Consider the following 57671-nt stretch of genomic DNA (forward strand, 5'->3'; position numbering starts at 1 on the left):
ACGATCCACCACCCAATCGCCTAATGAAGTATTGTCATCATCACGCTTTCCAAACCATCCATCATCTAATACAAACAGCTCCACTCCTACACTTTGAGCTTCCTTCGCCAACTGCTCAATCTTGTCGGCATCAAAGTCAAAATAGGTGGCTTCCCAGTTATTAATCAGGATCGGCCGCTCCTTGTCACGAAATGGTCCACGACATAATCTGTTCCTGTATAAATCATGATAAATTCTCGACATACCACCCAAGCCATTTTCGGTGTATACCATGACGACTTCTGGCGTTTGGAAGGATTCCTCTGGTTCAAGCAACCATGTAAAATCAAAAGGATTAATCCCCATCGTAACTCTAGTGTTCCGATAGGAATCAACCTGAGTCTGGGCCGTAAAGTTCCCGCTGTACACCAGATTAAAGGCGTACACTTCGCCCTGTTCTTCATCTGTTCCTTCCCTTACAAGTGCCATAAAGGGTGCTTGTTGAGGGCTGCTGGCTCCGCGGCAGCTGTCTACCATTTGAATCCCGGGTAAAATTTTTCGTCTTGCTATATTTTTTTCATTATTATGCGCACCGTACAAGGTAATGAGTTCGTACTCATCATCACGAAAATCCACACTAGCACTTAATGCTCTAAGCAACTTTAGCTGCTGCTGACCTTCATTATCGAAACGGACTGAACGGGTAATGACATCCCCTTTTTGATATAGGCTATAGGATAGTACAACCCTTACATCAATTAATGGGTCTTCAAGGATGATTTCCAGTGTTTCTACTTCGCCATCATCCTCCGCATACGTAGAAGGAAGCCCTTTCAATTTTGGTTTGCCTTGGTAAACCCGATGTTCTTTATACCGAAAATCTGTCACTGTAGAACCATTCTCCAATTGAAGCTGATACGCAGGAATCCTGAAGTCACTATTTCCAAATGACGGGTATTCCTGTGGGATGGTATCCAGTGAAAAGGCTCGATCCGCCCCATCGGGATTAGGTGAAAATCCTCTATCCATGAAGATGATTTTGTTGCTCCCCCGATAGGTCTGAATTCTCTTCCCCCAATACAGATGAGCTAAATAACCATCACGTATAACCTGCATGACATAACTCGTATTGCTGCCTTGTAAATGGAATAAAAGCTTCTCTTTATCAATGTATATAGCCATAGTAACCCCCTTGTAGCGCCAATAGTAATATTTTCAAAAAATATAAATTATGTTGTTTCCTTGTTTCTTACACCCTAATAATAATTGAATAGTTTTAATAATTATATGGAATAATGTAGACTCTATATGAAACGGTGTGATAATATGCAGAGATGAATTAAGAGGTGAAACCAAATGAGTTCGCATTTTTCCAATCATTCCTATAACAACCTGGATCTTAATTTATACACCTGTGGCAAAGAAAGCTGTACCAGCAAACACTCTTATGGTCCAGCCATTCGAAGCGGGTATATGGTGCATTTTATTTTAAAAGGAAAAGGGATCTTTAAAGTCAATGATAAAATCTATCATTTGGAGAAAAACGATGCTTTCTTTATTGAGCCGAAGGTTTTAATTTACTACGAAGCGGATGAAGTCGACCCGTGGGAATATGCCTGGATCGGTTTTAATGGGGTGCAAGCCAAAGAATATCTAAGCCGAACCTGTATCAATAGGGATAATCCCATTTTCCAGTTCGAAGCCGAGGGCAGCCTTGCCCGCTGTATGGAGAGCATCGTCGTTTCTTCTACGCTGAAATCCAACAAAGACCTGCTGCTTGCATCCAAGTTGTATGAATTTCTATATCTGATGTTTGAACTTTATCCTAATCAGGAAGTCAACAATGAGGTAAGACAGCAGCGGTATATTAAAGAAGCGCTTCTCTTTATTCAGCAAAACTATTCACATTTCATTACCGTAAGTGACATTGCCAAGTACATTTCAATTGACCGTTCATATTTGCACCGTTTATTTAAACAGCAACTCAATAAGTCACCGCAGGAATTTTTATTGCACTTGAGGATTGAAAAATCTTGCTCCCTATTAAAAAATACTTCCCTGAAAATCGGAGATATTGCTCGATCAGTAGGGTATAAAGATGTACTCCTATTCTCCAAGATGTTCAAAACGGTCAACAAATTAACTCCATCCGAATACCGAAAACATCACCAAAAATAACACGCTTTGTTCGTAACTAATTTAGGCATTTTCATTCCAGAAACAAAAAAATAGCAGCAGCATGGAGTAACCTCAAGTCCATACTGCCGCTATTTTATTAACATCAGTTCTCTTTTTGCTTCGTATAATACTCGGTGATCAGATCAAGGAACACCTTGGGAAACGCCAAGGTGGACATATCTGCCTCGCTGATCCAACGGTACCCCGCCGGCAGCGCATTGTGCGCGTGCTCTGCGTGCTCTGCGTGCTCTGCCTGCTCAGCCAGTGCAATCAACGCACCTGGCTTCGCCGCGGTGCTGTAGCTGGCCCGCTGCTCGGCAGCCAGCGGCTGTTCGCCCGCCTTCCCGGCAGGGGCGGCGACCTCTTCACACTGGAACACACGCAGGTTCCAGTGAATGTGGCTGAACGTGTGCTCCGCCTCACGTACAAACCGCACCGGGCGCGCATGCACACCCTCTGCCAACAAATGAGCCGCCAGATGATCCATAGCTGGCTCATCCGGCACCGGGCCGTTGTAGCCCTCCGGCCCGGCAAGCTCATGCGGCAGCTCCCACATGCGGGCCAACAGGCCCTTGGCCGGGCGTTGCCGTACAAGCAGGCGACCTGCGTTCGCGCCGCTGCCCTCGATGAGGGCGACGGAACGCGGCTCCAGGCGCGGCGGCTTCGCTTTTGTTTTGACTGGCAGCGTCTCCTCGCGGCCTGCCAGCCTGCCCGAGCAATGCTCCATGACCGGACAGGTCAGGCAATGGGGCGACTTTGGCGTGCAGACTAGCGCTCCCAGCTCCATCAGCGCCTGATTAAAATCAGAGGCTCTCCCTTCGGGAATCAGCTCCCTGACCAGACTTTCCATATGCGACCGCGTGCTACCCTTCATAATATCCTCTTCAATGAGGAAATAACGTGACAGCACACGCATCACATTCCCGTCTACAGCAGGCTCTGGTCGATTAAAGGCAATGCTCATAATGGCCCCCGTCGTATATGGACCTACACCTTTCAGTGCCGCAACAGCCTGCGTATCATCCGGCACCTGCCCACCGTGAAGCTCAACTACCTGTTTCGCTGCCGTTTGCAAATTCCGGGCCCGTGAATAATACCCCAGCCCTTCCCATAGCTTGAGCACCTCCTCCTCGGGCGCTTCCGCCAGCGCTTCAATCGTCGGAAAACGTGAAATAAAGCGATTAAAATACGGAATGACCGTATCGACACGTGTCTGTTGAAGCATAATTTCCGAAATCCAGATATAAAAAGGATTGCGATGGCGGCGCCACGGCAAGTCGCGTTTGTTACGTGTATACCAATTCAACAGTTCAAAGCTAAAATAACGCTTTTGTTCCAATGTATTTGTAGTCATCCCATCACGTCTCCTTATATTCGACAATCACAAAAGCAGAGGCAATGTTAGGCTGATGTGTAATACTCAAGTGAATGCTGTAATTCGAGTCACCCGTATTCGGCAATCTCAGTCGATCCCACGCAGACGAAGACAAATAAACTACGGGCTTCCCCCCAGGTTCAGGTAAAATATCCATATCACTGAACCCGATGATTTGTCCAATTCCACAGCCGAAGGCTTTCGTTACCGCTTCCTTGGCGGCAAAGCGCCCTGCTACGAACTCCGCTAGCCTCCCCTTGCGTTCCACTGCAAGCTCGCGTTCTGCCGGGGTCAATACCCGATTCAAAAATGCATCTGCATATTTACCTGCCAAAATATGAGCCATACGGCTTATTTCCAGCACATCATGTCCAATTCCGTAGATCATTTGGGTATTCCCCGCCCTTTTTTTACTTTACTGGATCTATTGTAACAGTGCGTCCACACCCTGGCGAGTCGCAAAGGCGTAAAAGCGCCACCAAAATATGTTAAAATGAGAGAGGCAATCAGTGAATGCTTGAAATTCGCGGATATGCCGGTTTAAAAACTCCCGTAGAAAGGAAGGATAGGATGTCAGAAACAATTGTGGTTGAAGCAGGTACCGATGCAGGAACAGATGCGGTGATCCGTGCCTCCTGGTTTCCCGCTAAAAATACGGCCAAAAGCCTGCTCATCATCGCTCATGGCTACAAAGGATTTAAGGATTGGGGTATGTTCCCCTTTATAGCAGAAGCATTGAGTATGGATAACCATGTGGTAACCTTCAACTTTTCACATAATGGCATAGGTGAGGATCTGGAGAATTTTACCGAGCTGGAAAAGTTCGCACGCAACACCTATAGCCGCGAACAAGAAGATCTGGTACTATTGCTGTCCAATCTGAGAGCACGCCATGAATTCAGAGAATTGCCGTTGTTTCTGTTAGGACATAGCCGAGGTGCGGGAAGCTGCTTTGTATATGCTCTAGATCATCCCGGCGAGATTGCTGGCGTCATTTCATGGAATGGCGTAACAGATCTTGATCTGTTTACTTTACCGCAAAAAGAAGAAATGCGTGCCAAGGGACGCAGCTATGTGCAAAACGCCAGAACCGGGCAACAGCTTCCGCTGGATGCTGTCATTCTGGACGACCTGGAGCACAATCGCGAGCGTTTTGCCATTGTAGACAGACTTGCCAACAGCCAGCTCCCAGTTGTGCTTATCCAGGGAACCGAAGACTCCAAACGTCTACGGGAAGGCTCTGCCCAACTCACCTCCGTTCGTCCCGATATCGAGTGGGTACAAATTCAAGGCGGCAATCATACTTTTAACACGGTTCACCCATTCCAGGGAGGCAGTCTTCAACTGGATCAGGCGATTACCGAAACCCGCCGCTTCATTGACTGGATCACCAATTAGGCAATAGCCCCTTCAATACAAACGGCGATCCGCCGGGCGGATCGCCGTTTGTATTTAGTTCAGCATTTTACAATTCCAAAATGATTCATGCTTACACTCCTGGAATGCTTGTCCGCTTATGTGCTGTACGTGTAAAAAAGCTTTCCAGCTTTTCGCGGGCTGCGGGGTCAATTTCCTTGCCTTCCAGATAGTCGCTGTTTGCTTCGTAGGAGATCCCCAGTTCCTTTTCATCCGTCTGGCCTTCCCACAATCCTGCTGTAGGCGCTTTGTCCAAAATAGCCTGCGGAACTCCAAGATAGCTGGCTAACAAACGTACCTGACGTTTGTTGAGCGTACTGAGCGGTGTAATATCGACCGCACCATCACCCCATTTGGTATAAAAGCCTGTAATGGCTTCTGAAGCATGATCTGTACCCACGACGAGCAGGTTCAGTTCATTCGCGAGTGCGTACTGAACCACCATACGTGTTCTTGCCTTTACATTCCCTCTCACTTGCGGAGTGATGGAACGTTCCAGACCCATATCCTTTAATGCATGCTCCACTTCCACGGCAACCTCATCCACGGCTTCCTTAATGTTCGTTTCCCCAGCATATTTCAAATTGAACGCTTTAGCCACTGCGTAGCTATGATCGATATCTTCCTGTTGACCATATGGCTGGAATACACCTAGCGTTTTGTATTCTTGCCCTTGCTCCTGCGTCAACTCATCTGTAGCCTGCTTGCACAAGGCGGCAGCTACGGCACTGTCAATTCCGCCACTAATGGCGATCAACAGCCCTTTGCTTCCTGTTTTTGTTACGTACGACTTGAGGAAATCCACACGCTTGCGGACCTCCGCCTCTACGTTGATCGTAGGCTGTACTCCCAATTCAGCAATAATCTGTTCCTGCAAACTCATCAGATAAGCACCTCTTTTTTAGGAATTTCCTTCACAAGCCAACACGCAAAAGCCCCGGCAAGTTTCGCAGGCGAAAAATGCGGGGGCATAGCTTGAGCAGTCTTACCGGCAAAAACGGTCAAATGCACCGGTCAAATCAGCAGCAATCTGATCTGCCGAACGATCTTCGATCTGATGACGCTCGATGAAGTGAACCAGTTCGCCGTCTTTCAGCAGCGCGATCGAAGGGGAAGATGGCGGATACGGTGCGAAAAATTCGCGAGCCTTCGCCGTTGCTTCCTTATCCTGTCCCGCAAAAACCGTATACAGATGATCCGGCGTAATATCATGCTTCAGCGCTTCAGCTATACCCGGGCGGCATTGGCCTGCGGCACAACCGCATACCGAGTTAACAACCACCAGCACTGTACCTTTAGCATCAGGCAGCTTGGCCTCCACATCTTCAGAAGTACGCAATTCCTGAATCCCAAGATTCGTCAGTTCATCGCGCATAGGCTGAACTGAATCTCTCATATATTGATCGAAAGACATAGACATATTCTTTCACTCCTTTTCATTAAATCATGTATACTACGTTTCTAATTTCATCCTGTGCCGTAGTAAAGGCATGGACATCTAAAGCCCATTATACAATCTTTTTCACGTAATTTGCAAAAAATCCGGTTACATCTTTGCACAATTATTTCTGTATCGAATTTATGACAGGAGGCTCAGAATGCTCCCGATAAGTCGGAATGGTTCTGCGCAGACGGACTTTAAACTGTGTGCCCATTCCCTCCACCGAATCTACGGCAATCGTACCGTGATGACGCTCCACTATACTTTGGCATAAGGCCAGACCCAAACCTGTACCTTTCGTTTTGGTTGTGTAAAAAGGCTGGAACAGCTTTTCAAGCTGTTTTGGCGGAATTCCCGGACCGGTATCCCTCACTTCCAGTTCGACAAAATCCCCTTCCTCATGAGTAGAAATGGTCAGCACGCCCTTTTCCCCCATAGCTTCCATCGCATTACGCGATAAATTAAGCAGCAATTGCTTGATCTCCTTAGGATTCAGATGCAGCATCGTTACATGATCCTCCAGCTTTAACTCAATCGTCTGTCCCCTCAGGTTGGCATCTGCCCACAATAGAGGTGTTAGTTCACGAATGATATCATGCAGATGACACTGCTCCTTCTCGACAATCCGATTCTGGGCCAGGGAAAGAAAATCATTAATAATCCCGTTCGCCCGATCCAGCTCCTCCATTACGATGCGGTAGTAGTGGCCTAGAGAATCAGGGCTTTTCTCGCGCATAAGCTGTAAAAACCCGCGCACAACCGCCATCGGATTACGTATTTCATGAGTAATGCCCGCGGCCATCTGCCCGACCAGACTGAGCCTCTCAAAATTGCCCAGCTCACTGCGGAGCGTCTCCAGCTCTGTAATGTCCTGCAAGGCGATAATGACTCCTGTGGTTTGATTCATATGTTTATCCCGAAAAGGGAGGAAACTTGAAAAGAATACTTTGGGAGATACATTTATAAAATCAGCGCCTGCTTCTCCTTCCAATGCTTTCGCAACTCGTTCGTTAACTACAGGCGAAGCGCTAAAACCGTACAACGAGTTTAAGGGACGGCCTACGACCTCAGGCAGCGTAATATAGGGATCGAAGTCCCGGTAGAGCTCCAGCATCGTTTTGTTCATATGTATAACTCGTTCTTCGCTGTCCAAAGTAACAAGAGATAACGGCATCAAATCCATGACTTGACGCAGCTTATCCACTTCGATTAAATATTTGCTCGTAAACTCAGTTACATCTCGCCGCAGCGTCAGTTTCTCAAAGGAATTATGCATCAGACTTACGACCGCAAAACTTGCCAACACACCTACAGCAACATTCCAAAACGTTGTAAGCAGATCAGGAATGTATACTGAAATGTTCTGTTTGCCCCACAATAGCGGTAATAAAGCCTTAAGCAGCATATCAGCCACAACATATGTGAAAATTACGAGCTTTTTGTCCAACAATGTTCCTCTTTGAAAAAACTTGACATGCAGTAGCATAAAAGGAAAAAGGATAAAAGCAGTGCCCACATACATTGGGGACATTTCTATCGACTGCGCTATAATTAGGACACCCGTCAATGCAGAAGCAGCGAGTACAAAGGAAGTGCGACGTGTACCGTACATGACGCCCACAGTAAGGGGAATAATACCGAGATTGGAAGGTAGGCCATATGGAGGCTGGTATTGAAAGAGCGAACATAGCAATATGGCTGGCAAGCAACACAAATAAAGTATTCCTTGATGAGGTCCGGGAAGCAGATGGCCTGCCCAAACCTTTTTCTTGTCTCCATAATCCGTTAATATAGAGAAAAAACCCGCCGATATAACGGCAAGGAGAACTTGGAGCACACTTTCCTTTAACGCAATTAACAAGGACTTCTCCCCCTCATCATCTTTCCTTGACGCCGTTAGTTGAATTAAAGCACAGGCTACAATATATTACAATATATGTGTTAAAATCCCGGTGTAGAACGACAAATTCTGCTAAATACCGGATATATATAAGAGGATCGTTTTTACGTTTTTTTTACTTACTCCTATAAAATAGAAGATATACACAGCTACTGTGCTCAGAGTCTATCTAAAGAGACGGGATTACGATATGATGGAAAATTTGTTACGCGATTCTGAATTTTTTGAAAATTTGTCGACGAAAAGGAAGAGGTTTATGACTTACGACGTAATTGTGATCGGAGGCGGCTCAGCCGGCTTAATGGCCGCGGCGGCTGCTAGTGGCGAGGGCGCCAAGGTGCTTTTAGTGGAAAAGGGAAATAAACTCGGACGAAAGCTGGGGATCTCCGGTGGAGGTCGCTGCAATGTCACGAATGCAAAAGAGCTGGATGAACTCATTCGCCACATTCCCGGCAATGGCCGTTTTCTGCACAGTGCCCTGGCTGCTTTCGGCAATCGGGATATCATCGCCTTCTTTGAACAACTAGGTATAGCCTTAAAGGAAGAAGACAACGGGCGCATGTTCCCAGTGACGGACAAAGCCAAAACGGTCGTCGACGCTTTGATTAATAAGGTACGCTCTCAAGGAGTCGAAATTCGGACAAGCTGTCCTGTTCAAGAAGTGATTTACAAAGCAGGTCATACGGCTGGCGTGCGGCTGCGTTCCGGTGAAATGCTGCGTAGCCGTAACGTCATAGTCGCTGTCGGTGGCAAGTCCGTCCCTCATACAGGCTCGGAAGGTGACGGCTATGCATGGGCAGAGCAAGCAGGGCATACCATTACGGAACTATATCCAACAGAGGTCCCGCTAACGTCAGGCGAGACATTCATCCAGACAAAAGAGCTTCAGGGACTCTCCTTACGAAACATCAGCCTGACCGTATGGAATGCGAAACAAAAGAAGGTTGTCGTTCATGAAGGAGATATGATTTTCACACATTTTGGTTTATCTGGCCCAACTGCTTTGCGTTGCAGTCAGTTTGTCGTCAAGGGACTGAAAAAAGATAAGGTAAACACGGTGTTATTAACTCTCGATTTACAGCCTCATAAACATGCTGATGAAGTCTACCGTGAGACGCTGGAACTGGCATCGGTTGATGCAAAAAAGGCGATCAAAAACGTACTTAAGTCTTATTTACCGGAACGCATGATTCCGTTACTGCTTCAGCAAGCTGAACTGCGTGAAGATTTGACCTATGATCATATTCCCAAGCAGCAATGGCAAGAACTCGCCCAGCGAATCAAGGCGTTTCCCATTCGTGTGAATGGTACGCTCTCTCTGAAAGAAGCATTTGTTACCGGGGGCGGTGTGAACTTGAAGGAAATTAATCCGAAAACAATGGAATCCAAGCTGATGCCTGGATTGTTTTTCTGCGGTGAGATTCTGGATATTCACGGCTACACTGGAGGCTATAATATTACAGCTGCGTTTACGACAGGGCATACAGCAGGGACGCAAGCGGCCGTAAACACTTAAGACGCTGCGCTGCATACCACCACTGCATCCTCGTTTTTTAGGGGAGATAGGAAAAGGAAATTAAAAAGACTTAAATCAGTTGTATCACTGATTTAAGTCTTTTTTTGATTAATCGCGTAAAGAATACGCTCTATCTTGTTTTGACGTTTACCGCTATTCCTAAACCTCAATAATGATAGGTAAAATCATAGGTCTTCTTTTAGTCTGACTGTAAATAAACTGACCCACATTATCTTTTAACATCTGCTTAATCAGGCCCCACTGACTCATTTCGATTTCTGTTAACTCGTTCACTGTGGTCATAATCGTGTCGCGAATCTGATTCATCAATTCTTCGGAATCCTTAACATATACAAAGCCTCTGGATATAACCTCTGGCGCAGCGAGCATTTGCTTCTCGTTTTTGCTCAGAGTCATCACAATAATCAGCATACCGTCTGAGGAAAGTTTTTTACGGTCCCGCAGTACAATATTACCTACATCACCAGTTACCAGCCCGTCTACCAGGCTATTGCCGGATGGTACTTTGGGACCCAGGGATGCCCTTCCCTCTGCGATTTGAATCGTCTCACCGTTTTGGACGATAAATACATTCTCCATCGGAATCCCTACTGACTCTGCTAGCTGACGATGCTGATGCAGCATTCTGAATTCACCATGTATAGGAATCAAATACTGGGGTTTCATTAGGGTCATCATTAATTTTAACTCTTCTTGGCTGCCATGACCGGATACGTGCATCCCCGTGGCGCTGCCTGATCCATAAATCACGTTGGCGCCCAGTACGTACAGGTTATCGATGACTTGGGAAAGATTTCGTTCATTCCCGGGTATAGCTCCTGCAGCGATGATCACAGTATCACCAGGCAAAATTTCGATTTTGGGATGCAGAGAATTGGCAAGTCGGGACAGTGCAGCCATCGGTTCCCCCTGACTTCCTGTACATAATACTGCAATTTCTTCTGCAGGATACCGCTCCGTTTCTCCAGCCTCAATCAACAAGTCCTCCGGCATATGCAAGAATCCTAGTTCCTTAGCTACGGACACCACATTGATCATACTGCGCCCCAGTAAAACAAGTTTTCTGCCTGTCTCCACAGCCGCATCAATGACCTGTTGGACACGGTTAACATTGGAAGCAAATGTAGAAATGAAAACTTGCTGTTTGGCTCTGGCAAAAGCGTCCAAAATATGCCCGCCAACCAAACGCTCCGAAGGAGTAAAGCCTGGTCTTTCGGCATTTGTACTTTCGGAAAGAAGCACTTTAACTCCTTGTTTTCCAATCTCAGCCATGCGATGAAGGTCAGGGAAAGGTCCGCTGACAGGAGACATGTCGAATTTAAAATCCCCGGTATGAACCACATTACCTTCTGGTGTCTTGAAAAAGACGCCCAAGCAATCAGGGATGCTGTGTACAGTGGTGAAAAAGGATGCCTGAATCGAACCCGCCTGAATGGTTGAATCCGCATCTATAAGATGAAGCTCAGCATCACGTAAAAGGTTATGTTCCTTTAGCTTAATTTTAATCAATTCGATAGTGAGTTTTGTGCCATATACGGGGATATTAATCTGCTTCAGTAAATAAGGAATGCCCCCGATGTGATCCTCATGGCCATGCGTTACAATGAGCGCTCTGACTTTATCCTGATTCTCCTGTAGATAGGTGACATCTGGTACAATGAGGTCAATACCAGGCAAATTTTCATTAGGAAACTTGGAACCACAATCAATGACGACAATATCCTGATCATATTGGATAAGGTACATATTTTTACCAATCTCATTAACACCGCCTAAAGCAGCAATGAGTAATCTGTTATCAGCAAGCATCAAGTTTATTTCCTCCTTAGGAAAATGCTATCCATATTATTTATTTTCCACGTAAACTTATACACCCTATGGGGAAAGAAATGAGTAGCCTTCCTACATAAGAGAGGACTTGTTTCACCAACACAAAAAGAAACCCTTGTCTCTAACAGACAGGGGCCCTCACTTGATTGATTAGATACCCACCGCAGCCGATATAGCAGCAAAAATAGCAGCAATCAGCCATAGGATCGGGAATAGTTTGAAGATTACCTTCAGCCACTGTCCAAAGCTGATCCGGGCAATGGCCAATCCTGCCAGCAACACTCCGCCTGTTGGTGAAATGAGATTGGTTAACCCGTTACCAAATTGGTACGCTGTGACTACAGCTTCACGATTGATGCCTACAAGATCGCCAAGCGGTGCAAGTACAGGCATGGTTAGTGCAGCTTCCCCTGAAGAAGAGGGAACGAGGAAAGTAATGATATTATGCGCAAGCAGCATAATAGTCGTGAATAAATAACTTGGCAATCCTTCCAGGACGCTTGCAAGTGCATTCAATACGGTATCTATAATCATCCCCTGTTCTGCGATAATCAGAATTCCGCGGGCGAGGCCTATGATCACCGCGGCGTAGATAAATTCACCGCATCCTTTTACAAAATTCTCAGCTATTTCCTTCTGACTCATTTTGGTGACAACCCCAACAAAAATACCAAGGGCAAAGAAAAGGGCGCCGATCTCCGTCATATACCAGCCTTTGACCAAAATCCCCCAAACAATTGCTCCAAGCGTTACAATAAATCCACCTATAATTAATTTGTCCCGAAATGTGAAGACGACGTCCTCATCTGTGCTTTCCTTTATAAACTGCTCGCGGTTTATAATATCACTCTGAAACACGATGGATTTCTCTGGATTTCGCTTAACCCGGTGCGCATACCACATCGTAAAAGCAATAGAAATCGCCGTAAATACAAGCCATTCGATAAATCTCAGCCAGAGCTGAGGATTCCCCTCCACTCCTGCGATCCCCTGGGCAATCAACACCGAAAATGGATTGACCGTCGAACCAACATAGCCAATTTGCGTTCCCAGAAATAAAATAAGAATCGCGGTCATAGAGTCAAAACCCAAGGCAAACATTAACGGAATGAAAATCGCATAAAGTGGGATAATTTCTTCACTCATCCCAAAAGTAGAACCTCCGAGACTGAAGATCACCATAGCAATGGGAATAAGCAAAATCCCCTTATTCTTTAGCCGCCTGGCAAGAGCTGTCAGCGCACGATCAATGGCCCCTGTCTGCAGAATAATACCGAAGGAGCCGCCTACGATAAGAACAAAAGAGACGACATCGGCGGCATTGATAATCCCCTCAATCGGGGCGCTAAGGATTTGGGGGATACCCTGTCTTAAATCACCATTCTCTCCCGTTTTGGGTACAGAGTGATAGGTTCCTGAAACGATTGCCGTTTTGGTCACACCGTTCACTGTCACTTCATGACGCTCAAATTGACCGCTGGGTACAATCCATGTCAACGCGGCGACTGTAATAATAATCAAAAATATTAAGGTATAGCTATGGGGCAAGGATAATTTCCATTTCTTATTCGTGATGTTCATGTTTATCCCTCATTCCAAGAATGGTTATACGTAACCTTCCCTCCCATAATGGTCAATATCACTTGGGCATCCCTGATGTCATCAGCGGATGCATTAAGGAGGTCGCGGTCAAAAACGGCGATGTCAGCATATTTTCCAGCCTCCAGCGTACCTGTCACCTCTTCCATATAACAATGTTTGGCTCCATTAATCGTCCATGCCTTTAAAACTTCGGATGGCGGCATTCCTTGGTCAGGATACCAGCCTCCAGCAGGCGAGCCATCCGGGAATAATCGGTGAGAGGCTGCATACAGCGAATCGGGGACACTGGTGATAAATAAAGGCAAATCAGTACCTATGGTGATCGGCACGTTAGCTTCCAGCATGGACTTATAATTATAAAAGCGGTTTTCATTCTGTTTGCCTGCCACTGCAGACATATAAGCCTCTTCGTAAGAGGGATTGAGCAGCAGAATCTGGGCATAGACCTCGGCAAAAATTTCGTTCTCTCCCATTCTGGTCAGATCATCTGGATGAGGATACTCCAGATCACTGATCGAATGTCTGATAAGGTGATTGCCCTGCTGCAAGCGGCATTTTTCAATCATGGATACTGCTTGGCGAATTGCTGCATCGCCTTCTGCAGTTAGGCAGCATTTGATCCCCTGGCTGTCCGCTTCCAGAACAGAGGCTTCAATCTTCTCATAATCAACTGTCCTCAAATTCGTGACCCCAGGCATATCTGCGTAAGGCTCCAACATGTCCCCTGTATGATCTGCTACAACGCCGTCAAGCATCAGCTTGTAACCTTGGAAACGAATAAGGTCTCCATTGTAAAGTGCTTTATATTTGATACCAATGTTTATATCAAACGGTTCAACAACTGGTTCCAGCGAGAAATGAAATCTCAGTGGCAATTCACCTGTTTCTTTCAATTCTTCTAGAATGGGAAGCAGCTCGCTATGCCGGTCAAAGCCAATATCTTTTATAGAAGTAACTCCTCGTGCAGCCAGCATACGGCAAAATTCCATAAACTCTTGTTGGACAAGGCTACGGTCCTGCATCATAACTTGGAGCAGTAAAGCTCGTGCTTCGGCACTGCATTGATCCGGGGAAAACTGATATCTCTCCTCAGCCAATCGGTTCATCCAGCAGTAGCTTTTATTTTGGTTAATGGCGATGACCGACCGATCGGGAAACAATCCATCCAACAAGCTTGAATCAGGCAGCTTCCCCCATCTGTCCTCGCTCCAACCGAAAGCGGTTACATCTTTTCCTGGCGGAAGGTTGTTTGCCTCTTGTAGCAAGAGTTCCATTGCTTCTTCACTGGAGGCCGTATGCGCCAGATCGACGCCCCGATGCATCGACATGTATCCGGTAAAAAATACATGGTTGTCATGAATTCCCGGCATGATAAAGGCATCGCCCAGATCATAGACAACCGTTTCGGCTCCTATCCAGGCTTGTGCCTCTTCCGGACGCCCCACCGCTGCAATACGTTCTCCTCGGACTGCAACAAACCCGGGCGAAGCTTCATCTTCCAATCCATTAAAAATAGCATGGGAGAGTAAAACTTTGTCTGCTAATGCATCGTTCTTCCCTTGCACAGTTTCACCACCTCACGATTGATCCATCTAACAACATGACGTAATATAACGTTATATTAATGCTTCTGCTTCTCCCTATTGGATGGAAGCAGAAGCCACACTTACCTGAACTACCTTGCATAACAGGCAACGGATTATATGGAGAATTGATAACGATCTCCGATGATGTACTGCTTTCCTACATGAACCGGGCTTCCGTGCTGGTCATAGATCATTGTATGCATGTAAAACAACGCCTGTCCGATCGCCGTCTCCAGCAGCTTGGCCTGATTTTCATCCGCCAAAGCAATTTGTAATATCGTCTCTCCCGGCTGGTTAGGATCGATGCTGTATTTTTGCCGCAGCAGCTCGTATACAGACCCTTCCAACTGCTCGTTCATTAGAAATGCAAAACGGTCATAAGGATAAAAATTGTTTTCCAGCATCAGGGGGCGATCATCCGCATATCTTTTACGCTGGATAAATAACACCTTTTCTCCTGGCGATAGCTGCAATTGATGTGCAATTTCCTCATCTGCTTCTACGATTTCACGTTTTGTGACCACACTATGTGAAGAAAGACCATTGGACTTGCAAGCAGCCGTAAAACTGATGACATGTTCAATCTTCCGTCCAATCTTGGGGATATTGACAAAGGTGCCTTTCCCCTGACGTTTGGTCAAATATCCTTCATGAACTAATTCGGCAATTGCTTTTCTTACGGTAATACGACTTACATTATACATCTCGCTTAACTCTGTTTCAGTCGGTATACGGCTTCCCTGCGTAAATGTTCCATTATGAATAGCGGTTTTGACCGCTTTTTGTAACTGAATATATAATGGCTCCGCTTGGTCTGAATTTAACATCATGTACCCTCACTTGTCATATAACGTTATATCACTCTCACTTAGAGTATCAAAGGTTACATATTCTTACAAGTGAAGATATTCGAAAAGGCTCGTCAATAATGAACGCCGTATCCGAAGGAACCTTCTACCAGACAGCTCTGGGCGGCAAGCCTTGAGCCTTCTGCCATAGCATCCTGAATGTTGTCTTTTTCCAAAAAGCTTAGTAAAAAAGCAGTTATATAAGAGTCGCCTGCCCCCATAGTATCCACAGCGTCAACGGAATCAGGCATTTGAAAATAGAACTTCGTACCATCATAGGCGATGGATCGGTCACCGCCACGTGTGGCGACCAGAATTTGTCCCTCTTTTTTTCGATTGGAGCGGATATAATTCTGTGTCTCTTCATCCGTCATATGGCTGCAAGAGAAAAATGCAAAATCGGCATACGTAATATTTTGTTCTACTTGTGTATCTGTAAAATCATCTGAAAAATCAAAAGAAATAGGGATTCCTAGCGTCTCTAATTCAGGCAGCAAGTGACCTGTATGACTGTACAAGCCAGTATGAATCAGATCGAATCCGCCAAGATAGTCCTTGTCATCTTCGCTCAATTCCAATGGATGAAGACGTGTCACTCCCCCCTCATTACTGCCGAGAAATACTCTGTCTCCGTCTTCCAGGGTTACACGTGCGCAGCCGTTCTCACCGCTGTGATATCTGCACCGTGAAATATCAATGTCAAGCTCACGCAGGGTGTGTTCTACATGCCGTGCTTCGTTGTCGTCCCCGAACACGCCTATAAAGGCTGCATCCACTCCCGCTTTTTTGGCAAACACACTAAAATTAAGCGCATTGCCGCCAGGGTACATCATACGCAGATGAACATATTTATCTACCACATTATCGCCAATGCCTAGAACCTTCATGATGGTTTCCTCCTGTTGGTAGGTGCGCTTAGTAAGCTACTTTGCCCATATAACGGCGAGTTTCCAATGGGTGATTGCGTACATTTGCTAGTGCTTCACGATACACACATACAATGCTGTAGAATAACACCGGGTTAAAAAACTCTACTACTTCGTCTGCAATCGTTCCGATGCCAAGCTCCTTTGCATCAATCACTTCCACTTTCTCGGCATACTGATTCAGGAAAGTCTGTGCCCGCTCATCCAGCGCTCGTGTACGTCCTTCGTTGATCATCAGAATAAATGGAGTTTCCTTATCCGTTACTTCAAATGGGCCATGGAAGAATTCACCGGAATGAATAGAAGCTGCATGGAGCCATTGCATTTCCATCAGCGAGCAGATGGCAAATCCGTAAGCATGTCCATAAGACGCTCCGCTAGTCAGGATATAAAAGAGTTCCTCATTGCGGTATCTGTCTGCGAATACTTGGGCACGCGGTTCAACTTGGACTTTGGCCCGGTTAATAATTCCATTGATTGCCTCCAATCCGTTCTGGAAAGCTGGGTAATGCACATAGCCCTCAGCGATTTGCAGCAGTTCAACCGTAAGTTCTAAAATAATGGCCATCGGGTTGTTTTTAACATCGCTCTCATCCCCCCACTCGTAGAGGAAGGAATAATCCGAATAGTTGAGCAGGTTCGCTTCACTGTTGTGGGTTAAGCCGATGGTATAAGCACCTTTCTCTTTGGCTGATTTAGCAGCCGCGACCGATTCTGGAGTATTTCCACCGTGGGAACAAACGATGACCACTGAGTGTGCTCCCAATCGTTTAGGCAATGCATGTACAAACTCATTCGCTGTATACATGCCTGCTACCAGTTTCCTTGCTTCACTATCCAGAAAATATTTTGAAGGATACATATCCACTAGTGAGCCCCCGCAGGCTACTAAATAAACCTCGGAAATCTTCCCATTCGCTTGTTCAAAAATCGTCTGAACCGTCTGTTGTACATTCATTTTTTATCTCTCCTTTTATATAACGTTATATAACGTATTGTTTACGAGATAAATATAAGCGCTTTCATTAAAAGTGTCAAGCCTCTCATTAAAAAAAGCTCTAACCCTTTATATAAGGATTAGAGCTCCTTTGGGATTGGATTCATTGGGTTAGCAAATAACGAGGCTGTGGCTACATATACGCACAAAAATATGGTCTTACACATGGGTTTGTCCGAATAAACTAAATGAGACAAATACATAACGTCCAATAAATAATCAAGGAGGAACCCCCCATTAATACATTTATCGGGTATGTTTTTCTGGGTCTGTCACTTTCAGCTCCCATTGGACCTATCAATGCCGCGCAGTTGGATCGAGGTATTAAAAATGGATTCTGGCACGCCTGGTTTATTGGACTAGGTGCAATCACAGCAGACATTATCTATATGATGCTTGTCTATTTGGGAATGATTCACCTTCTTAATTCCCCATTTGTCAAAGCTTTTTTATGGCTGTTTGGTTTTTTTGTGCTTGTGTATACAGGTCTTGAAAGCATCAAAAATGCTGGTGTGATTTCAGAGTCCGAATTAAGGGGAAATGGAAATACCCTGACTAACTCCTTTGTAGCCGGCTTTCTGATGTCGTTATTTAATCCTCTCTCCATCCTTTTCTGGCTTGGGATTTACGGGTCCATACTGGCCAACGTCGCTAATACATATCCAGTACAACAGCTATTGATTTACAGCGGAGCGATTGTACTAGGCGTTTTGGCCTGGGATGTGACGATGGCAGCCGCTTCAAGCGTTTTCCGTCGATTTCTCAGACCCGGATTGCTTAAAACCATCTCTTGGATGTCAGGTCTGTCTCTTGTAGGCTTTGGCTTTTATTTTGGTGTACAGGCATTTCAATTACTTTTTTTACGCTAACGCTTGTCTTCTTGATAAAGTTAACGAGGTTCCTTGCCGTGCTTTCGACGCACCCATTGTACAATGAAGTCACATATGGCAATTAACAAGACTAACAGCAAACTGACGTAAACCCCAGGGCGGCTAAGCTTATGAAAAAAGGCCCCTACTACAGCCAAAGCGATCAGCAATAATCCAATCCAGCGTTTGATATTGCTTGATGTGCTTGATTCCAGTAACTTACCTGAAGACAGCAAAATAAAGCACCAGTTATATAACAGCATTAAGCCCGCAGCTGTTGTAATATATTCATACACTTTTCCTGGTAGCAGCAACGATAATACGATTGCTGAAATTAATCCAACAGAGATCAAACTAAGTGCATACAGAGGATATTTGCCCTTCCACTTCCGTGAGAATAGTGTGGGCGCATCTCCTTCCTGGGCAAGAGTAATCATCATCGAAGTCTCTGCATATAGCGATGCTGTCATCGTTGAAAATCCTGCAATAATCAGGACTCCGTTAAATAAATGAGGTACAAAGGCCAAATGATCGCTACTAAGCGCAAGCACAAAAGGGCTCTCCTTCGGATTAAAAGCACTTAATGGTACCATAGATACAGCCAGCCCAATTGATAGCACATACACTACAACCAGCGTAATCAGCATGACCTTTCCTGCTTTGGGTGCTTCCTCCGGGTTTTGAAGTCGGTTAGACATAATTCCAAGCACTTCGATACCTCCGTATGCATAAAAGGCAAAAATAAAAGATGACCATAATCCTATGCCACCGGTTGGAAAAAAGTCTCTGTAGCTGAGGGGAAACTTCGGATTATATTTACTTCCTCCGATCCAGCCTGCCAAAAGCGCCACCGCTAGGACCAAAAACATCACAAGAGCCGCCATTTTAATAATGGCGAGTACATTTTCTACACGATCAAAGCCCTTATTGCCAAAAAAAACAATCACAAGCCCTAAGATCCCGAAGCATGCTGCAAAAATCCACATCGGTACCTGAGGAAACCAAAAACGTGAAAATATAGACAGCGCGGTTAGTTGACTCCCATTAATAAGCAATTCTGAGAACCAATACACCCAGCCACTGCCAAAGCCTGCCCAATTACCAAATGCTTTTTGGGCATAGGAACGGAAAGAGCCCTGTTCTGGATGATCTGCCGTCATGCGCGAAAGGGCGTCAAACACCACATACGTCCCAACTGCTGCCAAGAAGTATGCAATCAGCACAGCTGGACCACCAATGGAAATCGCTAAACTTGACCCGAGGAAGTACCCTGTACCGATAGTTCCTGCAACTCCTAACAAGCTCAGTTGCCACCATTTTAGTTTTTGATCTTTTTGTTTGCCCGCTGACGAATTGCCCATAAGAAAATCACCCTATTCTAAATTTGAGACCGATACCTTGTTTTTTTATGATTCCCTTCTTCTCCATATTTCATGTGAAGTTCATTCAATTTGTAATAAAGAAGCACCAGCAAACTCGAATAAAGTTTGCTGGTGCTTCTTTTTAATTAAACGTTTCACATTTTGGGCAAAGAAAGTGCCTTGTCTGCATTTTGAATATCCATTTGAATTTGCTGATCTGGATCATAGGCGTTGTAGTAACCATTGTTCTTCATATAATTAAAAATTTGCTCATGAAGATTAACAGTTTTGTTCAATTGGTCACAAAGGACATTTCGAACTTCTGGGCTAGTGGACTCTGTTAACGCTGCGGCGTAGTTTTTGATCCCGCTTTTAGCTGAAATTAACAGATCTGAAGCAATCACCTGATCGGTCATAGGGGTCGTACCGGTCATATTCTCAATAAAAGAATTCACGTTATTCCTCCTTAAATTATACAAGCAAATTTCTAAGCTGTTGAATATCTTGTGTACCGCAGCTAATGTCCTGCTGTAAAATATTTTTTAAATTTGAATCTGAGACTAAAGGAAGCATGGTTTGAGTTTTTGTGATACAAGTTGTTTTAAACGTAAGCAGCTCATGCAATTCCAATTTTTCGTGAACTCCGAGTTTTTGCAAGATCAAAACCTCCTTTCTGAACTCCTTTTGGTATTTCCTACGATTACTGCCCTTATGCACGATCCAAGAACCTTAGTTTTCACAATGTCCTTTTCAGCTTTTTCTCATTATGAAAAAAGGTTCCTTCAAACCATTAGTCATGGTTTGAAGGAACCTTTTTGTTCCAAAGTGAGCAACAAGGGTGAACACCATTATTTAGGTATGGACGCTACCTGAAAAACCGTCCACATCGTCTTCCGGTTGTTGATCAGAGCTGACGTTGTGTTCCTGTGTTGTGTTGTTCGTAAACGTTTGGGAAGAGCCGCTTTTATACGCCTCGCTCCAGTCCTCATTAATGATGTGCGCTGGAATAATCCAATCCTCCGGGCTATAACCTGGATTTTGCACACCGATATTACTTTGCTTACCTGGACGATAAGTGAGAACTCCTGTCTCAATTATACTTCCTTCATAAGCTTGGCAAATCTCTAATGCAGACAGCACATCCTGGTTCTCAACGTGAACACTGAGGCCTGTATCACCGTTCGTGCTGGCAGAGTATCCAATTTCCTTTAATGTTTCACAGGCTTGGGCGGCTTGCTGCGGATCACGAAATTGAAAACGGAAAGAACCCGTATCCATGTGCTTCATCTCCTCTGAATTTATCTTATTTTGTTATTTGGGTCCATTAGGTATGTTATTTGTTAATATAACCAATCAGAACGGTATTTTTACATTCGAAACCTTTATTTTTCAAAAATTTACCTTAAAGCTTTGAAATTAAATAATTAAAAAAGCAGCTACTGTGACAAATCGCATGTTTTCCCTACGTAAATCCCTTTATGCTAGTAGTAAGGGTATGGTTGCCCGGTCATCCGAACCGAGCGGTCAAAGGATGCCCAAATCCATACATAAAGGCGGAATGAAGATGATAGATTACCGAACATTGGTGACACAGCAATCTATGCATTTGTATAGCGTGTTTGCCAAGTCATTCAAAAGTGTAAACGAACATGCGGTTGCTGGCATCAAAACGGTGGGCTTCAACCCAACGGCCTTCGCCGTGATGGAAGTTTTATATCACAAGGGAGCACAACCAATTCAACAAATTGGAGCCAAACTGCTTCTGCAAAGCGGAAATGTCACTTATGTTATCGACAAGCTGGAGAGCCGTGGTTATTTGCACCGTCACCCGTGCGACCAAGATCGTCGTATTATATATGCAGAGTTGACGGACGAAGGACAACGCGTCATGGACGAAATTTATCCTGATTATACACGTCAGATTGAACGTGCCTTTAGCGGAATCAGCGAAACCGAAAGAGATCAACTCATCGGCTTGCTCAAAAAATTGGGCCGTAGCGCTGATAATCTGTCACCTTATCACAAATAGAATGAATAGTAATTTTAGCAACTGTTCAATTGTGAATAAAAGAACAATCCTATAGCTGTGCTAACGAAAATTTAGATTTACACAGAAAAGTCCACCCTTATATTTATGGGTGGACTTTATATATACCTGAGCGAAATATGCCTAAGCTTACGAGCAGCATAAGACCTGTTATCGACTAAAATGTTTGATCACTACATTATTAAAAATAGCCTTACCGCCATCTGAAAAAAGAGTAATTCCCTGATCCTCTAAGCGTGGAAATATTAAGGAGGAATAAGCTACTTCTCCATCATCTACAAAGACTTCGATGCTGGTTTTATCGACAAGAATCTTCAAGTGGACATTTTTTTTATTGGTATCAAAAGGCGCCTTACTCTCTACATATTTACCACTCTGATCCGGCTGCCCGGTGTTTGCTCTGTTTACATAAGAGTATTGACCCTCCACCGAAACACCCACATCTACATGACGCTTGCCATCCGCAGACTCTCGAAGCCTCAAGCCTGTATTTTTGATCGTTGACCAAGATACATCTGCTTCTAACTGATAGGCATCACCTGCTACCGGAAGCTTGTGGGTCCCCTCTACTTGGATCTTCCCCAATGACTCCGTTGCAGTTGGGAATTGCTCCAAAGCTGATACAGGCTGTGAAACCAAGCGATAGCCGACATCAGTTGTACGCTTCAACCGAATTTGGCGAACAACCGAATCCATGCCATTAAAGCCTTCCTTCAAAGTAGGCGTGTTGTTGGCATAATCCCAATTGTTCATCCAAGCCAGCGCATAACGGTGACTGTATTGGTCTTTGGCTTTGCCGTCCTCGAACGTAACCGCACCATACCAGTCAAAGCCATAATCCAGCCAATCAGGATCATTGCGATCAGGGAGAAATGCTTCTCCATTAAAATCCCCCGTCCAGTAGGCATACGTATTGGGTCCGCCGGTTGGTTTACTATTGGCGCTTGCACCTAGAATCCATTGATAGGTCCCATCATCCGCGCGCATCTGGTAAAGGTCAGGACATTCTACAAGTCCAATATTTTCCGTTTGAAAGCCGCTCGTAAACTGCCAATCCTTTAAATTTTTCGACTTATAAAAGCCAATCTTCGTTCCCTCCGCCATGACCATCACCCATTGATTACGTTGAATATCCCGGATGATCTTGGGATCTCTGAAATCCTTCGTGCCAGGGTTGGACATCACGGGCTTGTTGCGATAAGAAGTAAACGTCTTGCCTTTGTCCTTACTGTACCACAGAAATTGTTCCTGCTTTCCTCCATCTGCGGAGGGCTGTGTGACAATGGCTACAAGTGCGCCTTTTCCAAAACCTGCGGTGCCATTATTGTCGATCACGACCGAACCGGACCAAGGGTCTCCATTCGGATTCGTATATTTAGGAATTGCCACCCCTTCATCTTTCCAATGAACCAGGTCGGTGGATGTGGCATGTCGCCATTCTGTACCGTTCTTATGAGGGTAATCACGATTATATAAATAGTAGTAATGATATTGCCCATCCATATAAATAGGCCGCTGTGGATCATTTTTCCACTTATCCGGGACGGTAAAATGATAGGCGGCCCGATAGGTCGGTGTTGTATGCTTGCTTTGATTGGCTTGGTTTTTTGGAGCTGCTGCAGGTTTTTGAGGTTTGCCTGCATCCTGTTGGTACATACTCCACCCCATAGCTATGAAAATAGTTAAGCCTGTGATAACTACTACGGATCGTATTCCAATGTTCTTGAAAGCTTTTTTTCTCATTATGACGATCCTCCTTACCCTTCATTGCATTGTTATGTATCGTCCGACGGACGACAGATCGGTAATCTACCAAAGCTGTCGCCTTCGGACATGCTGCTTATAACTACTTATTTCTTTCCATACTCATTTTGGTTATCTTTTTTGTCATTTCCTGGATCAATCGTAATTTGACCTTGCTCCAGAATACCGTTCTTCACAACAGAGGTTTTCGAGCCTTTAATATTCAGCAGGAAGCTTGGTGCGAAAGTAGATTTGTGATCTGGGAAGAGTCCACGATTGGTCATATAACTCGAAACGACTACGTTATTGCCTTTGCCTTGCGGGATAGCAAAATGAGCATATGTCCAGGTAATATCATCACGATCCAGATCCTGATGAAGAACGAGACCGGTTCCATTCAGGGGTTTATAAGGCCCTGTCAAGGAAGTAGAAACATAACCCAACATGTAAATATCATCGTCACCGATCGCATCTACAGTCACCTTGGAACCTCTTGTACTCGTAAATAAATACCACAAACCGTTCATTTTGAACACATTTGCCCGTTCAATTTCATCTGTTACCAGATTGGATGCAAGCAAAGGGGGCATTACATTTTTCAATGTATAATCATCATTCAATTCAACGATGCCCAGTGCGCCGTTCGCCAGCTCAGCTCCTTTTTTCTTAGGACTTTGTTGCAAGTTTTGTTGCTCTTCCGTGAAGAATTTTTTATTGCCACCATAATAAGCTGAGTTTTGAAGCGATTCTTCGCCCTGGTAGCCTGTTTCTGTCCCTGTGTTGGCTTCAAATATAATATATTTGTGCCCTTGATCCTCGACATAGTGAGGGTCTCTAAGGGTATGATTATCCATATCCACTCCGACGCTTTGTTGTACATTTTGATAGGTTTTACCATCTCCACCGTCATAGATCGATTTCAAATCCTCGACTCCATCTACTTTCAGTGTCTTATCATCAGGCTGAGAGACATTAATTTGAGCTGTGCTCAAGGTTTGCTTGCCGTATAATTTGTTATTCGGATCATAGGGCTGTCTGCTGGTATAAAATAAACGTACATGTCCATCAGAGGTTAAGGTAGCAGAACCTGACCATTCTTCTGACTGATTTTTGAGAATCGGATCGTTGGAGAGCAGTTTATCATTGTCTTTAAAGACTCTACCAGCATTTTTCCAGCCGCTCAGTGAAGTATCACCCGCTTTTTGATAGAACAGATATATAAATGTATCCTCGCCTCTTTTAGGATCGCCTGCCAGTCCAAATACGATATTATATCCCTTGTAATTAGCTACTGTACCATCGGCATTTTGCAACGGCCAGCTGTCCCAAACATCCAGATCAATCTGCTTGCCTGAGCTATCGTGACCAATAGCAGAAGGAATATTCTTAATTGTAGAGGCATCGAAGGATGGAACCTCATATTTCTCTTTGCCTTGCTGTTTGAAAATATTCAGCATGTCATTACGCGTAATTTGGGTAAATGCATTGTCTGCATTGAAATCAGCCTTATCATTTTCTTTTGCAAAAGCCTGAACGCCGCCTCCTAACAGCAAGGTAGTTGCTACTGTTGCAGTGGCTGCTTTACTGAACCATTTGTTAAACTTCAAGTACTCCATCTCCCTTAATGTAATTATGCTTTCTAGTGTTGAAGCCCAACTTTTTCGTTGGCTAGGGCCATTTTATATGGTATGTCAAACGATTGATATAGACTGAAAAGCCCTATTATGTGAGGGAAGAAAACAGATTCCTCTATGAATTTCATCCTCATATTTTCCTAGTAATTTTCTGAAAATACCTATTTTTTTCATTCCTATTACATTCAGAAAAATTTGTTACTTGATTTTTTTCCGTATCCCATTTTGCTTGGTTGGTTGCTTCATTCACATGCAAAATTGTTCAAAATATACTCATAAAATGCTCGATTTGTAAGCGGGTGCAAAAAAATGGTTCCTTAGTACCCTATAGCTCAATTTAGAAACAGCTTTTTTGTTACAATTTTTTAAGACTTTTTTACCACTTTGTAACCTATATCATATGAATATATCGCAATCTCTAGGGGATTTTTTTTTACTTTTTGTATATTGGGGAATTTATCGGTCCTATACGAGGTGGCTTTTTGCTAAATCAGTAGGAGAAGAGACCTTAGCATAAAGAAACAGCCCGGCCCCTTATTGGTGTACCGGACTGTCTCTTTAATATGAAAGAAGTATATTTTTTTTATGCGTGTTCTCTTTGTGGTGTCTTCACACGCTGATCTGCCTCTTCTTCCGTACCCGGTGGGCGGTTCCGCAATCCGAGGACAACAAACCAGCTAATCACCGCAATAACGACCATGATCACGAATAGGGAATGCAGACTGTTTTCCAGTACAGACCGGAGTAATCCGGCAACCTTGTCACTTAGACTTTGTGAAGCATGCGGGGCAAGCAGACCATTAATATCCTCCTGTGTAACCCCTTGCTGAGTGAGCTGTCCGTCCGCTGTCTGGGCAGCAATACGATAATTCAGCCATGAACCGAAGGCTGCAACCCCAATCGTTTGTCCCAATGTGCGCAGGAACGTATTCAAGGCTGTAGACGCGCCACGCAGCTGGAATCCGACCGAGGACTGAGCAATAATCGTGAACACGGTTATCGAGAAGCCAAATCCCAGTCCATACAATAACGTAGACAGGAACAGAAGCCAGATTGGAGTTGTTAGGTTCATCAAGGTCATGACGAAGGCTCCCAATACAATCAGAGTCAGCCCGATCAAAGAGGTTCGACGCGAGCCCAGCGTCAGCAAAATGCGTCCTCCGATCATGGAGCCGAACAACCAACCTACCGACATTGGGGCCAGCGCCAGACCAGATGAAGCGGCATCTCCACCGTGTACGCCCTGAATCCATAGTGGAAGATAACTAGTCAGCCCGATTAGCAGGGTACTGACGAGTAGTGCAGCGGCACAGGAAAAAGCGATATCCCGTATCCGAAACAGCTTCAGAGGGACCATCGGTTCCTGAGCGCGCTTTTCGATAACCAAAAACAAAACCAGAAACAAAATGGCCACGGCAGCCAAGGCCAGCAATTCAGGAGAAGTCCAGTCGATATACTGTCCCCCCAGGGCCAATACGAGCAAGAGTGCCGTCATCCCGATGGTAAAGGTAACTGCTCCCGCCACGTCGATACGTGCGGTACGCTTGCTTACCTGTTCCCGCAGGTAACGGGCGATGAAGAACATAGCCAGAAATCCAAAGGGAACGTTAAAGCCAAAAATCCATTCCCAGCCAAAATAGGTGACCACGTAACCGCCCAAGAGAGGCCCGACAAGGGAAGAAATCCCCCATACCGAGCTGATCATGCCTTGGACTTTACCACGTTCCTCCATTTTGTATATATCACCGATAATGGTAAAGGTAACAGGAATGACACCGCCTGCTCCAATCCCTTGAATGGCTCGGTATAAAATAAGCTGCTCCATACTACCAGCCAGCATACAAAGCAAAGAGCCAATCACAAATAACGAGCACCCAATTAGAAAAATGGGTTTACGGCCAAACAAATCGCTAAGCTTGCCGAAAATAGGCGTAGTTACAGCCATCGTCAACAAATATGCTGTAAAAATCCAGCTGAGCAAATTCACACTGCCCAGTTCACTAACAATTGTCGGTCCCGCCGGACCGATAACCGTTCCTTCAATCGCGGCCAGAAAGGTGGCCAATAGAACACCTGTCAGCACGAGTCCGCGCTTCATAGGTTTATCGTTTCCCAAGCAAATCACAAATCCTTTCCTTGTATAAACTGTGCTGTATCTGTACGGTTTTCCTTCCCAGCTTGAATGATTATCCGCACTGTATAATCGTAAACAGGCGGCCTATATAGGCCGCCTGTTATGTACGATGTATATATATTATTGTCTACATATCCTTAATTTTTGTCAACTGTAATCGTATGATTAATCCAGCTATCTTCCGTTTTATAGAGATACCCCTCTTCCATGCGCAGAACATGGCTGGCAAAGCGTTCAGCTATCTGCAAATCGTGGGTAATGATCAGAAAAGCCGCGCCTTCAGCAGACTGCTCTGAGCACATATGGAGCAGGATGTTTGCCCCTTCGTAATCCGTTCCCGCAGTCGGCTCATCCAAAATGTAAAGCTTTTTGGGGAGGATAAACTGTGCCGCAACGCTCAAAAGCCTTTTTTCGCCTCCACTTAGCAGATACGGCGAGACCTCCAGTCGGTGATCCAGCCTGGCGGCTGTCAGCAAGCGATGCGCCCGTTCCTCATAGGCGGCGGGAACCGGATCTCCGATCCGTAAACCAAGCTTGACCCGCACACTGTACAAGCACTCTTCCCACACCGTTGCAGCTGCAAACTGATGCTCTGGCTGCTGGAACACATAGCCGATCCCGGCGGCCAGTCGGTGAATGGGCAGCTTCGACATATCCTGCCCTTCCCACCACATGCATCCCTTCGGCGCGGGGAGCAAGCCCATAAGCAGCTTGCCCAGCGTGGTTTTGCCAGAGCCGTTCTCGCCCAGCATTACGGCTCGTTCGCCAGGCGCAAGGGCAAGACTCACGCCCTTGAGCGCCGCGCGCTGGCTGCCGGGGTAGGTGAAGGGCAATCCCTTCACCTCCAGCAACGGCTGCCCAGCGCAATAAGCTGCCGAGCCGGCATTCCCTTCCGGCTCACGCGGCATGTCTTCCCTCCCCGCGGAAGAGGGAAGCAGCCCCCAGGCTGCCAGCTGCGCACCATGCTCGCGCAGCAGCTTTTCGGGCGGGCCTTGCAGCAGCATAGTCCCGCCCTTCAGCACGATGAGGCGCTGCGCTGCACGCGCACCATCGTCTATGCGACCGGACGCAGTGATCACCGTCCGGCCTGCGGCATGGAGCCGCCGACATAGCAGGACGAAGTCCCGTACCGCCGGCGGGTCCAACTGCGCAGCCGCGTCGTCGAACACGACCAGCGGCGCTTCCAGCGCCAGCACCGCAGCAATGGCGGTGCGTTGGCGCTGACCTCCCGAGAGGCGCCGCACGAAGGAGCCGCGCTCGGATGCCAGGCCGACGGCCTCCAGTGCAGCGGCCAGGCGCTGCTCTATTTCTGCTGGAGGCACGCGCAGGTTCTCCGGCCCAAAAGCAATTTCGTCTTCGACGATTCCCTGCACTAGCTGGGCATCCGGGTCCTGAAGCACGACGCCGACAGTGGTGGCGACCGTAGCCAATTCAGCGGTGGCGGGGTCCATCCCGTACACGGTCAGCTCGCCAGTCCGTTCGCCCTCGCCGGAACGGGACAACCCGCCATGAAGTAGCTGGCACAGCGTAGACTTTCCACTCCCACTAGCTCCAACAATGGCTATGTGCTCACCCACCGCAATGTCCAGCGTCAGACCATGTAACGCTGGCTCCACCTGGTCGTCATAGCGATAGCCAAAATCCCTTAAGGAGACAGCTATTCTATTTTCTGCATCATGATCACTACGTTCATTCATAGCCGAAATACCCTCGATCCCTATTGTTCAGGCTATAACCATGTATAGCCTTGGTTATGCCCGTGAAGTGCGTCCCAGTTCAAAGCGTTTTAACAGACCCGTACCATTTAAGGCATCGCCCAGTACTTTCGTCAGCAGACCACACAGGACAATGCCGCTCAGGATACGAACGACCAGTGCAATCGTCAGTACCTTCCAGCCCCAATGCATATAGCCAAACATATTGGCTGCCACGATAAACCACAGCGGAACCATGGCTCCACCCACCAGCATTAGTGAAACTGCATTCCAGCGGCGATACCGCAAAAGAGCAAATACCAGCTCCGCCGCAACCATATAGCAGACAGCTGCCGCAATGATAGATGCAATTCCATAGGCAGAGCCCATAAAAGACTGCACTACCGCGCCAAAGGCATAAGCAATTACCGCCGTACCTGGCTTACGAATAATATAATAGGCCAGCAAACCATATATCATGTACAGCCCGACAATAGCGGAAGTTGCGATCGGCCCTCCCAGACTGTTTAACGTTTTGTTAATCATCGACAAATACACAGTCATGACGCCGTTCAACGTAGCCAGCATGGCCATTAACACGATATCCAGCGTTGTAAACTTGGCAAAAATACGAGATCCCTTCATATGTATTTCTTGACTCCTCTCCATAATCTAGTATACAAGGTCATAGCTCTGGTCCTTGTACAAACTGTTACTGTATAAATGTATTCATCCGCTGTCTTATTGTCAACCTAATTTTATTTTACCAGTTGACAATGAGGACAAAAAAAGGGGCTGCTTCTTTATAATACCCACCCTAAAACAGTCGTAGCGAATACAGCAATCACAGCACATACGTAGCCTAAACGCCCATTTTCCAGTGTACGAAGATACGTCCGTTCTGCATATGCGCCAAAACCTTTGCCCTCCATAGCCAGTGCCGTCTGCTGAACCCGTCTCACAGCATTCACCAACACAGCAGCCGCATACCCGCTCCACCATGATATCCGCTTGCCCCATCCTCGTGGTGGCTCCTGCCCCCGAACACGCCGTGCAGCCATAATGGTTCGCCCCTCTTCTTCCAATAAGGGCAGGAACGTCAGCGCCACTGAAATTCCGAACGCAAATCGATAAGGTACACGCAAGCGCAGATTCAAAGCCTGCACAAAATCTCGGGGATCGGTCGTCGAGAGATAGATATAGGATGCCAAAAACAATACAAAAATCCGCAGCGTTAATGCCCCCGCGATATCCAGTCCCTCCGCTGTAATCACAATGGGTCCCCATGAAGCGACAGTATTCCCTTCTCGAATCGCTAGGATAGACAGTATAAAATACGGAATACCTAAACCAATCAGGAACGACATAGCGCGAAGTTGGCGTGCTAGGGTCAACCGTGCGCCGAAGCCAGCCACAGCGATCAGTACCACCAGAAGTGCCGCTTCCCGTATTGTCGAATCCCATGCCATCGACAGGAGGCTAAAGCATCCCACCCATATAAGCTTACTTAACGGTCCAAGCCTGTGCAGCGGCGACGAACCGCCGTTATACTGAAACAGCATTTCGTTGTGCCTCCAATCTGAGCCATTCTTCATGCAGTAATGAATACATCAGCATATCCTTAAAGCCTGTAGATGTATGCTGTACCTGCCGTAACAGCCCTTCCTGGGTCCAGCCCATCGAGGACAGCAAGGCTTGCGAGCCTGTATTGCGCGGGTCCACCAGCGCTTCGATCCGATTTAATCGAATCGTGTCATATCCGAATGAAAGCACTAAGCGAAGCGCCTCAGTCATATAGCCATTGCGCCAATAAGGCTGGGCCAACTCATAACCAATCTCGGCTTTATAAGCTCCCTCCGTCTGCCAATAATTAAAGCCGCAGCTTCCAATCAGCCTCCCGTTCTCCTTCAGCTCGATCCCCCAGCGCAGCGCATCTTCCGTCTTCGCCAGCTCATTCAACAGCTCAATCATATCCTCTGCATCCTCTCGTCCTGACATACCGGTAAGGTTCATATAACGGTGAACCTCCGGGTCAGACCAGCAAGCGAACATCGTAGCCGCATCCCGGCTTTCCATCCTTCGCAGCCGAAGACGCGGGCTTTCCAGCAGTGGGATATGCCCCTTACATGCATATGCACACATGTTCCATCATCCTTCCAGCATTTCAATGACAACAAATATACGCTACATTTAAGCATACACCTCCAACAAACACAACCTTATTCATGTGGACAAACCCTTATAAATCAAATTAGCCCTCCGCTTCCTGGAATCAGGAATGAGGAGGGCTACCTTTTATTGTTATAAGATTTTTGGTGTCTCTAATCCTTTTAAGAAGAGGCACGGGCAGTGACATGAGCCGGATTTTTCACAACATCTTCGTACAATACGCCTAGCATCGACTGAATTTCCTGCAATTCTTCGATCCCTGCGCCGGTAAGGCTGAACATATCATCATGTGGTGTCAGAAAGTTTTCCTGTGTCAGGTTTTCCAGTTCCTGCTTGACTTCACGTTCTCCTACACGGTATCCGCGTTCTTCGAGAATTGGTTGTATATCTCTCACGGTCAAATCGTCCTGATGTGCATAAGAAAGCATCTGTATACGGATAAACAAGTTCTGAACATCTGCATGCATAATTGTAACTCCTCCCTGGCCTAAGCCAACATGTTACATTGTTTTTACCCATAGGGGAGAAGCTGGAAACAGATGAGGGCAACCCTTCATTGAATTACTTTCTATATTATATGTCCCGCTAAAACATAATGCTTTGCCGTCAGCGTTGCTTGTAGAGAAGGGAATTGTGGTGCTAGAGAAAGGAGATTATTCCAAGGAAGTAGTGCTATTTTCTACTTGACTGAATATGTACAATCGTTATATCTTAAATTAATTAACCAATGGTAAAAGTGATTTGCACAATTACCTATTTTTGGTGATATATACAACAGTTAATATGAAAATTTAATGTTAGGAGCGTGGACTCTACATGTTTCAAACTATCCCTTACGAAGGAACACGTCAGGAACAATTCGAATCCGTTCTCGGACAACTCCGGGCACTTGTTCACGATGAATCCAATAGGATTGCCAATTTAGCAAACGCTTCAGCTTTACTGGGTCACTTTCTTCCAGATGTGAACTGGAGTGGCTTCTATCTTTATGATGGGACTGAGCTTGTACTAGGACCTTTCCAGGGTTTACCCGCATGTATACGGATTCCACTGCGACGTGGTGTTTGCGGTACCGCAGCAGCTGAACGGCGAACACTTGTCATAGACGATGTACATGCATTTCCAGGACATATCGCCTGTGACGCTGCTTCCAATAGCGAAATCGTTATCCCTCTAATCAAAAACGATGAGCTGATTGGAGTGCTGGACATTGACAGCCCGCTAAAAAGCCGATTTGATCAGGAAGATCGTGTATTCCTAGAGGAATTTACGGCTATTCTGGTATCCAGCCTGTAACCAAAAATTGTGCATATATATAGTCTTCCTTCGCCACAATATATGAGGGTCCTAAAACCTAAACTATCCGGCGAAGGAGATTGATGATCAATGTTCAACAACATGGCTCCACAACAACAACTTCATCAATGTGAACAAATTATGCAGCAATTGGTACAACAAACACAGCAAGGAACTGCTATGTATCAACAATTGCTGCAACAAGAGCAACAAAACGCATCCAGCCTTGAAAGCCTGGTGCAACGCGAACGTAGCGCAGCTCAAATGATTCAAACCGCAATTCAGCATCACCAGCAAGCGATGCAGCAATACCAGCAAGTCATTCAACTGTGTAGCCAATTGGAAAACTCCATCCGCTCAAGCAGCCAAATGACTCAACCTGGATTTGGCGATAACTATGCTTCTCGCAGTATGCAACCATCCACCTTTAGTGCAGGAAGCCACATGAACCACAGCTTTCCGCAACACATGGGGACGACCGGGCAGCATTTTGCAAGCAGTGGTAGCATGCAGCAGTACGGAAACAGCAGTCAGCAAAGCATGAGAACAGCACCAAGCAGCATGTAAGCTGCTTTACACAAAAAAGGGTGAACAGCAAGCCGTCGATGGGTTTGTTGTTCACCCTTTTTCATATTACTTATAGCCCTTTTTATCAGCTGTTGCTCTAGGTTAATTCCCGTTTGGCCAGCTCCTTCATTCCGTCTCGCAAATATTCAGCTAGCCCAGGGCGATAGCCTTCATACATTTTACTGAAGTCCTCATGTTCTACATACAAGTCTCCCAGCCCGCTATAAATTTCTGCTGTAGGGGTATAGAATCGGCTTACCCATTGAAGATGACGGCGGATCAGCGCCTGTACTTCTGCACTGTTATGCTTCAATCCCTTATGCATGGCTTCAGCCAGCTCCCGATGAATCTGATCTGCCTCTGCCTGTGAATCCAAATAATCCTCTTTGCTCCAGTTCGTCGTCGCGGTCTTACTCTCCTGGATCTTTTCTTCGACCTGTGAACCATAACGTTCCGTCAGATCACGTTCATACATTTCCTGTTTTTCCGGGTTAAACCCTTGGTACATTTGCTCTGGTTTCATCGTTTGTTCTCCTTTCAAATGAGCCACCGTTTCGTCGATGGTCTGAAGGAGAGTATGCAAGCGGAAGACCTTAGCCTCAATCTTGGCTCGATGCACCTGCAAAACCTCGGCTTTCTGCTCCTTGGTTTGCTTTAGCACATTGCCAATTTCGGATAAAGGCAAATCCAGTTCCCTGTACATCATGATTTGTTGAAGCCTCAACAGTTGTTCCTGCTCGTAATAGCGATATCCATTATGTCCGATATGATGTGGTTTCAGCAATTCAATTTCATCATAATAATGCAAAGTTCGAACGCTGATTCCCGACAGATTAGATACTTCCTTTACTGTATAAGCCATTCCGCTTCACCTCTCTTGCTTTCACAGTCTACAGTCTCACGTGGCGTGAGAGTCAACACCCCCACTTCCCCACCTTGGTAATACACTTTTACCCTGTAAGCACATCGTGAACCGCTAATTGCCAACGATTTTTCATACTTGCGACCTACAGTAGGTATCTTTAGATATCTATGCAAAAAAAAGCCCTACAGCGTATTTCAAATAGGCTGCGGGCTTCTTATATTCAATTGAATTTGGCGACTAAGAGAAGCTTCTTCCCATGACCACATGATCGTAAAAAGCTATCTTTTGAATAATTTTCTCCAAATTGCGCTGCGTTTGGGCCATCTGTTCTTCCACTTTCTTTTTGTGGGCAACCAGGAAGTCTCTTCTCTCTTGGATTGTGGCTTCTCCTTTTACATTTAGCTCAAGATATGCCTTAATTTCTTCAATGGTCATTCCCGTATCTTTCATAGCCATAAGAAACCTGATCCAATCCATTTGTTTCTCGGTATATACCCTTCTCCCACCCTCATCCCGACCAACATCAGGTAGAATGCCCTCTTTTTCATAATAACGAAGGGTAGATGCGGGCAATCCACTCCTGATTTCAACTTCTTTAATGGAGTACATGGTTGATCCCCTCCTGATTCTTTTATTTTCGCTTCAAGCCAGCTGTAACGATAAGTATAAGTTTTCATAGAAAAGAGTGCAAAATTAACATTTCTCTATTCACCAACTGAACAGCTAGCTCTCTCCCTGTCCTTCCCCTCGCAACTTCCCAATATAACTCCTTACATTCTCCTCTGGATGGCTCACTTCCCATTGATCTAACAGCCGATTGACCTCCTCATCCTGAGAATTCAACTGGTAATAGAATATGGCCGCTCGTAATTGGTGCTGCTCTTCGACAGGTTCATCACCAGGCCAGTGGTACTCTTGCTTGCCGTTCTCATCGGTAGTCCCTATCGCTCCGTCCAGTAACGGGGAGCGGCCTTCTAGGCCTTCACCACGGGCAATGGCTTTGAGAAAATCGGCATGTCTCCTAGCAACATCAGGCGAACAACGGTACAAATTCTCAAAAATATCAAAGGCATCAATCGGATCGTATTCCAAATTCTCAAGGAAGTGCCTTTGCAGCAGTGCGGCAACCTTCTTATTGCCCGTCAGTCCCGACAGAAAATAAAATGTAGGCATTTGTGCCTCATAACGAAAATCGTCGACATGGCTGATAATATCGTCCACAATCTGCTCTGTCTGAACACCTTCACGGGCTAACCGAGTTAGTATCCTCACTGCCTTATACTGCGTCCAATCGTACACCCCGAACGCCACCTCATACAGCATGGGAATCGCTTTTTCCCTGTAATTGTAGATAATCTCAAAAATCGCATCCTGTTGAATATGCAGCCAGTCGCCCAACCCTTCGTACTTTCCTGCCAAACTCTCAGGCTTCTGCAACTCAGTTCCAAAAAAATAACGCGGGAATAGAGGCAATGCCGCTTCTCCCAGCATAGCAGCAGCCTTCTTCGCCTCGGCGGTGAATTGCTCGGGCTGATCTACTAATCCGCCGACCTTTATAATGACTGCAGGAATAGCAGTGTCCAAATCGATTGCCATATGTAATTCACAGCTCCTTATCGTATATTACTAAAAATTCCTTTGCCAACTAGAATATTCATTCTGAATATATATCGGTAATCCCCTATAATTTCTCAACACGTTTTCCACGATTAAAAAAACATATTTTGGGAATTACTTGTATACTTTTCAACAGTTTACTTAATATATGCGATTGCTTCTCTAAGCCTATTCTTTTTTACTATAATTATTTAGTATTATAAGGATATAAAAAAAGGAGGTTATCATTTGAAAAGTACAGGTATGACACGTCCCCTAGATGCGTTAGGCCGTATCGTCATTCCCAAAGAAATGCGAATTTCTATGGATTTTAATGTGGGTGACCCCGTTGAGATTTTCGCAGATGAGGAAACCGGTATTCTCGCCTTTCGAAAATATACCGGGGTGACGTGTAAAATGTGTGGTTCAGCAGAACAATTGACTTATTTTAGAGATAGTTTTATTTGTAAAGAATGTATTGAAAGTTTAAAGAAGGGGTTAAATTTTAGCCCTGTCCTAAGACCAGCCAAATCGGCTTTAGCCAACGGACAACGGTCGATTAAAGAGTCCAAACGTCTACGGAGATCGACACAGCAGATGATTGAAAGCCTCAAAGAATTAATGCAAAAGCAACCCAATGCAGCACAGCACGAATATGCCAAAATGCTTGAGGTTTCCCAAGCCCGTATATCCCAGCTCAAAAAAATGCTATAACTACAGCTTGCTATCCTACATAGGTATACACCAGAGATTTCATCATGTACAGCTAATTTTGAACCGTGATACGCAGCATCATAGCTAACCGACAAAAAGCAGGAAACACATTTGCGAAATCCTCGAACTAGGTACAAAGAACTACTAGATGACTTGCAAGCGACAACGCCTTATTAATAAAACTATGCCAATTAATAGTAACGCCTAAATTAAACGAAATGACCTTCTCTACGTAAAGAAGGTCATTTCGTTTATTTATTCATTTTAATGTTGTTTCAACTCATCCAAAATACTTTTACCTGTAAAGATGTGCATTTTTGGGGACAGTGAGTTTCAAAAAATATCTTAAAGGAACTTGGTACACAGTCTTATATTGATGTTACTCAAATCAGCCAGGCTCAAGCCCTTATCCAAGTATGCCTGCAATCTGGCGAAGCCATTCTTTACGTGTATCTTCATCGGATTGGGGTACCGACTCGAAAAATATATGATACATAACGTCAAGTCCGCAATATTCAAATATGCCTTTGTCGGACGTCAAGTGAAGTGCTTGATCCATGCCATTGCTGGCATATTCCGCATGTGATTTCCCTTGTGTGTTGAGGATGATGACTTTCTTCCCCTTGAGCAGCCCCATCTGCACCCCGTTTACATATTTGTAAGCAAAGCCGTAAGAGAATACGCGGTCAATATACCCTTTCATTATGGCTGGCATCCCCGTCCACCATATCGGATAAATAAAGGTGACCACCTCTGCCCATTGCAAAAACTTCTGTTCCCGCACAATATCTTCTCCGATTCCTCCAATAATCTCGCTACTGCTGACTACAGGTTGAAAGCCGATATCATATAGATCACGAACCACCACATCATGCCCTTTTTGCTTTAGCCCCTTCAATGCTGTGGTCAAAATTGCATGGTTAAAGCTTTCATGTGATGGATGCGCGTAAATAATAAGATGTTTCATTTTCTTCTCCTCCATTTACTAATAAAATGAGTGATTGATCAATTACTTAGTTTCATACTTCTTCATCTAACTGAATCTGCATCAATTCATAGTTCCAATAAAGATACGTTCAGTCAACTTGAAGCGTATGCTGCTCATAAATGTCACCTACGTTGATTGTTAATCAATTAGTAATTGATCAATCACTAATTGATTGGTCTCAGTATAGTTTATTCCTTTTTATTTCGCAAGTGGTTTTGGTTCAACTTGCCACTGTTACTATCGCGCAAATAATGAGAAAAAAAGGCCCATCTAATGAGCAGATATACGTAAAACGTATTATCCATGTCCATCAGATAGGCTTTTATACAGCTATTTACCGTTTAATAACGATCAGCTTGGTTTCCAACATTTCTTCCATAGCGTACTTTACACCTTCGCGTCCAGTGCCACTTTGCTTCACACCGCCATACGGCATATGGTCAACACGGAAGCTTGGTATGTCATTGATCATCACGCCCCCTACCTCAAGCTTGTCCGCTGCATCCAGCGCGGTCGTGATATTACGTGTGTAAATCCCCGCCTGTAAGCCATAAATTGAATCATTCACATGGCTCACAGCCTCATCTACAGAGCTAACGGAATGAATCAGCACAAGTGGGGCAAACACTTCGCGACAAGACACCTTGGAAGTCGGGTCCACATTGAGCAATACGGTCGGCTCCAGAATCCCACCTTCGGCATGACCACCCAGAGCGATTCTCCCGCCTGCTTGGACTGCTTCCTCCAGCCACTCACGAACACGCTCGACATCCTTGGCTGAGATGAGCGCCGATACGTCCGTGTCCGGGTCTAGCGGATCTCCGATTTTTAAACGTTGAGTCGCTTCTATAAATCGGGATACGAACGTATCATACAGCTCACCGACAACGTAAATACGTTGAACCGAGATACATACCTGCCCCTGATTGGCAAAGGCTCCACTCACACAACGGTCGATGATCGCGTCCACATCTGTATCACGGTCAATAATAACAGCCGCGTTGGAACCCAGCTCCAGCGTGACCCGCTTCAAGCCAGCCTTGGAGCGAATTTCTGTACCGACTGCCGGGCTACCGGTGAAGGTGATATAGCTGACGCGTGGATCAGTGACAAGTACGTCGCCAATCGTTTTGCCATCGCCGCTGATCACGTTAAGAGCGCCCGCAGGCAACCCGGCCTGCTCCAACAACTCCGCGATCAAGTAAGCCGACAGTGGTGTCTGCTCCGCAGGCTTCAATACGACCGTATTGCCTGCTGCCAGCGCAGGGCCCACTTTATGAGCGACCAAGTTCATCGGGAAGTTAAATGGTGTAATAGCTCCTACTACCCCGACGGGTTCTTTGAGCGTGTAGGCCATACGGCCCTCGCCGCCTGGTGCTGCATCCAGCGGAATGGTCTCTCCGTGAATGCGCTTGGCTTCTTCGGCTGCAAACTTGTAGGTTTGTACCGTCCGATCAACTTCCGCAAGCGCAGCCTTCCATGGCTTGGACGCTTCACGTGCAATGGTACGCGCTGCATCCTCACGTCGCTCTTCCAGCAGGTCAGCCAGCTTCTCCAAGATAGCTGACCGCTGGTGCGCTGGCATGGCCCGCATCTCTGCACATGCATCAGATGCGGCCTGAATAGCGGCCTTGGCATCCTCAGCAGTGGCCTCTGCTACCTCAGCAATGACTTCCCTGGAATACGGTGATTTCAGTGTCGTATATGATGAAGCTACTTGCCATTCACCACCAATAAATAAATGCTGCTGCATGCTTTTCCCCTCCTTTTCTCTATATCAATGTTCCTTTTAACATCTATTTTACCGTCAGTACCGGACAAGGTGCATGCTGAATCACATGATGACTCACACTACCCAGGATCAGCTCCGAAACAAGTCCCTGTCCCCGTGTTCCCATAATGATCATATCCACCTTTTCCTGCTTTGCACTCTCGCAAATAACACTCGCCGGATCACCATGACCCGCCAGCATACGGTACGAAATGCCCTCGTCCTTCAAATAGTCGGCTGCAGGCTCCAGAATATGACGACCTTCCTCTTCGATCCGCTCATCCACATCAATCCCAACCGGGGGCTCATTCATGGATAAAGTCGGATTTACATGCAATACGGTCAGATGCAGGTTTCCCTGAAGCTGCTTGGATAACGTTTTGGCTGTCTCCAATGCCTTCATAGCGTGTTCCGAACCATCAATCGCGACCAGAATCTGTTTGAATTCGCTCATATTCTTTTCCTCCCCAGAAGTTCAATATTAGTGTGCATCTACCTGAATGTCCTGCATATGTCGACGACGTACGATCAGCACAGCTACACCAATCAGTACCATCAATGCTCCAAAATAAAACGGGGTTTCTGCTGAGTACCACTCTGACAGCTTCCCTGCAAGCCACGGCGAAATGGCCCCGCCCAAAAAACGCATAAAACTGTAGGCCGCAGATGCTGTCGAGCGCTCCACTGGAGCAGCCTGCATAACAGCAGTTGTAATCAATGTATTATTAATCCCCAGAAAAATACCAGCTACAATGACGGCGACAATGACAGTCGTTGGCGAACCAGCTACCGTCCCAATCGCCATAACACCTAAATCAATGGCAAATAGCGTCAGCATGATACTAATGGAAGATACCACGCTCAAGCGTGCTTGAATCTTTGGTGCTACAAACACCGAGGTAAAGGCCAGCATAATTCCCCAACCAAAAAAAACGTAACCCAAACCATGCTCGTCTAAATGCATTACATATGGAGAATACGCCATCAACGTAAAGAATCCAAAGTTATATAACAATGCGACAATGCCGAGCGTGAACAAGGCAGGATAACTTAGCGCTTTGAACGGATCAGCAATGGAACCACGTTTTTTGGGCTTTGGAATCGAAGGCAGCATAAACGTAATGAACAAAAATCCCACTACCATCAGTCCGGCTACACCGAAAAACGGACCACGCCAGGAAATGGAACCTAACTCACCACCTAGCAGCGGGCCGACTGAAATCCCGAGGCCCAAGGCCGCTTCATACAAAATAATCGCTTTAGCTGTTCCAGAAGTGGACAGACCAACAATCGCAGATAACGCTGTTGCGATAAACAAAGCGTTCCCCAAACCCCAGCCTGCTCGGTAGCCTACAATTCCGCCAACTGTATTGGCCGTACCGCCCAATCCGGCAAACACAATAATAAATAAAATCCCGGTTAGTAGCGTCCATTTGACACCCAATCGACTTGATACGACGCCCGTAATCAGCATCGCAACGCCTGTCACCAGATTATAGCTGGTAAACAGCAATGACACTTGGCTTTTCGTAGCATGAAGCTGATCGGCAATGGCCGGAAGAATCGGATCGACTAATCCCAGACCCATAAATGAAATAACACAGGCAAAGGCGACCGCCCATACCGCTTTAGGTTGAGACAGCAAGCCTGAGCGTTCTTTTAACTCTTCAGGTAATGCATGTTGTGAACTCATAATAGGATGTTACCTCCACATCTGAATGTCAATGTTCTTGTTATGATGGATCGCGCTCAAGTTCCTCATCCAGAAGAATCTTACGTTCACGCACCCTAACCCGCAGCTCCTCCAGCTCTGTCTGGAGCATACGGATACTGTTGATTTTCCCCACCATTAAGTCCAACTGTTCGTTCAGCGTACGTTCCATATCCTCCAACATGGCCCGTCGCTCGATTGGCTGCAAATGCTCTGTGCGCTCGCGATATTCCTCCCGCTGCCCCTTGAGCATTTCTGCTGCGGACATGTAACGCTGAAGCTCTTGCAAAGAAAAGCCAAGCACTTCCTTGGCACTCACTATTTTTTTTAGTAAATCCACATCCTCCTGCGTATACAGCCGCATATTTCCTTCACTGCGCTGCGGAGAGGGCAATAAGCCGATTTCCTCATAATAACGAATAGTTCGCTTGGTCAAACCGCTTTGCTTCGCGACCTCATCAATTTTATACGTAACCATGACACCCACCTTATGAAAAAGATTATATATAAATACTACGCCTATATAACGTTAACGTCAACGTAAACTTTGAATTAAAAAGAAACCGCCTCTGTTAGAGACGGTTCCTATTTGGGATTGCATAGTCATAGACCCGAAGCATCGGCGCTCAAGCCCATGAATATCGCTTAGATGAAAATAGTACGTGTGATGATAACCAGCAATATGAAGAGTACCAAAATTACACCAGTGGAAGTCCACATGCCGTAGCCGCCACCGCCACAGCTTCTATCTACTTCACCCATCTCAAATTCCTCCTCCCTCTGTCGATTACAACAAATCGCCCGAAATCAAATTCTTCAACTGAGAATTAGATAACGAATGCTTTGGAAATAATAACGAGCAGAATGAAAAGTACCAGAATCGCTCCTGTAGATGTAAAAGCTCCATAACCAGCGCCTACTCCAGACATGGTGATTCCTCCCTTCATGGTTTACAAAAGCATCTTATGCTTATGCCACCGTCCATGATAGGGACAAATGCCGCGCCTGCCGCCCAAATGTGGATTTGGGGTTCAGTTATTCCTCGGATGCGAGCATTCCGTGATACAGGAGATTTCTTGCCTGCTTGGCAAGTACAGACGGGCTTTCACGTCCAGGCAGCAATTTCGTTAACGTCAGTCGTTCTATCAAACCGATCACGCATTCTGCTGTCAGTTCAGGGTCAAGTTCCTCACGGCAGGAACCCCATCGTTGTGCCGCCAGCAGATGCTTCTTGATATGCTCTGCCATTTCCGCCTTGATGTGTACCGAGTCTGCCGCCTGATAAAAACCGACACGAGTGATCGCCGGATTATTAGACAACATGCGAAAAATAGCTTCCAGAAAAGCTTGTCCCCGTCTCAAAACTTCAGCTTCGCTTAGGTCCGGGCCAATCTTCATACTTTGTACCGTCTCATTCACCAAAGTACGGAAGCTCTCCACAAGCTCCTCATACATTTGTTCCTTGCTTTCAAAATGAATATAAAAATCCGGCTGCGTCAATCCTGCACGTGCCGCAATCGAACTTACCTTAGTTTGGTAAAACCCCGTCTGAGCGAACTCTTCAGCCCCCGCTTCCAGTAACAACCGCCGACCTTCCCGACTTCTGACTCCTGCTCTCATCACGGTTTTGCCCCCTTACACCACAAATCTATCGTATTATAAAGTTCCTTTGCAGTAAGAACAACGGGCTTGAGGATGATATATACCTTTCCTTCAAAAGTCCTAATATAGAAGGACTGAATGTTATGGAAAATCAAGGGTATTCCCCCTACAAGGTATAATTAACCAATTAGATAGATAAGCGAGCAGGAATTATTACGCCGAATTTAAAAATTTATACTTGAGAATTTTGTGAAATCCAGACTTTCGATATATATATATCAGTGATGAGGACCATATTTGCGCATCATCTTAATCGTTATCAGATCATCATCCAGCCCCCGTTGTTGCAAGCCGTCGATAATTTGCTGACGCTCCTGATCTTTAACATTTTGTCCGAATTTAAACTTGGCGGTCCATTCCTCGGGTACAATTTTGATCAGAGCGACCCCTTTTAAACGTGAGGCATACCGAGAATCGCTGGCATCAATCGTGTCATATCCGCCTTCCGGTTGCAGCTTACTCATAAAAATGGAAAATGCTGATGCTTTTTCTTCCAAATCCACTACATGCTCCGCATGACCACGCACGGTAATACTTTTAAAAAATGAGGTCGCAGGACATGCCATATGTTCATCCGTGAAATAAGATGGAATGAGCGCATATTCTTTGGCAGCTGAAAAAGTAACCCGATTGTCCTCTTTCATCCGTTCCATCTTTTCTCCAGCACGGCTGCCATGAATATAAAAAACGCCATTTCCATAAGCGAAATTCAAGGGAACCACACGCGGAAAACCATCCTCGCTGTTCATGCCTAAAAATCCGAAACTTACCTCGCTTAGAAACTGCTCTATTTCCTCTAGTTCTTCTACCGTAAATTCCTTTCTTCTCATAGGGGACTCTCCTTCCATCTATTGACCAATGATACATTTCAGATTATGTTGAAAATGGATTATTAAAAAGATCCAATATAAACGGAAATGACTGGTCCAATATAAGGAGAAAAGTATGGACATTACGATTGCATATCAGCGTGCAATTCAAAAATATCATTTGAAATACTTGGCATTGTATCACGCTCTTCGAGAGGGGATTCTCACTGGCTCCCTTGCCAGCGGTACGCGCCTGCCTTCCAGTCGTGATCTGGCTGTGATGTATGGCATTTCGCGCGGAAGTGTTAAAGAAGCATACGATATGCTGTTGGCAGAAGGATATGTGAATTCGCTAGTAGGCAGAGGAACCTTTGTTATGGAACAGACTGCAATGCTGCCAGACGAATCTCTAATCGATCAGCAGAACCAAACCCCGCCTATTGCAAAACAAAAAGCCCCTGCTCTGTCAGCATGGGGACAACGAATAATGCAGCTCGAAAGAGAACGGGCCTTATACTCGGCTCCTGTGTCTGCTACGGATAGAGACGGTGCACAGCTGCCTTTGATTTCTTTTCAAGCAGAAGAAGATGTATTGGAGGGCAGCTCACAGATCGCATGGAAAAGTGCATTGGCTGCCGCTGGCAAGGACCTGCAAAAGCCTTCGGATGACTCAACGCCTGCACCAGTGAACGGTGATAAAGGACTGCGTGAAGCGATTTGCCATCATGTTGGCAGAACACGCGGAATTACGGCTACCCCGGATCAAGTCGTATTATGCAGTGGTTCCATGGAAGTGATCACGTTATTAAGTCAGCTGCTTATTCATGAACAAGATAACATTGTACTGGAGAATCCCTGTTATTCCGGCATCTACCGTGCAGTTACTGCCTCAGGCGGACAGATACACGCTGCTGAGCTGGATCAGCATGGAATTATTCCACAGGATTGGGATGCCAAGCTCCTGTTTGTTACGCCTGGACGACAGTTTCCAACCGGTGCTGTATTGCCATTAACGCGCCGTCAACATATTCTGCAATGGGCAGCGTCCAAGGGGGCGTGGATCATTGAGGATGATTATGACAGTGAATTCCGCTGGGCAGGACGCCCCATTGAACCATTAAAAGCACTGGATCGCGCGGAATGTGTCATCTATGTCGGTTCCTTTTCCAAAAGCATGTTCAGCAGCCTTCGACTCGGGTTTGCCATCCTGCCTGTGGCATTAGCTCAAGCGCTGACTGCTGCCAAACGACTATACGATCCCCTGCCGCCTGCCCGCTTGGAACAGCGTGCACTGGCACGTTTTATGATGCGCGGAGACTACATTCGTCATTTGCGGCGGATGACTCGAATATACAGATCACGCTACGACGTATTCCAGCATGAAATACAGCCGTTGAGTGAGCTGTTTCACTGGCAGCAGAACGATTGCGGTCTACACGCCTATGCCATCTGGAAGCATGGACCTGCCCAGTATCATCATTTGATGCAGACAGCACGATTTTATGGAGTCACATGGCGTGATGCTGCTGATTACCAACTGACACCGGGGCCTCCTTCAGCCTGCTTTAACTTTGCTCACTTAACGGAGCAGCAGATTATCGAAGGTATTATGCGTCTGCGCCAGGCCTGGGACAGTATCAAACATCAGTATCACGGAGCAACGCTAAGGCAATAAAAGGGTACTCTATTCGTACTTTGTATATAGCAAATTAGACTAACGATAAAGAAGACTTGCCCTTTCCATTCCCTCACTCTTTCATATGATGCTAGTAACTTAAAAGAATTGGAGTGAGAGAAATGGCAGTTAGTCCACTTTGTAAACGGTTTGCCGATATATTAAAAGCAACACCTCAAATCATTAACGGAGTTTGTACTGCATCTACAGTCAGAAATAACATCAAGCCGATCATTTTGGGGAAAAGGGCCAGATCCTTTCTTGCCATCCCCCAAGCTTTTTCTTTCGAAAGCATTGGCCGTAACGGAAAAGGTTTATGTCTTGGCGAAACTGTGATTCTGACCGCAGAAATTAATCCGTTTATTTCTCGACTTCGTAACCATGATATCAAAGTGACGGCACTCCACAATCACTGGCTATTCGATAACCCTAACCTTTGGTACATCCACTTTGAAAAAGTAGAAAAGCCGCTTGTTTTCGCCACAGAAGTACGTGACGCGCTTAATGTCTTGACAACGAAGCCTGTACGTCCGGTGATTAAAAAGAAATAAGCTATCAATAAATGCAAGAGATCCGCTTAGGCGGATCTTTTCTTTGTTATGGCTACCTTTGCCCTGAACCCCTTATTTAATCACTAGCCCCAAAAGGCCAACAAAGGATGAAGCCTGATGCGGTGAGATGATGCAACCATTCAAGTCTTCTATCTCCACTTGTAATCCGTCAAATTCGCAATCACTGAGATCAATTCCCTTGAGCTTGGCCCCCGACAGGATGGCTTGATCCAGATTGCAACGGGCAAAAGAGGTTTTTTGTAGTGTTGCATGATAAAGATCTGCACTTATCAAAGAACAATCCTCAAAACCAACTTGCTTGAAATTAGCAAAACGGAACATCGAATAATCCCCTAGGCAATCCAGAAAACGAACGTTTTGGAGCCTACTTCTCGAAAAATCCGTTCCGAGCAATTTACAATTTCTGAACTCTACCCGATGGATAAAGGAGCCGGAAAAATTAATATTAGACAGATCGCATTTATCAAAAATGATGTCTGTCCATTCACTTTCCGGCAATGATGATTCCATGATGGTGACATTTTTGAAGACCATCTTCTCTAATGAAACCTTAACTGCTTCCATATTGTCCAAAATAATATCCTCTACAGACCCTGTACTAAGTTCGTCTTTGGATCGTATGGAGCGTATTTCTTCATTTAATACGGGTAAGTCCGCAGGAATCTTCGGTGACTCCATTTTATTTTTCATTATAGCTCTACCTCCACTATGAATATATTTCTAGGATATCTATATGAATCTATTTTCTATTAATTCTCACGCATAGGGTAGCAAAAGTATTTTTGACACATATATTAACATGTGAGCACACTCACGAACCTTTGTTAGGAGGTTGATAGCATGGCAGTACAGCTATCTAATCAAATATTCTCCATCTCAATCGGGGATTATGGGGATATCTCTTCCTTACGTCTGACAGGAGACACCTTCAATACGAATTATGTCATGAACGGCTCTAACGCACCTAAACAAAATACGTCAGATCATCAGTGGCTGGGTGAACTCATGTTCACCTATCGTCTCGGTAACGGGGCGTGGACTCGGGCATGGACAAGCAATTCTGCTGATGTGCGCCAGATCATCTCTTCTGGTAACAGCGTCCAGGTATCCTATCAAAATTCCTCCAACCATCAGGGAATACGCAACTTCACTTTACAAGAAACCTATTCGTTGGTTAACGACTATTTACATTGGCAAATGAAAGTAACGAATACTTCTAATCAAGCACTGGAAATCGGAGATTGGGGGCTGCCGCTTCCTTTTAACGAATACTGGTCCGGTGGCAATAATGAACAAATCTATGAAACCAGGGTACTCTCTCACTCCTTTGTAGGTCATCACAGTTCCTTTATTACAGCTGGACGACCTAGCGGCATCGGACCGTATATCCTGCTGCTACCTGATGCCGCAACGGGTGCTGGTCTCGAATATCAGGACCACTGGAGAGTCGAGGAGCATCCAGGCAGTACATGGGCTATGGAGCAAGGCGGCTGGTCTGAGGGACTGAATGTGTTCTATATCCACTCCAATGTCATCAAAAGCACCAACCGTGGTTATATCGGAAGCACCAGTCTGTCGCTGGCCCCTGGTGAAAGCAAAACGTATGCCTATAAATTCTACAAGGTAACGGACGAGCAGGCTGTAAAGGACAGGCTATACAGCGAGGGGCATGTGGATGTGACCGTGGTTCCGGGTATGATTGTCCCGACCAATCTCAAAGCTAAATTCGATCTGCATACAAGTAAATCCATTACCTCTGTCACAGCGCAGTATCCCTCCGAAACGACCATCAGCTATTTGGAAAATACCCCTACAAACCACAAAATATATGAGCTTACACTGGGACGATTGGGTCACAACAATATTACAGTAAATTACGGTAACGGCGAAAAAACCGTTCTCCAGTTCTATGCCATTGAGCCGGTTGACACTGCACTTCAGCGTCACTCCACCTTCATGGTCAACAGCACCCAATGGAACGTACCGGGAGACCTGCGGGACAAGGTGTTTGACGACTGGATGATGCAATATAAGGCCAAACGCAACAGCTTTGCTGGCTACTGGGGCTGGGGTGATGATTGGGGATTAACTCACGGCCAGTTTCTAGCGGAGAAAAATGTCCAGAAGCCCGTGGCCTCCGAGATCAAGGCTGTCGATGATTATCTGGAGGTGGCTATCTGGACGAATCTGATGGAAGGCCATCATACCGATTATTTGGTCCCTGATTTCCTGATGCCACAACCTAATACGACACCAACATACCGGGGCTATGCCTATCCGCACATTTATAATACGTTTTTCAGCATGTATAAACTTGCCAAGCTGTATCCCAACCTGGTCAGCTATCGCAATAGCAAAAACACATATTTGCTACGTGCTTATCGTATTTTTAAAGCGTTGTATGAAGGTCCTGTTGCTTATAACTGGAACACAGGGCTTATGGGTGAGCTGACCACACCTGATATGATTAAGGCGCTTCAGGAAGAAGGATTGACTACTGAGGCTAACGACATGATTGCCAAAATGGCTACCAAGTACAACAATTTCAAAAACACCACCTATCCCTATGGCTCTGAGTACAACTATGACAATACAGGCGAAGAGGCGGTATATACACTTGCCAAAATGAACGGCAATACGACAATGATGAGCAAAATCAATGCCAAAACACGCGCCGCACGCGGACATATGCCTGTCTGGTACTATTACGCTGATCCGGTCACAATCACCGGAGAGAATTGGTGGAACTTCCAGTACACCACTTCGCTGGCGGGCTATGCGATGGATGACTGGACACGTCGTTATTCGTCCAAGCCAGAAGTGGACCAGCGCCTATCCTATGCCGCCAAACTGGCGAACATCGGGGCGATTAATTCAGGACAGATCAGCCCGGACCCTGCCAATATCGGGGCAGTATCTTGGACATATCAGGCAGGTAAGGGCAATTACGGCGCCCTTGGTCTGGACGGCGGCCCTCTCTTTAACGGATGGCGTGGCATGTCCGGGGAAGCCGATCTGGGGCTGTTTGGAGCCATTAAAGTCCTAAGTTCGGATGTTGCTGTCGATCCCATATTTGGTTTGTTCGGTTATGGATGTGACGTTGCAGAAAGCAATAACAGCTATACAGTTACTCCAAAAGATGGCGTATTCCAGCGTCTGCATCTGATCACCCAGAAGCTGAGTCTGGAGTTGAACCGGGACCAATATACCTTGGCCGTCGTGTCCAAATCCAAGAACAACATCCGTCTGATGTTGAAAAATACGACACCAGACACAGCTCATACTACTACTGTGACAATAACCGGACTCGCGATAGGTACGTATGACGTACTGGTAGACGGCACAAAAACCGGCTCAGTCACTGCTGTTAACAGTGCTGCGACTACAACCAGCCTGAACATCGGTACGGCAGCCAACTACGATATCCGCATTCAGTCCAGTACAGGCAATCCAGCTCCCGCTGGGGACATTATAGCCCATTATGAATTTAACGAAACGGCCGGATCAACCGCAGCCGATTCGTCAGGTTATGGGCAGCAGGCCAGTGTAATTGGCGGCTCGTGGAGCGCGGGGCGGAATGGCAATGCCCTGCGCCTTAACGGTATTGGCGCCTATGCCAGCCTGCCCGGCGGAATCGTTAGCAGTTTAAATGACTTTACGATTGCAGCATGGGTACGAGTGAACACGCATAATGGCTGGGCTCGTCTGTTTGATTTTGGAGCAGGAACAGATCGGTATATGTTTTTGACCCCGAAGGCCGAAGGGACAGGTATGCGTTTTGCCATCACTGTCTTGGGGAACGGAGAGGAACAGCAGCTGAACGCCCCGGAACTGGCGACAGGGGTGTGGAAGCATGTAGCAGTGACTCTGTCAGGCACTACGGGAATTATGTATGTGGACGGTATAGAGGCGACACGTAACACGGGTATGACGCTGAGACCTTCCAGCCTTGGACTGACAGATTGGAACTACATTGGGAAATCCCAGTTTGATGATCCTTATCTTAACGGTGCAGTAGATGAGCTGATCATTTACAACAGAGCTCTGACTGCTCAGGAAATCAGGGGCTTGGCCTCGGCAAGCAGCACCATTACAGCCCATGATTTGAGAGTCCAAGCATATGCTGAAGGGGCCGATTAGAATGTAATTATGAACTTAATTTAATGCATTCCTTTCATGCCATTAACGTTTTAGATTGTGAATGATTTGTATTATGAATGATTCGTACCATGAATCATTGGCGTCGTAAATGATTGGTATCGTGAATTATTTTTGCGGGTGCTTCCCATCGCCTCCGCCCCGGATTTCTTATCTTAATTCTGCAATCAGGGGAGAAATCCGGGGAGATGATGCTTCCGAAGCGAGCCTTCCTATGGAAAGCTGGTAAATCGACCACTTTACCGAGGGGTCTAGCCGTAGCTCTTCCATCTGCAGAGCAATTAGCTTCGTCTAATACGTGTCGTTCTTGGTCTTAAGCGAACGAGCTCCTCACTGGTGAGTTGTCTAGTATAGGAACGAGGGGAAGATCCTGTATCTACCCTGAGCACCCTGCCTGCCCCGCTGGGGCGGGCTACTCGTGTGTTGAATACCTGCATGACCCACTGCACTGGAAAGGCTATGGATAAGCGACCATCTGCCGTGCCTGCATAGTTGACCGCGGCTGCATAATTATCGGACTGTCTGAGCCATACAGAGCCGGAATCCCCGGGTAGTGATACAGGAGTCGTACCTCTAATAACCGTCTGATCTTCGAAGGTCAGCAGGCCCAACTCACCACCATAATTGATTTGCAAGTCCGTATAGACGGACTCTACCGTGCCATTAACCCGCCCGCTCGTACGCCCTACCTTCTTCAATCTTTCTCCTATGCGATAGGCGGTAACATGACCCGGAATCGCTCCCACTGTAGCATAACGGGGATTGAGCAGGTTGTTGCGGGTCGGAAGCGAAAGCGCTGCATCAATCAGGTTCGTTCCAGTGGGATTTAAGCGTACGTAACGATACAGTCGTCCTATACGATCCTGGGCAACCGTCCCCCCATCGGCTCCGCCTGGCTGAATTGTAGCCTCCCGATTGTCTGTATTGGAGGGATTGAGCACATGGTTATTGCTTAAAAGATAACGTGTAGCCGGCGCTCCAGTTGGGGCAACGATAAGTCCGGTTGTACCGGAGCCTTCAATCGTCCCGACACTGTAGCCGGCGATGACCGGGCGGATGCGCACTTTGTAGTCCGTAGCATTAGCCCTGATTTTTCCAGTCTTTACAATTCGGACAGGAACGTTCGATTTCTTCCCTAAGGCAGTGGCCGACAAGAGTCCAGTAGAGGCCGACGCTAGACGGTCCGTGTACACAATGACAGCGGCTCCCTTTTTGGGGTGCGCAGGGTCCCTGTAGCCTACGCCAATGCCGTGAACACCGGACATTTTTAAGACTCGCTTGGCCATCCGCTTTTTCACTTGAAGCGCGGCCGAGAAGGTAGCCAACATAATCATCTCCTTTTACTTTCAGATGAAATATTGTATGGCTAAGGCCGCTCTGCGTTCCATTTGATCTTACGATCGCTGTTGCTTCTCTAGCTCCAAACGGACCGCTGCGCTACCGAACTCCGTATCGAACTATATATGAAGGAATTACAAAATATGGTATAATCACTCGCGAAATTGGCATTCGATCATTTGATTCTAATGTTCGAGGAGGTATTTCATGTTTTCAATGATATTGACATACAGCATACAGGCAATTGTGATTTTACTAATTATTTTCACAGTGTTGAGAAACAACAGAAAGAAAATAGGCCGGGGATCACTTTCACTGCTGTTATCTCTTCTTGGCATGGCTGTTTCTTTTGAATTTGGCGATTACATATTCGGAGACCAGTTGCTTTCCTTTTTAGGAATGTCAGCATGGTCCAATCCTGTTAATAATACTGGGTTCCACTACACTATTTTTGTATCGAGTATTTTTTTTATTCCTAGCTTAATCATTGGATATAAAAATCCTGAAGATTTTGGAGCTCTTATTGGAAGACGAATTTCTAGTATTTATCTAATTATAATCATCATTTCGCTTTTATTTTTCATAATAAGCTGTTTGTCGAAGTGAAAGTTGGATGTGTGGTCATTCCAAAATAAGAGGCCTTTCTATAATTGAACTGATCTCTGTTAAGTAAACAGTAATAAAAAAGCAACCTTAAGCAGCCTAAGTCCGATATTCATACGGTCTTAGGCTGCTTAATTTCTGTTAAAAACAATGGTGTGTAGAAATAGATGTAACGTCAAGTGTGCGAGTATGAATTCTCTATATAGTACAAGAATAACAATAATTGCAATCAAAATTCATAAGAGTGAATTAAAAATTCATAAAAATGAACCGGAAATATTTTCTTTTTCACATACTTAGCCTCTACCACTGTTTGCAGAAATTGATAGTTTATTGTTATATGAAATAATTTTTACTTCAATAGAACTATTTTAGTTTTTTTCCTTGCAGTCGATATAATTGAGGGTTCGCCAAAAAGCCCTTTCCTATAGGAAGATGGGATCAACTCGCTAAAAATAATGTACGTTGTGATTGATAGTAAAAGTCAACCAGCCGATCCGAGGAGGTAGTGTACTAGAACATTTTTCACTTAACACACCTTATCTTGCGTTAACCGATAGCAAGATATAAAACATTAGGAGGATAACCAACCAATATGAATTCATTCAAGAAAACGAAGAGCTTGATCACCGCCCTGACCGGGGCTGCGTTATTATTCGCGCTACCGATGACGGCAGGCGCGGAGAGTAATATCAATTATACTGGCATGTTCCTGGGCTATGACGGAAGTGTAGACACCAGTCCTGTCCAGACCTACAACCCTGACATCGTCTCTTATGATCTGCTGAACTGGAACTACGGGGGAAGCGATGCAGCCTCCATTACCTCCCATAGCGCCTCAGCCATCCAAGGCTTAGGTAAAATCGTTACCATTTCTACCCACATGCCCAATCCCCAGGGTGGAAATGTAAACGCCCCGATGTCTGATTCCGATTTTAAGATCTTGGCCAATACAGACATTTCATCCATCAATTCATCCAGCCCCGTATGGCTGCAAAATTATAAGGCTCAGATTGACAATGTTGTGACTAGCCTGCAAAAGTTTGACTCATCCCCCGTCTATTACAGACCCTTCCATGAAATGAACGGAGGCTGGTTCTGGTGGGGAAACAAGAACACGACGGACTATAAGAACCTGTACATCAATCTGTACGATTACATCGTGACGACCCATGGCATGTCCAACGTCAATTTTGTCTATGCTCCAAATAAAGGAGCCAACGCGGCCGCTTATTATCCCGGCTCCAGCTATGTCACTTGGATTGGCATCGACGCCTACAGCGACGATCCGTCCAATGACAATGAAATCAAGATGGCTTACAATGACATCAAAGGACTTGGCAAAACTTATGGCTTCTGTGAGATTGGACCAGCCGTGGGCGGCGACCATGTGGATCGCAACAATAATCAGCTCAAGGAATTCGATTATTCGCTTTGGAGCAATGCCCTGAATGAGATCTATACTGGAGCAAGCTTCTTTATCACCTGGGACGGTGCCTATGCTCCGCAGAACAATACGAATAGCAGCACGCTGTTTGCGAAGTAAAGCTCACAGTAAGCATTCGGCTCCCGGTTCGGCAGCAAGGCATCGTACGTGTTATCCCAAGAAGACAGCAAGTTCCTGGAAGATTAGGACGTCATCAAGCACGACAAAAAAGCATGCCCTTATGAACTGAAGTTCCCTATCAAGCAGCCAGTTATTAATAAGCCCTATTTAAACAGCCTGAGTCCCATATTCGTAGGGGCTCAGGCTGTTTAGTCTCTTTTGAAAACGTTCGTGGTTAAGAAAGGATTTTTTTAGCAATGAGAAGCACAGCTTATCCCTTAACTGCTCCCTCCGCAATGCCTTCCATAATGAATTTTTGAAAAAAGGCATAGATCAGAATAACCGGGATGGAGGTCAGCACGAGCGCAGCCAGAATGAGCGACCAATCCTTGTTGTATTCTCCAAACAACATATTGGTCGAGAGAATCAGGGTGTAATGGTTCACATCCGTCAGCATCAAAAGTGGAAGTAAAAAGTCATTCCAAATCCACAGGAAATCCAAAATGGCAATTGTGACGGTGATCGGCAGCAGCAAGGGAAATATAATGCGAAAGAACGTTTGGAACTCATTGCAGCCGTCCATTTGCGCGGATTCTTCCAGCTCACGCGGGATGGATTTGACGAATCCATGATACAAAAAGATGGCCATGTTCACGCCCAAACCGATATAGATCAAAGCCAAGCCGTACGTACTGCCTTGAACAGACAAATCTTTTGCCATTCGTGTAAGCGGTATCATTATAGAGTGAAAAGGCACCAGCATGGACGCAACAAACAGAAAGAAAATCGCACTGCTCAGTTTTCCACTTGTACGAGACAGCTTGTAGCCTGCCAGTGCCGAACAGACCACGATCCCGCCAATGCCGATAAAAGAAATAATTGTAGAATTCAGAGCGCTGTTCAGCAAATGGGTCTGATGAAAGGCCTGGCTGTAATTTTCAAAGTGAAGCTTCGTCGGCAGCGCCGTAAAGGATGCAAACATCTCACCCTGTGTTTTAAACGAATTAATGACCGCCATGTAGATTGGGAAGAAGGACACGACTGCGCCCACGCACAGCATCAGCGTGATCAGCAAGGAATTAGCTTTTTTCAGCCTCATGCCTCCACCTCCCTCTTCTTCATGACACGTAGCTGGATCAGAGTGAAGATGAGCACAATGGCGAACAAAATAACGGATTTAGCGCTCGCATAACCATAACGGAAGTTGTTGGAGAACGCCTCCTCATAAATGTTCATTGTAATGACTTGTGTACTGCGTCCCGGTCCCCCGCCAGTCAGCCCATACACGACCTCGTACACCTTGAAGGCACCGTTAAGTGTCAGGAAGAAACAGATCGTAATCGCGTGGGTAATCATCGGCAGCGTCACACTTCGCAATGTCTGAAATGCGTTCGCTCCATCAATAATAGCAGCCTCCTTCAAGCTTTGTGGTACACCCTGAAGTGCAGCCAGATAGATGATCATCATATATCCCACACCATTCCAGAGCGAGACAATAATGATGGAAAAGAACGATACTTTCGGATCGCCCAGCCATGATTGACCTAAAAAGGCGATGGCCGTCTTTTCAGCAATCTGCGGCAGCACGGAGGAAAAAACGAATGTCCACATAAATGCGCTAATAATAGTACTGATCATATTGGGCATAAAAAATATCGTCCGAAAAAATCCTTTGCTACGTGTGCGTGATTCAATCAACACTGCCAGTACTAGCGCAAGTACATTTTGTAGCACGATCATGACCAACACGTATTTAAGTGTAAACCAAAGGGAATTGAGAAAATCGGGGTCTTCCTTCAAGGATTCCACAAAGTTCCCCAAGCCGATAAAGTTGTAATTGGGATTCAATCCATTCCAGTCTGTAAAGCTGTAGTACATGCCGCTGATCGTTGGAATAAGCAGGAAGATGGCGTAAAAGATCAGTGCCGGGGCAGTAAACGCCAGCAGCATGACGTATTTTTTGTAGATTTTAAAAGGCATGGAGTCTCTCCCTCCCGATGTCATTCTGTAGGTTCCCGCTACTTGTTCACTTTGTTATACGATTTCCATGCCTTATCCAGCGCCTTAATGACGTCATCCTGCGAGAGCTGACCAGCATAATAGGATTGGAGCGACTTACCTGCCTCGTCCTTGACCGCCTGCGGGATGGATGGATCTTGGTACGACTTGCCTGCTTTCACATATTCGGTAGCGTCATTAACCCAAGGATAGCTTTTGAACGTATGGACTTTGGAGATAGGGTTAAATTTCAATGCTTCATAGAACGCGCTGGAATCCTTGTCGTCCAACACATAGTTAACAAAATCGAGTGCAACCTCCTTATTCTTGCTTGTAGAGGATACAGCCAGCGAAGTCGAAGTGGACAGATTGATCAAGGTCGCATTCGGATCGTCATTAATCGGTAGCGGGGCTACTCCAAAGTCCATCTTCGGATCCGATTTTAAAATCGTTTCCGCAAACCACGGCCCCTGAATCCACATCGCCGCTTTACCTGAGGCAAAGGCCGCCGACCCATCATCCCCGCCAATTTCCAGCGCCTTATCTGTACCGTTGCTGTTCACTAGATCAATAATATCGAACATGCTCTTCATTTCGGAGAAAGAGCCTTTGTCCTGATTCATCCGTTCGATAAAATCCTTATTCTGTGTGTTCATCATTGCACCTGCAGTGAGCGGCACGAACAACTGTGGAATCCAGGATTCCTTGTAGGACAACAGGAACGGTTTCACATGATTCGCTTTCAGCTTCTCGACGACAGCCTTCATTTCGGTCAACGTTCCCGGCGGCTTCAAATCCAAATCCTTAAATATCTTTTTATTGTACAAATAGCCCCAGGAGATCGTTTCCAAAGGAACCGCTACAACCTTGCCGTCTTGAGTTGTCACCGAGGGCTTAACGCTGTCCATCAATTTGCTGACAAATGGCTGACCGGACAAATCCTCCAAGTATCCCGCTTTGTAAAACGGTGGAATTTCATTCACCGCATGCAGTGCGAATACGTCCGGTGCATCGTTGGATGCGAGCCTTGTCTTCAAAATTTGTGCGGCATTGTCAGCAGGCGGCATCTCCAGTTGAACGGTAACGTCGATATTTTTATCTTTCTTCTCTTTGGCTACAAACGCATTAATGTATTTATCGTAGTGTTCTTTCAAACGGGGCTGGGCAATAAACATTTTGAGATTTACGGTTTTGCCGTCTCCACCGGAACCGCTGCTGTCACTGCCTGAAGAATTCGCTCCACATCCGGCCAACAACGTGCCAACCAGCATCGTACTCAATACACCTTTCCACATCTTCATGCAAAATGACCTCCCCTAAGTTGAAAATAACGATTTTGTATACGCTTTCATTATAGGATGGGAAGCCACTTCTGCCATTGGACACCGTTAGCATATTGAATTGGATTTTTTTAAACTTCCTTTCTCATTTCACCGGGGGCCATGCCAAAATGCTTTTTAAATACCCGATAAAAATAAGACACATCCTCGTACCCAGCCATCTCTGCAACGGCTTTAATTGAAATCTGTTTATTGGCCAGCCATTCCCGCGCCTTTTCCATTCTCCGTTCTACAATGTAGTCCGTTACATTCTGACCGTACTCCTGCTTAAATACCTTGCTCATATACTCTTTGCTCACAAAAAAGTTTTTCGCCAACTGCTCCAGTGTGATCGGCCCAGCATAGTAACTATCGATATACCGCCGTACCTCCTCCAAATTCAGCTTGTTTTTGTATTTCCGCTGCCGAATCAGCTGATCCAGTTCCTGAACATAGCATGACGATACGAATTCCAGCGCATGTTCTACAGAGGATAGAACAGCCTGCGAAAGCGGAAATCCACCCTTTGCCGTAGAAGTATTCAGCCCGTTATCCGCTGACAGCTCTTTCAGCAGAGAAAGCAGCTCCTGCACCAGCCTGCCCAGCATATGTGGAGTTGGTGCTCCATAACTCTCCAACTCCTGCACAACCTGTCTGCATGTTAAGTTCACCCCGTCACGATTCAGCTCATTAAAATAAAGACGCAGCAGTTGCTTATACCGGGTTAACTTGTGAAAAAACTCATAATCCAGTTCTGTTGCTTCTGGTTGCTGTTCGGCCAACTTGACCTCCAGATCGTTTTTGCATTTGAGCAGCACCGCATTCAGCTCGACAGGATTGACAGGCTTTAGCAAATAATCAACAGCCTTATAACGGATCGCATGTTTGGCATACGCGAAGTCATCATATCCGCTCACGACAATGATTTTCACATCAGGACATTGGTTATTTAGCGCTTGCAGCAGCTCCACTCCGTCCGCACCTGGCATGTGCATGTCCGTAATCACAATGTGGGGAGCTAACTCCCCGACCAGCCTGAATGCTTCATCTCCGTCCTCTGCCTCACCCACCACCACCATTCCAAGCTTTTCCCATGTGCCAAATGTCTTCAAAATATCGCGGTTCCACGGCTCATCGTCAACGATTAATACCTTGATCATACTTTGCCCTCCTCTGCTGAGGTGAATGGAATACGAATAGTGACACATGTACCGACT

55 protein-coding genes (2 of these 55 cut by a window edge) are annotated in these 57671 nt (G+C 45.9%); 13 read left to right on the forward strand and 42 right to left on the reverse strand.

Annotation, left to right across the window (positions count from 1 at the left end; genetic code table 11):
- Positions 1 to 1161: the 5' portion of an alpha-galactosidase gene (locus tag HFE01_RS20760; RefSeq protein WP_016819342.1), read on the reverse strand. 1032 nt of this gene lie to the left of the window's left edge; only the first 1161 of its 2193 coding nucleotides appear in the window; the start codon lies at positions 1159 to 1161; its stop codon lies beyond the left edge, outside the window.
- Positions 1162 to 1335: 174 nt separating this feature from the next.
- Between HFE01_RS20760 and HFE01_RS20765 the strand changes: the two genes are divergently transcribed.
- A complete protein-coding gene (locus HFE01_RS20765) occupies positions 1336 to 2157 on the forward strand; it encodes an AraC family transcriptional regulator (RefSeq protein ID WP_164965345.1) in 822 nt (273 codons plus the stop codon).
- Between the two features lie 103 nt (positions 2158 to 2260).
- On the opposite strand, the gene mutY is transcribed toward HFE01_RS20765, so the two are convergent.
- Together mutY and acpS are read right to left on the reverse strand one after the other, a co-directional pair.
- Complete coding sequence (mutY, locus tag HFE01_RS20770; protein WP_107734922.1) at positions 2261 to 3511, reverse strand: A/G-specific adenine glycosylase; 1251 nt, start codon at positions 3509 to 3511, stop codon at positions 2261 to 2263.
- Between the two features lie 4 nt (positions 3512 to 3515).
- Entirely contained in the window at positions 3516 to 3920 is a 405-nt protein-coding gene (gene acpS, locus HFE01_RS20775) for a holo-ACP synthase (RefSeq protein ID WP_016819345.1), read from the reverse strand.
- Positions 3921 to 4102: 182 nt separating this feature from the next.
- On the opposite strand from acpS, the gene HFE01_RS20780 reads away from it, so the two are divergent.
- Positions 4103 to 4930, forward strand: a complete 828-nt coding sequence (locus tag HFE01_RS20780; RefSeq protein WP_016819346.1) for an alpha/beta hydrolase family protein — start codon at positions 4103 to 4105, stop codon at positions 4928 to 4930.
- Between the two features lie 91 nt (positions 4931 to 5021).
- On the opposite strand, the gene nadE is transcribed toward HFE01_RS20780, so the two are convergent.
- From nadE to HFE01_RS20795, 3 genes are all read right to left on the reverse strand, one after another.
- Complete coding sequence (nadE, locus tag HFE01_RS20785) at positions 5022 to 5831, reverse strand: ammonia-dependent NAD(+) synthetase (RefSeq protein WP_016819347.1); 810 nt, start codon at positions 5829 to 5831, stop codon at positions 5022 to 5024.
- A gap of 102 nt (positions 5832 to 5933) precedes the next feature.
- Complete coding sequence (locus HFE01_RS20790; protein WP_016819348.1) at positions 5934 to 6368, reverse strand: BrxA/BrxB family bacilliredoxin; 435 nt, start codon at positions 6366 to 6368, stop codon at positions 5934 to 5936.
- Between the two features lie 142 nt (positions 6369 to 6510).
- Complete coding sequence (locus tag HFE01_RS20795) at positions 6511 to 8250, reverse strand: two-component system sensor histidine kinase NtrB (RefSeq protein ID WP_090891318.1); 1740 nt, start codon at positions 8248 to 8250, stop codon at positions 6511 to 6513.
- Positions 8251 to 8545: 295 nt separating this feature from the next.
- On the opposite strand from HFE01_RS20795, the gene HFE01_RS20800 reads away from it, so the two are divergent.
- A complete protein-coding gene (locus tag HFE01_RS20800) occupies positions 8546 to 9805 on the forward strand; it encodes a BaiN/RdsA family NAD(P)/FAD-dependent oxidoreductase (RefSeq protein WP_107734965.1) in 1260 nt (419 codons plus the stop codon).
- A gap of 159 nt (positions 9806 to 9964) precedes the next feature.
- On the opposite strand, the gene HFE01_RS20805 is transcribed toward HFE01_RS20800, so the two are convergent.
- The 6 genes from HFE01_RS20805 to HFE01_RS20830 all read right to left on the reverse strand — a co-directional run bounded on the left by HFE01_RS20805 (position 9965) and on the right by HFE01_RS20830 (position 17576).
- A complete protein-coding gene (locus tag HFE01_RS20805) occupies positions 9965 to 11635 on the reverse strand; it encodes a ribonuclease J (protein WP_016819351.1) in 1671 nt (556 codons plus the stop codon).
- Positions 11636 to 11806: 171 nt separating this feature from the next.
- A complete protein-coding gene (locus HFE01_RS20810) occupies positions 11807 to 13237 on the reverse strand; it encodes a YfcC family protein (RefSeq protein WP_017428446.1) in 1431 nt (476 codons plus the stop codon).
- Between the two features lie 2 nt (positions 13238 to 13239).
- Positions 13240 to 14823, reverse strand: a complete 1584-nt coding sequence (locus HFE01_RS20815) for an amidohydrolase (protein ID WP_107734923.1) — start codon at positions 14821 to 14823, stop codon at positions 13240 to 13242.
- 134 nt (positions 14824 to 14957) lie between these two features.
- Entirely contained in the window at positions 14958 to 15671 is a 714-nt protein-coding gene (locus tag HFE01_RS20820) for a GntR family transcriptional regulator (protein WP_016819354.1), read from the reverse strand.
- Positions 15672 to 15766: 95 nt separating this feature from the next.
- Positions 15767 to 16579 (reverse strand): fructoselysine 6-kinase, encoded by an 813-nt coding sequence (locus HFE01_RS20825; RefSeq protein ID WP_107734924.1) that lies wholly within the window; start codon positions 16577 to 16579, stop codon positions 15767 to 15769.
- Positions 16580 to 16607: 28 nt separating this feature from the next.
- The gene (locus HFE01_RS20830) at positions 16608 to 17576 is read right to left on the reverse strand and encodes an SIS domain-containing protein (RefSeq protein ID WP_107734925.1); all 969 of its coding nucleotides are present in this window, start codon (positions 17574 to 17576) and stop codon (positions 16608 to 16610) included.
- 275 nt (positions 17577 to 17851) lie between these two features.
- Between HFE01_RS20830 and HFE01_RS20835 the strand changes: the two genes are divergently transcribed.
- The gene (locus tag HFE01_RS20835) at positions 17852 to 18484 is read left to right on the forward strand and encodes a LysE family transporter (protein WP_025364005.1); all 633 of its coding nucleotides are present in this window, start codon (positions 17852 to 17854) and stop codon (positions 18482 to 18484) included.
- Positions 18485 to 18504: 20 nt separating this feature from the next.
- Here the strand turns inward: HFE01_RS20835 and HFE01_RS20840 are convergent, their stop codons facing one another.
- The 4 genes from HFE01_RS20840 to HFE01_RS20855 form a co-directional block, all read right to left on the reverse strand.
- Entirely contained in the window at positions 18505 to 19845 is a 1341-nt protein-coding gene (locus HFE01_RS20840) for an amino acid permease (RefSeq protein WP_107734926.1), read from the reverse strand.
- Positions 19846 to 20000: 155 nt separating this feature from the next.
- A complete protein-coding gene (locus HFE01_RS20845) occupies positions 20001 to 20300 on the reverse strand; it encodes a spore coat protein (protein ID WP_107734927.1) in 300 nt (99 codons plus the stop codon).
- A gap of 16 nt (positions 20301 to 20316) precedes the next feature.
- A complete protein-coding gene (locus HFE01_RS20850) occupies positions 20317 to 20502 on the reverse strand; it encodes a spore coat protein (RefSeq protein ID WP_016819360.1) in 186 nt (61 codons plus the stop codon).
- A gap of 195 nt (positions 20503 to 20697) precedes the next feature.
- Complete coding sequence (locus HFE01_RS20855; protein WP_016819361.1) at positions 20698 to 21123, reverse strand: hypothetical protein; 426 nt, start codon at positions 21121 to 21123, stop codon at positions 20698 to 20700.
- A gap of 286 nt (positions 21124 to 21409) precedes the next feature.
- On the opposite strand from HFE01_RS20855, the gene HFE01_RS20860 reads away from it, so the two are divergent.
- Positions 21410 to 21874: a MarR family winged helix-turn-helix transcriptional regulator gene (locus HFE01_RS20860; RefSeq protein WP_013369372.1), complete on the forward strand. Its 465-nt coding sequence runs from the start codon at positions 21410 to 21412 to the stop codon at positions 21872 to 21874.
- A gap of 168 nt (positions 21875 to 22042) precedes the next feature.
- Here the strand turns inward: HFE01_RS20860 and HFE01_RS20865 are convergent, their stop codons facing one another.
- From HFE01_RS20865 to HFE01_RS20900, 8 genes are all read right to left on the reverse strand, one after another.
- Positions 22043 to 23635 (reverse strand): glycoside hydrolase family 32 protein, encoded by a 1593-nt coding sequence (locus HFE01_RS20865; protein ID WP_167438650.1) that lies wholly within the window; start codon positions 23633 to 23635, stop codon positions 22043 to 22045.
- Positions 23636 to 23742: 107 nt separating this feature from the next.
- Positions 23743 to 25242, reverse strand: coding sequence for a glycoside hydrolase family 68 protein (locus HFE01_RS20870; RefSeq protein WP_019686126.1), 1500 nt, complete (start codon positions 25240 to 25242; stop codon positions 23743 to 23745).
- A 610-nt stretch (positions 25243 to 25852) separates the two neighbouring features.
- A complete protein-coding gene (locus tag HFE01_RS20875; RefSeq protein ID WP_016819365.1) occupies positions 25853 to 27367 on the reverse strand; it encodes an MDR family MFS transporter in 1515 nt (504 codons plus the stop codon).
- 173 nt (positions 27368 to 27540) lie between these two features.
- Positions 27541 to 29100: an ABC transporter ATP-binding protein gene (locus HFE01_RS20880; protein ID WP_167438649.1), complete on the reverse strand. Its 1560-nt coding sequence runs from the start codon at positions 29098 to 29100 to the stop codon at positions 27541 to 27543.
- Positions 29101 to 29154: 54 nt separating this feature from the next.
- A complete protein-coding gene (locus tag HFE01_RS20885) occupies positions 29155 to 29742 on the reverse strand; it encodes an ECF transporter S component (protein ID WP_107734931.1) in 588 nt (195 codons plus the stop codon).
- 158 nt (positions 29743 to 29900) lie between these two features.
- On the reverse strand, positions 29901 to 30659 hold the full coding sequence (locus HFE01_RS20890; protein ID WP_107734932.1) for an energy-coupling factor transporter transmembrane component T family protein: 759 nt from the start codon (positions 30657 to 30659) through the stop codon (positions 29901 to 29903).
- Positions 30643 to 31239, reverse strand: a complete 597-nt coding sequence (locus tag HFE01_RS20895; RefSeq protein ID WP_039276759.1) for a GNAT family N-acetyltransferase — start codon at positions 31237 to 31239, stop codon at positions 30643 to 30645. Before HFE01_RS20895 ends, HFE01_RS20890 begins: the two co-directional genes overlap by 17 nt.
- Positions 31240 to 31427: 188 nt before the next feature.
- Positions 31428 to 31733 carry a hypothetical protein gene (locus tag HFE01_RS20900; RefSeq protein WP_167438648.1) on the reverse strand — a complete coding sequence of 102 codons (306 nt, stop codon included), beginning with the start codon at positions 31731 to 31733 and terminating at the stop codon, positions 31428 to 31430.
- A 349-nt stretch (positions 31734 to 32082) separates the two neighbouring features.
- Here HFE01_RS20900 and HFE01_RS20905 point away from each other — a divergent pair, with 349 nt between their 5' ends.
- Together HFE01_RS20905 and HFE01_RS20910 are read left to right on the forward strand one after the other, a co-directional pair.
- Positions 32083 to 32562 carry a GAF domain-containing protein gene (locus HFE01_RS20905; protein ID WP_167438647.1) on the forward strand — a complete coding sequence of 160 codons (480 nt, stop codon included), beginning with the start codon at positions 32083 to 32085 and terminating at the stop codon, positions 32560 to 32562.
- Positions 32563 to 32652: 90 nt separating this feature from the next.
- Complete coding sequence (locus HFE01_RS20910; protein WP_017425717.1) at positions 32653 to 33129, forward strand: hypothetical protein; 477 nt, start codon at positions 32653 to 32655, stop codon at positions 33127 to 33129.
- A 97-nt stretch (positions 33130 to 33226) separates the two neighbouring features.
- On the opposite strand, the gene HFE01_RS20915 is transcribed toward HFE01_RS20910, so the two are convergent.
- The 3 genes from HFE01_RS20915 to HFE01_RS20925 all read right to left on the reverse strand — a co-directional run bounded on the left by HFE01_RS20915 (position 33227) and on the right by HFE01_RS20925 (position 35590).
- Complete coding sequence (locus tag HFE01_RS20915; RefSeq protein WP_107734933.1) at positions 33227 to 33991, reverse strand: MerR family transcriptional regulator; 765 nt, start codon at positions 33989 to 33991, stop codon at positions 33227 to 33229.
- Positions 33992 to 34231: 240 nt separating this feature from the next.
- Positions 34232 to 34603 carry a MerR family transcriptional regulator gene (locus HFE01_RS20920; RefSeq protein ID WP_019686119.1) on the reverse strand — a complete coding sequence of 124 codons (372 nt, stop codon included), beginning with the start codon at positions 34601 to 34603 and terminating at the stop codon, positions 34232 to 34234.
- Positions 34604 to 34717: 114 nt separating this feature from the next.
- Complete coding sequence (locus HFE01_RS20925) at positions 34718 to 35590, reverse strand: transcriptional regulator (RefSeq protein WP_167438646.1); 873 nt, start codon at positions 35588 to 35590, stop codon at positions 34718 to 34720.
- A 249-nt stretch (positions 35591 to 35839) separates the two neighbouring features.
- Here HFE01_RS20925 and HFE01_RS20930 point away from each other — a divergent pair, with 249 nt between their 5' ends.
- Positions 35840 to 36304 carry an AbrB/MazE/SpoVT family DNA-binding domain-containing protein gene (locus HFE01_RS20930; RefSeq protein WP_016819375.1) on the forward strand — a complete coding sequence of 155 codons (465 nt, stop codon included), beginning with the start codon at positions 35840 to 35842 and terminating at the stop codon, positions 36302 to 36304.
- A 406-nt stretch (positions 36305 to 36710) separates the two neighbouring features.
- Here HFE01_RS20930 and HFE01_RS20935 read toward each other — a convergent pair whose 3' ends face one another.
- From HFE01_RS20935 to HFE01_RS20965, 8 genes are all read right to left on the reverse strand, one after another.
- Entirely contained in the window at positions 36711 to 37271 is a 561-nt protein-coding gene (locus tag HFE01_RS20935; protein ID WP_025363996.1) for an NAD(P)H-dependent oxidoreductase, read from the reverse strand.
- A gap of 355 nt (positions 37272 to 37626) precedes the next feature.
- Complete coding sequence (locus HFE01_RS20940; RefSeq protein WP_167438645.1) at positions 37627 to 39045, reverse strand: aldehyde dehydrogenase family protein; 1419 nt, start codon at positions 39043 to 39045, stop codon at positions 37627 to 37629.
- Between the two features lie 43 nt (positions 39046 to 39088).
- On the reverse strand, positions 39089 to 39517 hold the full coding sequence (locus HFE01_RS20945; RefSeq protein ID WP_167438644.1) for a universal stress protein: 429 nt from the start codon (positions 39515 to 39517) through the stop codon (positions 39089 to 39091).
- 27 nt (positions 39518 to 39544) lie between these two features.
- Positions 39545 to 40756 (reverse strand): MFS transporter, encoded by a 1212-nt coding sequence (locus tag HFE01_RS20950; RefSeq protein ID WP_064961764.1) that lies wholly within the window; start codon positions 40754 to 40756, stop codon positions 39545 to 39547.
- 40 nt (positions 40757 to 40796) lie between these two features.
- On the reverse strand, positions 40797 to 41252 hold the full coding sequence (locus HFE01_RS20955) for a MerR family transcriptional regulator (RefSeq protein WP_167438643.1): 456 nt from the start codon (positions 41250 to 41252) through the stop codon (positions 40797 to 40799).
- A gap of 349 nt (positions 41253 to 41601) precedes the next feature.
- Positions 41602 to 41703, reverse strand: a complete 102-nt coding sequence (locus HFE01_RS27095; RefSeq protein WP_014599460.1) for a hypothetical protein — start codon at positions 41701 to 41703, stop codon at positions 41602 to 41604.
- A 106-nt stretch (positions 41704 to 41809) separates the two neighbouring features.
- Entirely contained in the window at positions 41810 to 42394 is a 585-nt protein-coding gene (locus HFE01_RS20960) for a TetR/AcrR family transcriptional regulator (protein ID WP_167438665.1), read from the reverse strand.
- A 260-nt stretch (positions 42395 to 42654) separates the two neighbouring features.
- Positions 42655 to 43266 (reverse strand): pyridoxamine 5'-phosphate oxidase family protein, encoded by a 612-nt coding sequence (locus tag HFE01_RS20965; RefSeq protein WP_167438642.1) that lies wholly within the window; start codon positions 43264 to 43266, stop codon positions 42655 to 42657.
- Between the two features lie 115 nt (positions 43267 to 43381).
- Between HFE01_RS20965 and pdxR the strand changes: the two genes are divergently transcribed.
- The gene (gene pdxR / locus HFE01_RS20970) at positions 43382 to 44920 is read left to right on the forward strand and encodes a MocR-like pyridoxine biosynthesis transcription factor PdxR (RefSeq protein WP_167438641.1); all 1539 of its coding nucleotides are present in this window, start codon (positions 43382 to 43384) and stop codon (positions 44918 to 44920) included.
- 122 nt (positions 44921 to 45042) lie between these two features.
- Positions 45043 to 45471 (forward strand): DUF1259 domain-containing protein, encoded by a 429-nt coding sequence (locus HFE01_RS20975; RefSeq protein ID WP_016819386.1) that lies wholly within the window; start codon positions 45043 to 45045, stop codon positions 45469 to 45471.
- A 72-nt stretch (positions 45472 to 45543) separates the two neighbouring features.
- Here HFE01_RS20975 and HFE01_RS20980 read toward each other — a convergent pair whose 3' ends face one another.
- Positions 45544 to 46182, reverse strand: coding sequence for a pentapeptide repeat-containing protein (locus HFE01_RS20980; protein ID WP_025363990.1), 639 nt, complete (start codon positions 46180 to 46182; stop codon positions 45544 to 45546).
- 150 nt (positions 46183 to 46332) lie between these two features.
- Between HFE01_RS20980 and HFE01_RS20985 the strand changes: the two genes are divergently transcribed.
- Positions 46333 to 49632, forward strand: a complete 3300-nt coding sequence (locus HFE01_RS20985) for a DUF5695 domain-containing protein (protein ID WP_167438640.1) — start codon at positions 46333 to 46335, stop codon at positions 49630 to 49632.
- A 299-nt stretch (positions 49633 to 49931) separates the two neighbouring features.
- On the opposite strand, the gene HFE01_RS20990 is transcribed toward HFE01_RS20985, so the two are convergent.
- Entirely contained in the window at positions 49932 to 50978 is a 1047-nt protein-coding gene (locus HFE01_RS20990; RefSeq protein WP_016819389.1) for a hypothetical protein, read from the reverse strand.
- 217 nt (positions 50979 to 51195) lie between these two features.
- On the opposite strand from HFE01_RS20990, the gene HFE01_RS20995 reads away from it, so the two are divergent.
- Together HFE01_RS20995 and HFE01_RS21000 are read left to right on the forward strand one after the other, a co-directional pair.
- Positions 51196 to 51594 (forward strand): hypothetical protein, encoded by a 399-nt coding sequence (locus tag HFE01_RS20995; RefSeq protein WP_107734944.1) that lies wholly within the window; start codon positions 51196 to 51198, stop codon positions 51592 to 51594.
- A 592-nt stretch (positions 51595 to 52186) separates the two neighbouring features.
- The gene (locus HFE01_RS21000) at positions 52187 to 53137 is read left to right on the forward strand and encodes a glycoside hydrolase family 26 protein (RefSeq protein ID WP_016819391.1); all 951 of its coding nucleotides are present in this window, start codon (positions 52187 to 52189) and stop codon (positions 53135 to 53137) included.
- Positions 53138 to 53408: 271 nt separating this feature from the next.
- On the opposite strand, the gene HFE01_RS21005 is transcribed toward HFE01_RS21000, so the two are convergent.
- From HFE01_RS21005 to HFE01_RS21025, 5 genes are all read right to left on the reverse strand, one after another.
- On the reverse strand, positions 53409 to 54236 hold the full coding sequence (locus HFE01_RS21005; RefSeq protein WP_017425736.1) for a carbohydrate ABC transporter permease: 828 nt from the start codon (positions 54234 to 54236) through the stop codon (positions 53409 to 53411).
- Positions 54233 to 55117, reverse strand: a complete 885-nt coding sequence (locus HFE01_RS21010; RefSeq protein WP_016819393.1) for a carbohydrate ABC transporter permease — start codon at positions 55115 to 55117, stop codon at positions 54233 to 54235. The genes HFE01_RS21005 and HFE01_RS21010 overlap by 4 nt, the downstream gene beginning before the upstream one ends.
- Before the next feature lie 38 nt (positions 55118 to 55155).
- Positions 55156 to 56436, reverse strand: coding sequence for an ABC transporter substrate-binding protein (locus HFE01_RS21015; protein WP_016819394.1), 1281 nt, complete (start codon positions 56434 to 56436; stop codon positions 55156 to 55158).
- A 110-nt stretch (positions 56437 to 56546) separates the two neighbouring features.
- On the reverse strand, positions 56547 to 57614 hold the full coding sequence (locus HFE01_RS21020; protein ID WP_038978264.1) for a response regulator transcription factor: 1068 nt from the start codon (positions 57612 to 57614) through the stop codon (positions 56547 to 56549).
- A protein-coding gene (locus tag HFE01_RS21025; RefSeq protein ID WP_017425738.1) for a sensor histidine kinase crosses the window boundary here: on the reverse strand, positions 57611 to 57671 show its final stretch. Its footprint extends 1739 nt past the window's final position; only the last 61 of its 1800 coding nucleotides appear in the window; its start codon lies beyond the right edge, outside the window; the stop codon is at positions 57611 to 57613. Before HFE01_RS21025 ends, HFE01_RS21020 begins: the two co-directional genes overlap by 4 nt.

Source organism: Paenibacillus sp. EKM10P (assembly GCF_011800655.1).
Lineage (GTDB): Bacteria > Bacillota > Bacilli > Paenibacillales > Paenibacillaceae > Paenibacillus > Paenibacillus polymyxa.

What these genes read in the sequence shown, in the direction of transcription:
- HFE01_RS20765 (WP_164965345.1), top strand. Translation starts at nt 1,336, where the DNA reads ATGAGTTCGCATTTTTCCAATCATTCCTATAACAACCTGGATCTTAAT.
- mutY (WP_107734922.1), bottom strand. Translation starts at nt 3,511, where the DNA reads ATGACTACAAATACATTGGAACAAAAGCGTTATTTTAGCTTTGAACTG.
- acpS (WP_016819345.1), bottom strand. Translation starts at nt 3,920, where the DNA reads ATGATCTACGGAATTGGACATGATGTGCTGGAAATAAGCCGTATGGCT.
- HFE01_RS20780 (WP_016819346.1), top strand. Translation starts at nt 4,103, where the DNA reads ATGTCAGAAACAATTGTGGTTGAAGCAGGTACCGATGCAGGAACAGAT.
- nadE (WP_016819347.1), bottom strand. Translation starts at nt 5,831, where the DNA reads ATGAGTTTGCAGGAACAGATTATTGCTGAATTGGGAGTACAGCCTACG.
- HFE01_RS20790 (WP_016819348.1), bottom strand. Translation starts at nt 6,368, where the DNA reads ATGTCTATGTCTTTCGATCAATATATGAGAGATTCAGTTCAGCCTATG.
- HFE01_RS20800 (WP_107734965.1), top strand. Translation starts at nt 8,546, where the DNA reads ATGACTTACGACGTAATTGTGATCGGAGGCGGCTCAGCCGGCTTAATG.
- HFE01_RS20805 (WP_016819351.1), bottom strand. Translation starts at nt 11,635, where the DNA reads ATGCTTGCTGATAACAGATTACTCATTGCTGCTTTAGGCGGTGTTAAT.
- HFE01_RS20810 (WP_017428446.1), bottom strand. Translation starts at nt 13,237, where the DNA reads ATGAACATCACGAATAAGAAATGGAAATTATCCTTGCCCCATAGCTAT.
- HFE01_RS20820 (WP_016819354.1), bottom strand. Translation starts at nt 15,671, where the DNA reads ATGTTAAATTCAGACCAAGCGGAGCCATTATATATTCAGTTACAAAAA.
- HFE01_RS20825 (WP_107734924.1), bottom strand. Translation starts at nt 16,579, where the DNA reads ATGAAGGTTCTAGGCATTGGCGATAATGTGGTAGATAAATATGTTCAT.
- HFE01_RS20830 (WP_107734925.1), bottom strand. Translation starts at nt 17,576, where the DNA reads ATGAATGTACAACAGACGGTTCAGACGATTTTTGAACAAGCGAATGGG.
- HFE01_RS20840 (WP_107734926.1), bottom strand. Translation starts at nt 19,845, where the DNA reads ATGGGCAATTCGTCAGCGGGCAAACAAAAAGATCAAAAACTAAAATGG.
- HFE01_RS20855 (WP_016819361.1), bottom strand. Translation starts at nt 21,123, where the DNA reads ATGGATACGGGTTCTTTCCGTTTTCAATTTCGTGATCCGCAGCAAGCC.
- HFE01_RS20860 (WP_013369372.1), top strand. Translation starts at nt 21,410, where the DNA reads ATGATAGATTACCGAACATTGGTGACACAGCAATCTATGCATTTGTAT.
- HFE01_RS20865 (WP_167438650.1), bottom strand. Translation starts at nt 23,635, where the DNA reads ATGAGAAAAAAAGCTTTCAAGAACATTGGAATACGATCCGTAGTAGTT.
- HFE01_RS20875 (WP_016819365.1), bottom strand. Translation starts at nt 27,367, where the DNA reads ATGAAGCGCGGACTCGTGCTGACAGGTGTTCTATTGGCCACCTTTCTG.
- HFE01_RS20880 (WP_167438649.1), bottom strand. Translation starts at nt 29,100, where the DNA reads ATGAATGAACGTAGTGATCATGATGCAGAAAATAGAATAGCTGTCTCC.
- HFE01_RS20885 (WP_107734931.1), bottom strand. Translation starts at nt 29,742, where the DNA reads ATGAAGGGATCTCGTATTTTTGCCAAGTTTACAACGCTGGATATCGTG.
- HFE01_RS20890 (WP_107734932.1), bottom strand. Translation starts at nt 30,659, where the DNA reads ATGCTGTTTCAGTATAACGGCGGTTCGTCGCCGCTGCACAGGCTTGGA.
- HFE01_RS20895 (WP_039276759.1), bottom strand. Translation starts at nt 31,239, where the DNA reads ATGTGTGCATATGCATGTAAGGGGCATATCCCACTGCTGGAAAGCCCG.
- HFE01_RS20900 (WP_167438648.1), bottom strand. Translation starts at nt 31,733, where the DNA reads ATGCATGCAGATGTTCAGAACTTGTTTATCCGTATACAGATGCTTTCT.
- HFE01_RS20905 (WP_167438647.1), top strand. Translation starts at nt 32,083, where the DNA reads ATGTTTCAAACTATCCCTTACGAAGGAACACGTCAGGAACAATTCGAA.
- HFE01_RS20910 (WP_017425717.1), top strand. Translation starts at nt 32,653, where the DNA reads ATGTTCAACAACATGGCTCCACAACAACAACTTCATCAATGTGAACAA.
- HFE01_RS20915 (WP_107734933.1), bottom strand. Translation starts at nt 33,991, where the DNA reads ATGGCTTATACAGTAAAGGAAGTATCTAATCTGTCGGGAATCAGCGTT.
- HFE01_RS20920 (WP_019686119.1), bottom strand. Translation starts at nt 34,603, where the DNA reads ATGTACTCCATTAAAGAAGTTGAAATCAGGAGTGGATTGCCCGCATCT.
- HFE01_RS20925 (WP_167438646.1), bottom strand. Translation starts at nt 35,590, where the DNA reads ATGGCAATCGATTTGGACACTGCTATTCCTGCAGTCATTATAAAGGTC.
- HFE01_RS20935 (WP_025363996.1), bottom strand. Translation starts at nt 37,271, where the DNA reads ATGAAACATCTTATTATTTACGCGCATCCATCACATGAAAGCTTTAAC.
- HFE01_RS20940 (WP_167438645.1), bottom strand. Translation starts at nt 39,045, where the DNA reads ATGCAGCAGCATTTATTTATTGGTGGTGAATGGCAAGTAGCTTCATCA.
- HFE01_RS20945 (WP_167438644.1), bottom strand. Translation starts at nt 39,517, where the DNA reads ATGAGCGAATTCAAACAGATTCTGGTCGCGATTGATGGTTCGGAACAC.
- HFE01_RS20950 (WP_064961764.1), bottom strand. Translation starts at nt 40,756, where the DNA reads ATGAGTTCACAACATGCATTACCTGAAGAGTTAAAAGAACGCTCAGGC.
- HFE01_RS20955 (WP_167438643.1), bottom strand. Translation starts at nt 41,252, where the DNA reads ATGGTTACGTATAAAATTGATGAGGTCGCGAAGCAAAGCGGTTTGACC.
- HFE01_RS27095 (WP_014599460.1), bottom strand. Translation starts at nt 41,703, where the DNA reads ATGTCTGGAGTAGGCGCTGGTTATGGAGCTTTTACATCTACAGGAGCG.
- HFE01_RS20960 (WP_167438665.1), bottom strand. Translation starts at nt 42,394, where the DNA reads ATGAGAGCAGGAGTCAGAAGTCGGGAAGGTCGGCGGTTGTTACTGGAA.
- HFE01_RS20965 (WP_167438642.1), bottom strand. Translation starts at nt 43,266, where the DNA reads ATGAGAAGAAAGGAATTTACGGTAGAAGAACTAGAGGAAATAGAGCAG.
- pdxR (WP_167438641.1), top strand. Translation starts at nt 43,382, where the DNA reads ATGGACATTACGATTGCATATCAGCGTGCAATTCAAAAATATCATTTG.
- HFE01_RS20975 (WP_016819386.1), top strand. Translation starts at nt 45,043, where the DNA reads ATGGCAGTTAGTCCACTTTGTAAACGGTTTGCCGATATATTAAAAGCA.
- HFE01_RS20980 (WP_025363990.1), bottom strand. Translation starts at nt 46,182, where the DNA reads ATGAAAAATAAAATGGAGTCACCGAAGATTCCTGCGGACTTACCCGTA.
- HFE01_RS20985 (WP_167438640.1), top strand. Translation starts at nt 46,333, where the DNA reads ATGGCAGTACAGCTATCTAATCAAATATTCTCCATCTCAATCGGGGAT.
- HFE01_RS20990 (WP_016819389.1), bottom strand. Translation starts at nt 50,978, where the DNA reads ATGTTGGCTACCTTCTCGGCCGCGCTTCAAGTGAAAAAGCGGATGGCC.
- HFE01_RS20995 (WP_107734944.1), top strand. Translation starts at nt 51,196, where the DNA reads ATGTTTTCAATGATATTGACATACAGCATACAGGCAATTGTGATTTTA.
- HFE01_RS21000 (WP_016819391.1), top strand. Translation starts at nt 52,187, where the DNA reads ATGAATTCATTCAAGAAAACGAAGAGCTTGATCACCGCCCTGACCGGG.
- HFE01_RS21005 (WP_017425736.1), bottom strand. Translation starts at nt 54,236, where the DNA reads ATGAGGCTGAAAAAAGCTAATTCCTTGCTGATCACGCTGATGCTGTGC.
- HFE01_RS21010 (WP_016819393.1), bottom strand. Translation starts at nt 55,117, where the DNA reads ATGCCTTTTAAAATCTACAAAAAATACGTCATGCTGCTGGCGTTTACT.
- HFE01_RS21015 (WP_016819394.1), bottom strand. Translation starts at nt 56,436, where the DNA reads ATGAAGATGTGGAAAGGTGTATTGAGTACGATGCTGGTTGGCACGTTG.
- HFE01_RS21020 (WP_038978264.1), bottom strand. Translation starts at nt 57,614, where the DNA reads ATGATCAAGGTATTAATCGTTGACGATGAGCCGTGGAACCGCGATATT.